At 31.2% G+C, this 57671-nt stretch carries 38 protein-coding genes (1 of these 38 running past the window's edge); 12 read left to right on the forward strand and 26 right to left on the reverse strand.

Annotation, left to right across the window (positions count from 1 at the left end):
- Nucleotides 1-1084: 1084 nt before the first annotated feature.
- The 5 genes from H6553_09845 to H6553_09865 all read right to left on the reverse strand — a co-directional run bounded on the left by H6553_09845 (nt 1085) and on the right by H6553_09865 (nt 10149).
- Entirely contained in the window at nt 1085-5899 is a 4815-nt protein-coding gene (locus H6553_09845; protein ID MCB9034127.1) for an AAA family ATPase, read from the reverse strand.
- Nucleotides 5900-6647: 748 nt separating this feature from the next.
- Nucleotides 6648-7262: a deoxynucleoside kinase gene (locus tag H6553_09850; protein MCB9034128.1), complete on the reverse strand. Its 615-nt coding sequence runs from the start codon at nt 7260-7262 to the stop codon at nt 6648-6650.
- A 90-nt stretch (nt 7263-7352) separates the two neighbouring features.
- The gene (gene trpS / locus H6553_09855) at nt 7353-8354 is read right to left on the reverse strand and encodes a tryptophan--tRNA ligase (GenBank protein ID MCB9034129.1); all 1002 of its coding nucleotides are present in this window, start codon (nt 8352-8354) and stop codon (nt 7353-7355) included.
- A gap of 222 nt (nt 8355-8576) precedes the next feature.
- Nucleotides 8577-9527, reverse strand: coding sequence for a sodium:calcium antiporter (locus H6553_09860; protein ID MCB9034130.1), 951 nt, complete (start codon nt 9525-9527; stop codon nt 8577-8579).
- 1 nt (nt 9528) lies between these two features.
- Nucleotides 9529-10149: a uridine kinase gene (locus tag H6553_09865; protein ID MCB9034131.1), complete on the reverse strand. Its 621-nt coding sequence runs from the start codon at nt 10147-10149 to the stop codon at nt 9529-9531.
- A 112-nt stretch (nt 10150-10261) separates the two neighbouring features.
- Here H6553_09865 and H6553_09870 point away from each other — a divergent pair, with 112 nt between their 5' ends.
- Nucleotides 10262-11158 carry a bifunctional 5,10-methylene-tetrahydrofolate dehydrogenase/5,10-methylene-tetrahydrofolate cyclohydrolase gene (locus H6553_09870; protein ID MCB9034132.1) on the forward strand — a complete coding sequence of 299 codons (897 nt, stop codon included), beginning with the start codon at nt 10262-10264 and terminating at the stop codon, nt 11156-11158.
- A gap of 24 nt (nt 11159-11182) precedes the next feature.
- Here the strand turns inward: H6553_09870 and H6553_09875 are convergent, their stop codons facing one another.
- Nucleotides 11183-12190 carry a DHH family phosphoesterase gene (locus H6553_09875; protein ID MCB9034133.1) on the reverse strand — a complete coding sequence of 336 codons (1008 nt, stop codon included), beginning with the start codon at nt 12188-12190 and terminating at the stop codon, nt 11183-11185.
- Between the two features lie 103 nt (nt 12191-12293).
- On the opposite strand from H6553_09875, the gene H6553_09880 reads away from it, so the two are divergent.
- The gene (locus H6553_09880; GenBank protein MCB9034134.1) at nt 12294-12713 is read left to right on the forward strand and encodes a nucleoside-diphosphate kinase; all 420 of its coding nucleotides are present in this window, start codon (nt 12294-12296) and stop codon (nt 12711-12713) included.
- A gap of 395 nt (nt 12714-13108) precedes the next feature.
- On the opposite strand, the gene H6553_09885 is transcribed toward H6553_09880, so the two are convergent.
- From H6553_09885 to H6553_09950, 14 genes are all read right to left on the reverse strand, one after another.
- Nucleotides 13109-13831, reverse strand: a complete 723-nt coding sequence (locus tag H6553_09885) for a DUF2490 domain-containing protein (protein MCB9034135.1) — start codon at nt 13829-13831, stop codon at nt 13109-13111.
- 159 nt (nt 13832-13990) lie between these two features.
- A complete protein-coding gene (locus H6553_09890) occupies nt 13991-14944 on the reverse strand; it encodes a sterol desaturase family protein (protein ID MCB9034136.1) in 954 nt (317 codons plus the stop codon).
- Between the two features lie 418 nt (nt 14945-15362).
- Nucleotides 15363-15752, reverse strand: a complete 390-nt coding sequence (locus H6553_09895) for a DUF3060 domain-containing protein (protein MCB9034137.1) — start codon at nt 15750-15752, stop codon at nt 15363-15365.
- 141 nt (nt 15753-15893) lie between these two features.
- Nucleotides 15894-18272, reverse strand: coding sequence for a penicillin acylase family protein (locus H6553_09900; GenBank protein MCB9034138.1), 2379 nt, complete (start codon nt 18270-18272; stop codon nt 15894-15896).
- Nucleotides 18273-18335: 63 nt separating this feature from the next.
- Entirely contained in the window at nt 18336-20288 is a 1953-nt protein-coding gene (locus H6553_09905) for an acetoacetate--CoA ligase (GenBank protein MCB9034139.1), read from the reverse strand.
- A gap of 162 nt (nt 20289-20450) precedes the next feature.
- Complete coding sequence (locus H6553_09910; protein ID MCB9034140.1) at nt 20451-21230, reverse strand: FKBP-type peptidyl-prolyl cis-trans isomerase; 780 nt, start codon at nt 21228-21230, stop codon at nt 20451-20453.
- A 30-nt stretch (nt 21231-21260) separates the two neighbouring features.
- Nucleotides 21261-22037 (reverse strand): FKBP-type peptidyl-prolyl cis-trans isomerase, encoded by a 777-nt coding sequence (locus H6553_09915; GenBank protein MCB9034141.1) that lies wholly within the window; start codon nt 22035-22037, stop codon nt 21261-21263.
- A gap of 67 nt (nt 22038-22104) precedes the next feature.
- A complete protein-coding gene (locus H6553_09920; protein MCB9034142.1) occupies nt 22105-23223 on the reverse strand; it encodes a serine hydrolase in 1119 nt (372 codons plus the stop codon).
- Complete coding sequence (locus tag H6553_09925) at nt 23220-23930, reverse strand: hypothetical protein (protein ID MCB9034143.1); 711 nt, start codon at nt 23928-23930, stop codon at nt 23220-23222. The genes H6553_09920 and H6553_09925 overlap by 4 nt, the downstream gene beginning before the upstream one ends.
- 66 nt (nt 23931-23996) lie before the next feature.
- Nucleotides 23997-31727, reverse strand: coding sequence for a T9SS type A sorting domain-containing protein (locus H6553_09930; GenBank protein MCB9034144.1), 7731 nt, complete (start codon nt 31725-31727; stop codon nt 23997-23999).
- 3 nt (nt 31728-31730) lie between these two features.
- The gene (locus H6553_09935) at nt 31731-32282 is read right to left on the reverse strand and encodes a hypothetical protein (protein MCB9034145.1); all 552 of its coding nucleotides are present in this window, start codon (nt 32280-32282) and stop codon (nt 31731-31733) included.
- Nucleotides 32283-32343: 61 nt separating this feature from the next.
- Entirely contained in the window at nt 32344-33681 is a 1338-nt protein-coding gene (locus tag H6553_09940; protein ID MCB9034146.1) for an HTTM domain-containing protein, read from the reverse strand.
- The gene (locus H6553_09945) at nt 33674-35134 is read right to left on the reverse strand and encodes a hypothetical protein (protein MCB9034147.1); all 1461 of its coding nucleotides are present in this window, start codon (nt 35132-35134) and stop codon (nt 33674-33676) included. Before H6553_09945 ends, H6553_09940 begins: the two co-directional genes overlap by 8 nt.
- On the reverse strand, nt 35125-36288 hold the full coding sequence (locus H6553_09950) for a hypothetical protein (GenBank protein ID MCB9034148.1): 1164 nt from the start codon (nt 36286-36288) through the stop codon (nt 35125-35127). Before H6553_09950 ends, H6553_09945 begins: the two co-directional genes overlap by 10 nt.
- A gap of 274 nt (nt 36289-36562) precedes the next feature.
- Here H6553_09950 and H6553_09955 point away from each other — a divergent pair, with 274 nt between their 5' ends.
- The 3 genes from H6553_09955 to H6553_09965 all read left to right on the forward strand — a co-directional run bounded on the left by H6553_09955 (nt 36563) and on the right by H6553_09965 (nt 39369).
- Complete coding sequence (locus H6553_09955) at nt 36563-37279, forward strand: vanadium-dependent haloperoxidase (GenBank protein MCB9034149.1); 717 nt, start codon at nt 36563-36565, stop codon at nt 37277-37279.
- Between the two features lie 56 nt (nt 37280-37335).
- Nucleotides 37336-38100 (forward strand): thiazole synthase, encoded by a 765-nt coding sequence (locus tag H6553_09960; protein MCB9034150.1) that lies wholly within the window; start codon nt 37336-37338, stop codon nt 38098-38100.
- Nucleotides 38101-38277: 177 nt separating this feature from the next.
- Nucleotides 38278-39369, forward strand: a complete 1092-nt coding sequence (locus H6553_09965) for a hypothetical protein (GenBank protein MCB9034151.1) — start codon at nt 38278-38280, stop codon at nt 39367-39369.
- Nucleotides 39370-39373: 4 nt separating this feature from the next.
- On the opposite strand, the gene H6553_09970 is transcribed toward H6553_09965, so the two are convergent.
- Nucleotides 39374-39763 (reverse strand): VOC family protein, encoded by a 390-nt coding sequence (locus H6553_09970; protein MCB9034152.1) that lies wholly within the window; start codon nt 39761-39763, stop codon nt 39374-39376.
- A gap of 17 nt (nt 39764-39780) precedes the next feature.
- The gene (locus H6553_09975; GenBank protein ID MCB9034153.1) at nt 39781-45384 is read right to left on the reverse strand and encodes a lamin tail domain-containing protein; all 5604 of its coding nucleotides are present in this window, start codon (nt 45382-45384) and stop codon (nt 39781-39783) included.
- A 139-nt stretch (nt 45385-45523) separates the two neighbouring features.
- On the opposite strand from H6553_09975, the gene thiH reads away from it, so the two are divergent.
- Nucleotides 45524-46582, forward strand: coding sequence for a 2-iminoacetate synthase ThiH (thiH, locus tag H6553_09980; GenBank protein ID MCB9034154.1), 1059 nt, complete (start codon nt 45524-45526; stop codon nt 46580-46582).
- A 2-nt stretch (nt 46583-46584) separates the two neighbouring features.
- On the opposite strand, the gene H6553_09985 is transcribed toward thiH, so the two are convergent.
- Together H6553_09985 and H6553_09990 are read right to left on the reverse strand one after the other, a co-directional pair.
- Entirely contained in the window at nt 46585-47430 is an 846-nt protein-coding gene (locus tag H6553_09985; GenBank protein MCB9034155.1) for a hypothetical protein, read from the reverse strand.
- Nucleotides 47431-47439: 9 nt separating this feature from the next.
- On the reverse strand, nt 47440-48774 hold the full coding sequence (locus H6553_09990; GenBank protein MCB9034156.1) for a T9SS type A sorting domain-containing protein: 1335 nt from the start codon (nt 48772-48774) through the stop codon (nt 47440-47442).
- Nucleotides 48775-48979: 205 nt separating this feature from the next.
- On the opposite strand from H6553_09990, the gene porQ reads away from it, so the two are divergent.
- The 6 genes from porQ to rpsA all read left to right on the forward strand — a co-directional run bounded on the left by porQ (nt 48980) and on the right by rpsA (nt 55580).
- Nucleotides 48980-50029 carry a type IX secretion system protein PorQ gene (gene porQ, locus H6553_09995; GenBank protein ID MCB9034157.1) on the forward strand — a complete coding sequence of 350 codons (1050 nt, stop codon included), beginning with the start codon at nt 48980-48982 and terminating at the stop codon, nt 50027-50029.
- Nucleotides 50030-50034: 5 nt separating this feature from the next.
- Complete coding sequence (locus tag H6553_10000; GenBank protein ID MCB9034158.1) at nt 50035-50721, forward strand: (d)CMP kinase; 687 nt, start codon at nt 50035-50037, stop codon at nt 50719-50721.
- Nucleotides 50718-51770 (forward strand): fatty acid desaturase, encoded by a 1053-nt coding sequence (locus H6553_10005; GenBank protein ID MCB9034159.1) that lies wholly within the window; start codon nt 50718-50720, stop codon nt 51768-51770. Before H6553_10000 ends, H6553_10005 begins: the two co-directional genes overlap by 4 nt.
- 74 nt (nt 51771-51844) lie before the next feature.
- A complete protein-coding gene (locus H6553_10010) occupies nt 51845-52624 on the forward strand; it encodes a hypothetical protein (GenBank protein MCB9034160.1) in 780 nt (259 codons plus the stop codon).
- The gene (locus tag H6553_10015; GenBank protein MCB9034161.1) at nt 52614-53099 is read left to right on the forward strand and encodes a hypothetical protein; all 486 of its coding nucleotides are present in this window, start codon (nt 52614-52616) and stop codon (nt 53097-53099) included. The genes H6553_10010 and H6553_10015 overlap by 11 nt, the downstream gene beginning before the upstream one ends.
- A 168-nt stretch (nt 53100-53267) precedes the next feature.
- A complete protein-coding gene (gene rpsA / locus H6553_10020; GenBank protein MCB9034162.1) occupies nt 53268-55580 on the forward strand; it encodes a 30S ribosomal protein S1 in 2313 nt (770 codons plus the stop codon).
- 376 nt (nt 55581-55956) lie between these two features.
- Here the strand turns inward: rpsA and H6553_10025 are convergent, their stop codons facing one another.
- Together H6553_10025 and H6553_10030 are read right to left on the reverse strand one after the other, a co-directional pair.
- Nucleotides 55957-56931: an IS110 family transposase gene (locus tag H6553_10025; GenBank protein MCB9034163.1), complete on the reverse strand. Its 975-nt coding sequence runs from the start codon at nt 56929-56931 to the stop codon at nt 55957-55959.
- A gap of 423 nt (nt 56932-57354) precedes the next feature.
- Nucleotides 57355-57671: the final stretch of an alpha/beta fold hydrolase gene (locus tag H6553_10030; GenBank protein ID MCB9034164.1), read on the reverse strand. Its footprint extends 556 nt past the window's final position; the window shows 317 of its 873 coding nt (coding positions 557-873); the start codon falls outside the window, past its right edge; the stop codon is at nt 57355-57357.

Consider the following 57671-nt stretch of genomic DNA (forward strand, 5'->3'; position numbering starts at 1 on the left):
TTTTTCTGCTATAAATATTATTTGTTCATAATATTTTTATTTTCAATGGTATAGAAAGTTTGTGGTTTGCGTATTTTTCATTAAAATACGCATTAGGAAAAATAGGTTTTCATTTTGTTTGTTTTTAAGGTTGCGCAGCTACGCTAGCTTTACATTTTAGAGAGGATTTACTTAGTTGTTTCGTGTAAACACGAAGCAAGACGAGGGCATCTATATAGTTGGAGACTATCTTTTTGATGTTGTTTTTCTAGACACTAACTAAGATTATTCTTGAATAATGTGTTGCCCACAGGGCACAGCTTAATGCCCGTTGGGCAGCGTACAATGTTAGCTGGGCACAGTTGTTTGCCTACTTGGCAACTTTTAGTTTTGACTCGGTATGACAGTTAGTTCGTTGGGTATGAAACAATGTCCACAAGGTAGGGGTCATTATCTGTTGGGCATAGCTTAATGTCCGCAGGGCATAGAGCATTGCCCAGTTAAGAACAAGTTGCTAGTGTTCAATTTAATGATTATTTTATTGGGCACAGCTTAATGCCCGTTGGGCAGTATACAATGTTAGCTGGGTACAGTTGTTTGCCTACTTGGCAACTTTTAGTTTTGACTCAGTGTGACAGTTAGTCCGTTGGGTATGAAACAATGTCCACAAGGTAGAGGTCATTATCTGTTGGGCATAGCTTAATGTCCGCAGGGCATAGAGTATTGCCCAGTTAAGAATACTTTGCTAGTACTCAATGTAATGATTAATTTATTGAGCACAGCTCAATGCCCATTGGGTTGCGTACAATGCCGACTGGACAAAGTTATTTGCTCAGTCGGAGACCTTCATTATCACTCTCTGTGATGGTTTGCTGACTAATATTGTTTCGTGAGGACACAGACTAAGGAAGAGAACTCTATATATTGGCTAATTTTTATAGACTACTAATTGGCATTGCAATAATTAGTTTTGCTACAAAATCAGCAATGACTGGAGAATAAATATCAAACCAAAAATATAGATTGTAAAAATAAGCATCTGTTTATAGTTTGTAGCATTTTTTACCTAGTTGTGCAACGGTCACCGATGTTAGCCGTTCGGTTTTCATTTTTTAAACTTTTCAAATTTACTCAAGTCAATCTTCCCGACTATTTTCAGTCCACCGTTTTGGTTTATATTATTCCGTTCTACTGTCAAGTCATTTGTTTTATGTTCTTTTAAGTCTTTTAATTGTATGTCAATTGCTGTATCGTTGGCTTTGATAAAATATTTCATTTCAGAAAGTCCAAACACGTTTACGTTGTCGTGTCCCGAAACATAGCTGTTGTTTTCTATGTAGTTCTCATCATTGAATAATGCTTTTTCAATGTCTTTGGCGTTTAAGATTTTTGTGTTGCCAAAGTTGTTTTTGTATGAATGTCCAATTTTATTGATAAACGGATTTGAAATAGCCGTATATGGGTGCAAAACAATCAAATAATCTTTTGCTCTGCTGATTGCAACATTGTAAATGTATTCTTTTGACAAAAGTGCTTTTTCGTGTCCTGAATAGAAATAGTTGTTTGGATTGCAAACAAAAAACACAATATCACATTCATCGCCTTGAAAACCGTGAACTGTGTCGGAAAACACTTTTACGTTTTCAGAAATACCGTAAGATGTTATCAATTTATTCAGCAAAATTGCTTGTGCTTTGTATGGTGCAATTAGTCCGATTGTCCATTGTTCGTTTTCATTGATTTCGTCAAAATATCTGATAATTTCAGAAACTAAAATTGCACAATAAGTATGATATGAACTGTAAAATAGCTTGTTTACTTTATAAATAGAATTGTCTTGATTTAGCGGAATATCAACAAATGTTACGTTTGACGAAATCAACTTTTTAAATTTTTCGGGCAATTGTTTGCTTTCTTTTCTGTTCGTTTCTCTGTCGTGTTTTAATAGACTTGAATAGGAAAGTTCGCTAAAAAGTTGTCCGATTTGTGGAATACTTCGAAATTGCGTATCCAAATTTTGAATTGTATCATTTTCTCTAATTGTCTGTTCTGCGGGATTAAAACTTTCAAGGTTCATCATTTTGTAAATGTTTTCGTCTTGAAAATCAAAATTTTCCAATTCTTTTTCGTCAATTTCAATAACAGGTGGAATTTGTTTCGGGTCGCCTGCAACCATGAAATTTGTGTTCGGATTTGTTTTGAACAAAGCCATTATTGCAAAAGTTATGTAATGCAAACCCGTCATTGATGCTTCATCAAAAATTACATAGTCAAAGTTTCTATGTTTAAAAAGTTTGTATTCAAAATTCTCTCCGTCTTTTTCGCCATTGATTTCAAAGTAGGGCAAACGATGAATTGTTGAAGTAACAACATTTATGTTGTGTAGTGATTTGTTGTCTAATGTGTCCACATAAATACCACTTTCTTCTAATTCAGGGTCTGTTGGACGACTTAAACGAACAGCGTAGATGTTAGGATTGATGTCTTGTAATTTTTTACAAACTACGTCCGCTGCCTTGTTAGTTGGCGTAAGCACCAAAAATTTCGTATTTGGATTTTCAGCTAAAATGTCGTTTATATTATTACAAAGTGTTGTTGTTTTACCTGTTCCTGGTGGTCCATAAATGAAATTCAAAGAAGGTATTGCTTCTTGAATGGTTTCCCACTCGTCAATATAATTGTCGTTCGTAAACGCTTTGTATAATCTGTCAAGTAAGTCAATAACAGGTGTAAAGTTAATTTCAACTTTAAAAATGTTTGAAAATCGAGAAAGCGTATTGCCTGATAATGGTTCACGGCAATAAATCAACAAATCTTGCCCTTTTTTAGAAACACCTTCAACAGTTATATTTTCTCTATTGCCGTTTCCAAAAACAAGCGAAACTTTAAAATCGTCTGCATTTTCAATTTCAGGCGATATGTAGCTACTTGCACCACAAAGTAGAAAGTATTTATTATCGGCTTTGTATGGCTTAATTTCCTGAAACGAAATTGATTTTTGTTTCTGTGTGTCTTGCTTTTCTCCGTAAGTAGTAAGCAACTGCAAATACGCTTTAAACCAATCGTAAGAATATTTTACGCTGTTGTTGATGTTTTCTGCTAAATCAACTCTGCTTTTTTTGATTTCAAGCTGCTTTTTTAAATCTTCAATTCCTTTTGCAAATTCTTCATCTTCATCAAAATTTATTTCAGGTTTGCTTTGAGTTTCTTGACGTTCGTTTTTATCGTCTTTTTGTTTAGGTGTAAACTCGTTTTGTAAATCGTCTAAATCTTTGATAGTTTTTTCAATTTTTGATGTTTTCGGTTGTTCGGGATTTTCATAATCTAAATCGGTACCCGTATTATTTGAATTACGATTATTTCCATTATTTGCAGTCGTGGCGTTTTGTTTGGCTTTATCTTCCTCAATTAGTTTTCTAATTCTGTTTTCATCATAGCCGTCATTCTTAAATTCATTTAAGGTTTGCAATTTTCTTTCCGTTTCAGTTAATTCAACTATCGGCTTAAATTGCAATAAATCAATAAGTTGAATCGCTTGACAGCTGTCTTTTTCATACTCGTCAGCAAGTTCATTAATTGTAATTTCGTGAGGTGCTACAAATTTGCCATTATTGGATAAAAGCCATTTCAGTTTTCTAATTTTTCGTAAATCGGGTGATATGAAATATTCTGAACGAAAATTATGCCTACCATCTGGACGTGTTGATTTCTCGCAATATTGTAGTTTATCAATCTGTATTTTTTTAAGTATATCCCAAAAAATAATAGATTTTATTGAATCGTCAATTGATTCAATAAACTGCTCAATTCCATCAAAATAATATATTTTCTCCTTCTCGTAATATGTATCTTTGATTTGTTTAACAAATAGTTTTGGCAACTCTTTCACTCCCAATTTCAACAAAAATTCTTTCAAAATTTGTTGTTCCTTTTCGTCTGTAATAAATATGTAGTAATCTTCTAAATCTACAAATTTTGTGGTTGGTTTTGTTTCGAAGTACTTTTTTAACTCGAAGGTTGGAAAATATATTTCATTGGCAATTCCACGATAAGTTGTTTTATCGTTTATTGTTTTGTATGAAACAAATTCCTTGTCTTTTATTAAAGAAATAAATTCTTCGGGTCGTCCTTCTTTTTTCCAATAATTGAAGAATTTTTTGAAATGGGTTTCTGTATCTATATCTCCGTCTTTCTTATATAAAGGCAGTATGTTGTTGTAAATTTCGTCTTTCAAACTTGGCTTCTTGATACCGAAGCTTTCAATAAATTCTTTGGTTTTCTTGTTCTTCAGTAATTCGGAGTCAATCGTATTGTAAGTTAAACTCGCTTCGTCTAATGGCAAAAACAAAATACCGTGTAATTCTCCATTATTTCTTTCAAATGCAGCAACTGCATTTCCTTGTATATCCTTAAAAATAGGTTTTGTTTTAAATTTGTCTTGGTACGATTTTCTTTCAGACAAATATTCGTAAAACTTGTGTAGCCATTCATTTGATTGCGTTTTGATAAAATTGCTTGTAATTAAGTCTGCAATTTTATTTTCAAAATCCATATTTGATTTTATCAAATTAGGTTCTTTTCTGTCCCAAGACCTTTCAGAACCACCGTCAATATAATCTGTAATTTCCTTATCTTTTGTTCTACCGATTGTTGAGAAAACCCACTTTGCATTTTGATTTTTCACTAATTCTGCAAGTTGTTCGTTAGAAAACAAATTCGCCAAATCTGATGAATCTGCCCAATAAGCGTTTTGCTTATTGGCAAATGTTTTGCCTTTCGCAGGTAGTATTTCTTTTGTTTTGAGTGTTTGCTTTATTTTTTGATGAAAATCATCAAAAAAATCATCGTGTCCATATTCTATATTCTTGTATGGGATTATGTCAAGAATTTCATCATCAATCAGTTTTAATTCTTTTAGAATTAGTAAGCTGTCGGCAGCGAGTTGTGCAAGCAACTCAACCATATCTGTATTGTGTTCTTTAGAACGATGTATTCCTTCTCGGCTGTCCGTTAGTAAAAATGGTGCGTGAAGAATAAAATTTAAGTTTGTAGTTTCTTTTGTTGGAAAGAAGCAAAACGCAGAAAATTGTTTTGGTATTAGACTGTTTTTTTCGTCAAGAAAAAAGCCAATAGAGTAGGAATGATTATCTTCTGTTGAACGACTAAATAAATATAATTTTTCTGTTGTTTGGTTTAATCCAATTTGCTGATAGAGTTCGATTTTTTCGTAAGTGATGTCGTCAGTTTGTTTTTGTTTGTTACCTTTTTTGGTGTATTCTCCTGTTTCATTATCAGCATTCCATTTTACCTCTTGTAAGTTGGATAAGAACAAAGTAGGAAAAACTAATTTTTTCAACTTCTCTAAAATGTCTGAATGTGCCTTTTCTGCCGACATTTCGGCTTTGTTGAACGGAAAGTAAAAAACGGTTTCGTCCTTTTGTCGGTCAGACAAATCGCTTTCCAATTTTACAGGAATAATAAATTGGTTTATTTTAAATTGAAAATTTGGGTCGTATATGTATGGTGTTTCAGTGTATTGAAAAACAGCTTTAAAACCAACTCCAAATTTTCCGATTGATGATTCTGTTTTGTTGCTGTTGGCAATGGCTGTAATTGAGTTTATATGCCCAAGTTTGTTGTTTTCTTTATCTTCGTCTTCTGTGTTAGGATTGGAAACACTAAAAAGTATTTTTCCGTTGTGTTTGAAATATAAACCGTCAGTAGTTAGTTGAAATGAAGATTTTGTCGCTTTTGCGTCATTCGCATTTTGCAGAAGTTCGTAAATAAAATGTGCTTGGTCACTGTATTTTTCTACAACACTGTTTTTAATCCCACGCATTGAAGGTTTTTCAAGTGTTTTTGCACTGTCCTCTCTGTCTTTTACAAGTTTATCAAACCAAATTTGTTGTTGTTCTGTCATTGCTTATCATCTGTTATTTTCGGTTCTGTTGTCTTTGTCGGTGGTGTCGTTTAAACTGACGGCTAACGGCGGGGGCTTTGTGCAGTATTTTTTATACTCGAAGATATAAAAAATATTGCATCAAGGCCATGATGTGTCGAAGTCCCGCAGGGCGAGACATATCAATGGGCAAAGCCCCCGTCGATGTGCAAAATCCAAGCCCTTGCGTGGCTGTACCTGATGCAGAATGCTTCTGCAAATCAGGTACTGTAGCGGTGCAGCGGGATTTTGCACATCATCCAAATATACGCAATAAAATAACTTGCGTATATTTTTCTGCTATAAATATTATTTATTCATAATGTTTTTATTTTCAATGGTATAGAAAGTTTGTGGTTTGCGTATTTTAAATATCCTTGTAATTAATAACTTGCGTATTCTTTATTAAAATACGCAATAAAATATAGTCTGTAGTCCTCTACATATAGTTATGAGCAACTCCTTAAAGCATTGAAGGTATAGTTAAATCTTAATAATTCATCACAATAAAAAAAACGGTAATAGAAGTATAATGAAGAATCTCTATAGATTCCTTCTTTTCGAAGGAATGATGATATATGTTGATTTAGCTATATCTACAAAATAAATAGGAGATGCTACATTTTGTTCTGAGTGATAGTTAAGTGCTACTTTATAGTTTGAAGATTGCCACATTTTTTTCGTTCCTCAAAAAAAACGCAATGACGACTTAATTCTTAAAACAATAAAATCAAAATAAGCCAAATAGTTCTGCATTTACTTTTTCAATCACTTGGCTTAAATGCTCTGGATTATCAGCATAATTTAAATTGTCTACATTAATAACTAAAAGCGGACCTTCTTTATAGTTTTCTATCCAGTTTTCGTAGTAACTATTTAACTGTTTCAAGTAATCTAAACGAATATTGTCTTCGTAAGCTCTGCCTCGTTTTTCTATTTGTCCAACTAAAGTTCCTAAAGATGCTTTTAAATAAATCAATAAATCTGGCGGACGAATTTGTTTGCTTACAGTTCTGAATAAACTAATATAGTTTTCAAAATCTCGCTTAGACATCCAACCAATTTCATGCAAATTAGGTGCAAAGATATGTGCATCTTCATAAATGGTTCTATCTTGAATTACGGTTACATCACCTTCCTGAATTTCTAGTAATTGTCTTAATCTGCTATTCAAAAAGTAAATCTGTACATTAAATGACCATCGTGCCATATCAGCATAAAAGTCAACCATATACGGATTGTTGTCTTCTTCAAATCTAGCGTCCCAATTGTAGTGCTTGGCTAATAATTTAGTCAAAGTAGTTTTGCCAGAACCAATATTTCCAGCAATTGCTACATGTTTTATGGTATTGTTATTTTGTTTTTGTTTTGCCACTTATCAAATTTAACTGATTTTTGTTTACTCCAAAAAATTATTGGCGTTTATTTTATAAAATTACCAAATTTGTTGTAAACCCATTAATGCTTTTACACCATCTAAAGTTGCTTTTGCACTAGCTCTTGCTTTTTCTGCACCTTCTTTCGCAATTTTCTGAATATAGGCATTGTCGTTATCTAATGCATCTATTTTTTCTTTTATAGGTTGCGTGAAAGCAACAATGTCTTCTGCCAATTGTTTCTTCATATCACCATATCTAATAGTGCAATTGTTATATGCGGTCTCAAAATGTTGTAGTGTACTTTCATCAGAAACTAATTGCATCAACTGAAATAAATTTGCAATTTCAATACTTTTTTCGCTATTGGGTTCAGTAGGACCACTATCAGTTTTAGCACGCATTACTTTTTTTCTAATGCTATCAGCATCTTCTCTTAAAAAAATAGCATTGCCTTCTGCTTCGCTTTTTCCCATTTTTCCACTACCATCTAATCCAGGAACTTTAATTAAGTTGCCACTAAAATCAAAAGCATCTGGTTCAGGAAAAAAGTCTTTTCCATAAAAATGATTAAATCGTACCGCAAAATTTCTAGTCATTTCTAAGTGTTGCTCTTGGTCTTTTCCTACAGGAACTTTATTGGCTCTATGAATTAAAATATCAGCAGCCATCAACACAGGATAAGTCAATAATCCAGCATTGATATTGGTATTGTGTTTTTTAATTTTCTCTTTGAACGAAGTACATTTTTCTAACTCGCCTTTGTAAGCAAACATATTCATTAAAGTGTACAACTCACTTATTTCAGGAACATCACTTTGAATATAAATGACACTTTTATTAGGATCTAAGCCACAAGCCAAATATTCTACCAAAGTATTGTGTACCGATGCTTTTAGCAAATCTGGATTTGGATGTGTGGTAAGTGCGTGCAAATTGGCAATAAAAAAATAGCAATGATAATCATCTTGCATCTTTAAAAAGTTTCTTACAGCACCAAAATAATTACCTAAATGCAAATTGCCTGTACTTCTTACACCACTTAAAACAATTTCTTTCATGTTGTAAAAATAGTAAATCTATACGAGACCAAATTTTAATATACAATTATTAACCTAAGCAAATTTATATGCAGACATTTGGTTTTGCATGGTTAGAAACATACGGAATCTATAAAGTGTTAGATTCCTGCTTTCGAAGGAATAACGGAAAATATGGTTGTGAAAATACTTTATTTTGCTTCTATTATGTGCAACAATCTATACTGCTAATCATTTAATAAACTAAAAATGTAGCGTTGTTACTTGATAGATGAATAGGATATAAATAAAAATAAATAACAAACCTTCCCAAACAGAAATGCGTTTGTCTTGTGTCAATAAATAAAAAAACAAACCACTCACCATCATCATTGGTAATGAAAAATGAGCAATATCTTCAGGGATTTTTAAGCTACCAAAAAACGAAGCAACAGAAGGAACAATAAGCGTATTGAAAATACAAGAACCTAAAATATTGCCAATTGCCATTTCTGCTTTACCACTACTAATTGCTGCAATATTTACAAATAACTCTGGTAGTGTAGTACCTAAAGACAAAACCGTAAGTGCAATTATAGATGGAGCAATTTGTAGTGCTGTTGCAATATCAGTAACTGCTGCTATGGTATATTCTGCTCCAAAATATATGGCTACACTTGCTGCAAGTAAAATAAATAATTGTAGCAATGGAAATTTATTCTCTGAAGTGGTTGTTGCTGCTACTGCTACTTCCACTTCATCGCTTTCATCATTTTTCACTAAATAAAAAGCATAAGTAAAAAAGATGAGTAGTAATATAATTGCTTCAAATAAATAAATATGTTTATCAAATACAATAGTAAAAAATACTAAAAAAGCACCTATTAAATAGTGCAAATCAATAAAAATATATTTACTCTTTAGTACAATAGATTGTCTGTTAATTACAGTAACTGCTCCAGTTATTAGTAGTAAATTAGAAATATTAGAACCAATTATATTTCCTGCAACTATTTCTGGCACATTGTTTTTTACTGCCATAACTGCCGAAACCAATTCTGGCAATGAAGTACCAATGCCTACAATAAAAACACCAATTACAAATGTAGGTAGCTTAAAATACTGACCAATAGCTTCTGCTGCTTTTGTAAAATATCTGGCAGCTAATAATAGTACTAGCAATGCACCAACAAACAACAAAATGCTATTTATCATACTATACTTTAGATTTAATATAAGTTTTTATAACATCTAAACCTCTGTCAAAACCAGTTCTATCATCATTGTTAATAACAATATCACAATTTTTTTTGTGTGGTAAAATATATTTATCAAATGATGGATACACATGTCTTTCGTATCTGTACAAAACATCATCTAAAGGATAATTTCGTTCTTGCTTATCTCTTACAATTCTTCTAATGAGTTTTAAATGAGATGACACATCAACAAACAATTTTAAATCCATCATGGCTGCAATTTCAGCAAAATGATAGACAAACAAACCTTCTATAATTAAAACCTTGGCTGGTTTATAAGTAATTGTAGACGCAGTTGCTAGCGGATTATTAAAAGTATACTCTTGTATAACTACTGTTTCTCCTTTAATTAATCGTTTTACATCATCTATAAAATCTTGCTTTCTAAAAGAAGTTGGCAAGTCGAAATTTTTAATCTGATTTTCATCGTACTCTTGATCTTCTCGCTTTTTATAGTAGTTATCTTGACTCAACAAGCAGACTTCTTCTTCAGAAAAATAACCTTTTAACTGATTAACAAAAGTAGTTTTTCCACTACCACTTCCACCAGAAACGCCTATTACAAAACATTGATGCATTAGATTGAATTTTGTATAATTGAGCAACAAGATAAGCATTATATATATGTGGAGAAAATAATACGAGCTATTTTCAAAAAATCTTATTGATGATTTATCTTTGTAGCAGATGATGCAACTCATAGACGGTTTAAAAATTAGTCGAGCAATTAAAGCAGAAATTGCTGAAGTAGTTAAAGAATTACAAGCTCAAAACAAAAGAGTACCACATTTGGCTGCTATTTTAGTTGGTAATAATATTGCTAGTGCTACTTATGTTAATGGTAAAATTAAATCTTGTAAGGAAGTTGGCTTCCAATCTACATTGATACAATTACCAGACACCATTACCGAACACGAATTGATTAGCGAAATTCATCTCTTAAATAATAATGATGCTATTGATGGATTTATAGTACAATTGCCATTGCCAAAACACATCGACGAAAAAGATGTAATTAATAATATTTTACCTAGTAAAGATGTAGATGGTTTTCATCCTGTTAATGTTGGAAAAATGGTATTGGATTTGCCTGGATTTTTACCTGCCACACCAAAAGGAATTTTGGAATTGCTAAAAAGATATCATATTGAAACCGATGGAAAAAATGTAGTTGTTGTAGGTCGAAGTAATATTGTAGGCATGCCTGTAAATATTATGTTGAGTAAAAAAGCATATCCTGGAAATGCTACGGTTACTTTATGTCATAGTGCAACAGTAAATTTAAAATCATATACTTTAGAAGCAGATATTATTATTGCAGCTACTGGAAAAATTAATTTAATTACTGCCGATATGGTTAAAGATGGTGTAGTAATTATAGATGTAGGTATGAATAAACTAGAAGATGCTTCTAAAAAAAGAGGTTATCGTTTGGTTGGCGATGTTGACTTTGAAAATGTATCAAAAAAAGCATCATATATAACGCCAGTTCCTGGTGGCGTTGGCTTAATGACTGTTGCTTCGCTACTACAAAATACACTAGAAGCATACAAAGGCACTTACTACGATAAATTAATTGGTTTGTAATATGATAAGTAGCAAACTACAACACTATTGACTACTTAATTTCAAGTCTTTAAAAATTTTTAATAGCTTCTGAATGGTGTCTTCCATACTTAAAAAAGATTTTCCTCCACTCGCATTTCTGTGTCCACCACCTTCAAAATAAGTACTACAAATTTCTTGTACCGAAATATCATCTTTACTTCTAAAAGAAAGTTTAATCATGTTTTTTTCTTCTTTCAACAACACAGCAACTTTTACTGCTTTTATACTTAATGGATAGTTGACTAAACCTTCTGTCTCTCCTGTTTTTAAATTGTATTTATACACATCTTTTCTGTCGATGCGAATATAACCCAAAGCCAAATCTTCGTGAATAAACATTTTTCTGTTGAGTGCATTGCCTATAAAACGCAATCTTTCTTCTCTACTATTTTGATTCAACTCATTTTGGACTGCCATCATATCTAAACCACAGTCTAATAATTGTGCTGTTATTTCTAGTGCTGCTTTATTGGTTGCACCATTAGAAAATCCACCTGTATCTGTTAAAATTCCAGTATAAATACAAGTAGCAATAGCTTTAGTAAACTGAAAGTTGGGTTCTATCATCGTAATAAAACGATGAATTAATTCGCAAGTAGAACTAGCTTTAACATCATGCAAACTAAAATCTACAGCTTCCATTGGATTGATATGATGGTCTATCAAAACTAATTTTGCATTTTCATTAGCTACTACAGGAATGTCTACTGGTGATATTCTAGATAGTTCATTAAAATCTAAACAGAAAATGATATTGGCTTCTGCAATAGCAATTTTACTTAAATTTTCTTCTTCTAAGTAATTATAAGTAAACTCTTCACCTGGCATCCATTTAAAATAATCTGGGTATTCTGTTGGTGTAATGACTCTACAATAATGTCCTTTATCTGTTAAATAATTATACAAGGCCAACGAAGAACCCATGGCATCTCCATCTGGTTTTTGATGTGTAGTAATGACCACATTTTTTGGTGTTGCTAAATAGTCTTTCAATTCATCGAGTGTCATCATAGTACAAAGATGAGGAAATATTTATAGAAAAGTATTTAAAAGCACAATAGTTTAAATTTAACTTTATATACAATTGATTACCTTTGCACCAAATTTAAACACTATGTCAAGTAACAGAACATTTACCATGATTAAACCAGATGCAGTAGAAGCCAACAATATTGGTTCTATTTTAGCAATGATGACAGAAGCTGGTTTTAAAATTGTAGCCATGAAATATACTAAATTGTCTGCTGAGCAAGCTGGACAGTTTTATGAAGTACACAAAGAAAGACCTTTTTATGGTGAATTGGTTGAATTTATGAGTAGAGGTCCGATTGTAGCTGCTATTTTAGAAAAAGACAATGCAGTAGAAGCTTTTAGAAAATTAATTGGTGCTACCAATCCTGCTGATGCTGAAGAAGGAACGATTAGAAAAAGATTTGCAAAATCGATTGGTGAAAATGCTGTTCATGGTTCTGATAGTAATGAAAATGCAAAAATTGAAGGCAACTTCTTTTTTAGTAAGTTAGAACAATTCTAAATCGCTTATATTTATAACGCAGCGTCCTCTGCGAGAAACATTGAAATGAATCAAAATATTATTAAAGCTGTATCTTTTTGGTCCAGCTTTTTTAGTTTATTTTCTTGCAGACAATGCAGAATTTCGCAGACATAACACCATACTTTTTTGAAATTTAATTAACCCAAATTATGCATTCCGAACCTTCGGAAGGAAAAATAGGTTCATTTTGTTTTTGTAAAAGGTTGCGTAGCTACGCCACGCTTTACTACTTAAAAGCCAGTGCTAATAAAGTTGAAGTACTACGCACTTCCTGTTTAGAATTAGAAGTATGAAATACTTCAATTTGAGTAACCATGTGTGCAACTCATGGTATAAAAAGCATCTAATGCATAATTTGGGTTTAATCAATAAAACTATTCTTTTTCTTTCTTTTTTATATCAAACGAAGTAATAAAATTAGCTCTTATTACTTGTCTACTTAAAAGCAAACTACTAGAAGTATTTTGCATCCAAAAGATATGCATTAACTCAACTGCAAAATGTTTGTTGAGTGTATATTTCATAGCTGTTGACAATCTGTTTTGGTCAAAAATATTAGCACCAACTGCTTTTCCTGCACTGATTAAAACTTCATCGGCAATGGTAATGTTTAAATGCTGTTGTTCTTTTTCCCAAACTTTAAAATCTAATCCAAATTGATAACGAAATCTAAAATTATTCTTATATCCATCCAATAATTCTGTATATGTTTTATTTACATTATGTGTAAACTTATGTTCAAATCTATATCTATGTGCTAAACTCAACCAATCTTTTATTGTTTGTTTGTTTGCGATTTCTAACTGCCAACGAAACTCTGGCACCAATTGAGTTTTACTTTCTGCTGGTGTTGAAGCACTATTTAAGAAGTGAGCAAATGCAATTCCGACTTTCCAATTATTATTTAGTTTTCTGTTTAGTAATAATCTAAGTACTTGTGTTTGTTGATGATGCACTATTGGCGACACAAAAAAACGAGTATCTATTTCTGAGTTTAATTCTAATTTTTGTGGCAATGATATGCTGTTTGTCCATCTAAAAAATAGTACCGATTGGTGTTCTTTTTCTTTTTGTGCTAATACACTTATTGGAAGCATGCTTAATAAGCACACTAGCAATGCAATAAATGATTTCATCTGTGTTGTTGTGTTGTTGTATAGCAAAGATACAATATCTTATAAGAAAAAAAGATTATACAATAAATTCACTTTTAAATACTTAAATACTTTTTTATATATTTTATTTAAAATTATATTTTATAAATCATCACGAAGTTGTTTTTGTAAAGTCTTAGCTCTTTGATCTGTACCGTTGTGCGACCAACCTGGTGATTGTATGAGATAATTAATTTTATCTTTTAAGGTTGGTGCATTTTTTACATCATGAATAATATTTTGCACTTCATGAAAAGTAATTTTTAATAGATTATTAGTATGTATATTTGTTGTAATGCCATAAATACATTTTTCGTTTGGATCTTCTGCTTCAAAAGAACCAAAAAGTCTATCCCAAATAATTAAAATACCACCATAATTTTTGTCTAAATATTTTATGTTTGATGAATGGTGTACTCTATGATGTGATGGTGTATTAAAAATATATTCGTACCATTTAGGTAGTTTTTTAATCATTTCGGTATGTGGCCAAAATTGATAAATTAAATTGATTTGGTGTAGTGTTAAAATCAACAAAGGATGAAAACCAAGAATGGCTAAAGGAATATACCACATATCTTTATATAATAATTCTAACCAACTTTGTCTTAGTGCTGTTGCTAAATTATAGTTCATAGAAGAATGATGATTAACATGTGCTGCCCACAAAATTCTAATTTCATGACTTAATCGATGATGCCAATAAAATGCAAAGTCTTGTAAGATTAAACACAAAGCCCAAATCCACCATTGATTCCAATGAAAATAAAAATCAATAAAATCTACTGTGTTTGTTGGTCCAAGTGTATCAAAAATTCTAAAATGATTATAAAAGAACAATAAATAACCAACGCTGATGGCTTTAACTGGAATGTCTAAAAACACAGAACCAAGTCCTAACCCAATACTTGCAAAACCATCTTTAAAATAAGCTTTATTAGGTTTTACTTTTTTAAGAATGTAAAAATACAATTCAATTAGAATCAGTAAAACAAATCCTGGAATTGCGTAGAGTGCAGGATCATTAAAATCTAATGGATTAAAAAGCTCGAACATATTGTTTAATTGTGTTGTATAAGTAAACACAAATTAACGGAAAAATAGTAATTCTTACAACTTGAATATTTGGCGTGTTGTTTTGTAGAATACAAAATAAGATTTGCTAGCAAGATTAGTCGAACAGAAAACCAAGTAGTAGATAAAAGAATATTATAATAACTTTTTTCTTGATATCTACCTATCGCTAGACAGGCAAAAGTTACAAAATCCCGAAATAAATTCGGGACAAGACTGCAATATCTACCTGTCGGCAGACAGGAATTCTTAACGCTCGAACTTCATAAAAAAGCTACAAATCTTGAAACTCGTTCCGAAAAAATATTCGGAACTCAAACAACAATATTTGCTAACGCCTTTTTATTTGTTCTTGCTAAACCAGCCTGCGGTTGGCAGGTTTATTGAAGGTCGTTATCTTTTATTCATTATCTGATTTGTTCATGGCATCAGTAGAAAATCTGCCTACATTGTTATAACCACCTTTGTCTTTTACAATAGGTTTTCCATTAGCATTTGTAGATGATTTCCATTCTATAAAATTATTATTGCCTACAATTTCAATTTCATTCGCACCATCAATATAAATATCATTCATATTGCCTTTTATAGTAATTTTATTCATATGTCCAACAAAGTAAAGTGTGCTATTTTTACTGGTCAATACAATATCTTGATTATCGACTTGAATAGTGTCTTCTTGTCCATCATAAAACAACATTTTTAAATCTTGTATTGTTGGTTCATCTGCGTATAGCTTTATTCCTACGAATACAACAAGTGCTAGTACAATAACTTTTATTGGTTTCATTCTATTCTTTTTTATTATTAAATATACAAAAATTGTGCTAAGATTTTTGGTTTAGTATTTCATTACGCAGAGTCTTCTTTGAATGACTCTGAGAGGAAGTAGTATGACACCAATACATAATGTCTAATTACAAATGACTAGTTATGCTTTCTTCAAAATCAATTCGTGTTGTTTGTGTTGCTCTACTTTATTTCTAGTAAAACACATTGGTATAAACTCGCCTTTAAACCATTTCCTCAATTGGTTTTTGTAGTACGGACTAGCCATATTGCCACTGTTTCCTAATGGCATAATAATTTTAGAATTATCAAAATCGCTGAAATCTATAATTTGACGATAAGAAGCAGAACCTAATTCACCACCAAATCCTTCATCATTTATAGTAAAAGTTTGAAAAGGGGTGTCGGTGTCGCCACCAATTTCGTAAGGACCAACATCGAATATTTTTTTGAGTGCTGGCACTACAGTAAATGCATGAGGAAAAACGATAGCGTGTAATCTTCCCCAATTCCATTTTTTCAAATCTGTTCCATAATTAATTTTCAACCAATCAACAGCATCTTTAAAACCATCGATTAGTAATTTTTCTTTACCACCACTTGCAGCCAACCACACCGAATTTGGATTGTCTAACACTCTAAATAAGGCAGTGGTATTATGTCCAATAAATGCATTGATTGGTGCATAGATTGCATGAAAACCATGACCTAGATATTCTCTAATGAGTTCTTTATCTTGAATCATATTTCTATACATTCGTTTTACAATCATTTGTTTACTTACTTTGTATAAAGAACCTTCTATTTCGTTTGGGTCTAAAACGCCATTCCAAGCCAAAAGTTTATCTAACAATTGCTGTAACTCTGCATTTGGCATGATAATATCTTTAAAGTACGATTTATATTGAACTGTTGGCGTACAAAACCAGTCCATTTGCATTTCTGTAAAATCTGCAATACCCACTTTATTTTTGCTGTCCATCATTTTGGTTAAACGATTGGCTCTATAACCATTCATATAAATATCGCCTAAGAAATATTCATATTCGTTGCTTTGTATTTTATTATTGGCTGTAATAATATATCCTTTTGATGGATTTAAAGCATGTGGCATTTTTTCAAACGGTACAAATTCTTTCCACTGATTTTCTTTTAGCGAACCATCTTGTGGAACAGCTGCAAATTGTTTATCTCTAATGGGCACTTTACCAGAGTTATAGTAGCCAATATTTTCTTCTTTGTCGGCATATACAATATTTAAACCTGGTGCTGTTATACATTTTACAGCAGTTTTAAAGTCGTCCCAATTTTTAGCTCTGTCTAAATCGAACCAACCTTGAAATGACAAACCTGGACGAAAGGCCATAGAACATAAACTCAGTTGTTGATGATTGTGATTGGTAATATCTGACACAATAACACCTCTATCTGTAGCATATACTTTTTCTACATGTGGAATTTTCTGATCTTTTATTTGTATTTTTTCTTCATATATGATAGTATCTTTTATTGCTCCATCATATTCGTAATGTAGCAATGAATCATCAGTGAATTTTTCAATATATATATCTTCTAAATCTGTATATGACAAAGTAATTCCCCAAGCAATATGTTGATTGTGACCAATTAGAATAGAAGGTAAAGCTGGAACAGAAACACCAGTTACATTAAAATCTTCACTTTCTGAAACAATATGCATTTGGTACCAAATATTTGGATTTTTTAATGTTAGATGTGGATCATTACACAAGAAAGGTTTTCCAGTTTTAGTTAAACTACCATGAACAGACCATGCATTGCTGCCATTTATTCGTGGAAAAAACGCTCCATCTAAAGCACGAAATTTTCCATCGACAGTAAAGGCATTGATTTCAATATCATTTGGTAAAGTAACTGGATTGTATTTTGGATATGGATTGTCGATTTCTTCAGCAGCTTCTACTCCAATCTTAGCAATAAGTTTAGCACGCATAATTTCGTCATACCAACCAAAAGTCATTAAAGAAATGAGCATTCTTCCAAAAGAAGCTACATCTATTGGATGCCAATCTTCTGGTTGATGTTTTAGAATAGCAAACTCAACTGGTAATTTAGATTCTTTATGGTGAATAAATGCGTTGATACCATCACAATATCGTTTAATGAGATTTTGTACTTCTTCCGATAATAAATCCCAATCTTGTTTAGCAATTCTTTCATAACCTAAAGTCCTTGCTACTCTATCAGAATCTAAGGCATCTTTACCAAGGAACTCGCTTAGCTTACCACGAGCTGCTTTTCTGTTGAGTTCCATTTGCCACAACCTATCTTGTGCATGCACAAAACCTTGAGCAAAAATAGCATCGGAAATGGTATTGGCGTACACATGAGGAATTCCCCACTCATCTCTTATAATATCAATATTTTCGCCTATATTATCAATATATATGTTACCATCTAATTTTGGTAATCTGGCTCTACTTGCAATATGTTTGGTAAAAGGTTTTCCAACAGCACCAGCAATTTCGTCTAATAATGACATATTATCCTTTTTAGTGATGTAAAAGTAAACATTCTCACCATAAATAAGGATTAAATGTAAAAATTATGTGTTTTGATTGTTATACCAATCTACAAAATCATTTAGTGATAATGGATTACGCATAGTATCTAAGGAAGCTGCTTTTGATTTTTCAGTTCCATTAAATATTTTTTTGATGGCAATTTCCATTTTCTTTCCTGAAATGGTATAAGGTACATCAGATACTTGAAAAATTGCATCTGGAATATGTCTTGGTGAATACTTGTTTTTAAGTGTCTGTTTGATTTCGAGCTTAATTTCCTCTGACAAAGCTGCATCATTATTCATCACTACAAATAATGGCATAAAATAACTTCCATCTGCTTGTTCATTACAAATAACTAAACAGTCTTTTATTGCATCGATGCTTTCTACAGCACTATAAATTTCTGCTGTGCCAATGCGTACACCATCTCTGTTTAGTGTAGCATCACTTCTACCGAAAATAATAATTCCATTGTGTTTGGTAATTTTAATCCAATCGCCATGTTGCCAAACTTGTTTTCCGTTTTCATAGTAAGAAGACAAATATTTTTCATTATTATTATCATTCCAAAAATATAAAGGCATAGATGGCATTGGTTGTGTAATCATTAGTTCGCCTAATTCGTCTACTACAGATTTTCCGTCTTCGTTCCATGCTTCGATAGCAGCACCTAACATTTTACATTGAATTTCACCTTCGTACACTGGCAACATCGGACAACCACCAACAAATGCACTGCATACATCTGTTCCTCCACTAATAGAAACCAATACAATATCGTTTTTTACTGCGTCATAAATCCAACGAAAACCTTCGTTTGGTAAAGGTGAACCTGTAGAACCAATGGTAATTAATGCAGAAAAATCATAGGTAGATAAATCTAAATTGTTTTTCATACTGTTGATGTGAAATGCAGCACCAACGCCAAAATGATTTATTTTTTGGTTAGCTACGAATTTCCATAAATTATATAAATCTGGATATGCTGGCGAACCATCATAAATACATAGTGTAGCACCACATAATAAAGAAGACAATGCATAATTCCACATCATCCAACCTGTAGTAGAGTACCATAAAAATCGGTCGCCTTTTTTTACATTTTGATGCAATGCCAATGCTTTGTAGTGTTCTAATAAATTACCACCAGTACTATGTGTAATGGCTTTTGGTTTTCCTGTAGTACCAGAAGAGTATAAAATCCATATTGGATGATTAAAATCGACTGCTGTAAATTTTAATTCTGTAACAACATCTTTTTCTATAACACTTTTCCAAGTTGTAGTGTTTGGTACGATAGCATTGCCAATAATTAAAGTATTGACGAGTGATGGTAATTGTGATTTTATTTGTTCTATCTCTGCTATTTTATCATATACTTTATCATTATAAGTATAATATTGTGCTGCAATAAAAATTTTAGGTGCTATTTGTTCAAATCTATTCAGTACGCTTTCTGTTCCAAAATCTGGAGAACAACATGACCAAATTGCACCTATACTATTAACTGCCAAAAATGCTACAATACTCTCAATATTATAAGGAAGAAAACCAACTACCCTATCTCCTACACCAATGCCATTTTCTAACAAATAAGCTTGAACTTTAATCACCTGAGTTTTTAATTCGCTCCAAGAAAGTGTTATTGTTTTTTGATTTTCACATTGATAGATTATAGCAGGAACATCATCAGTATAGTTTCTAAAAATATGTTCTGCATAACTTAGTGTAGCACCATTAAACCACGAAGCACCAAATACATCATTGTTCTGTTGTTCTAGTACACTTGTATAGTTTTGATGAAACTCAATATTAAAATAATCGGCAATGCTTTTCCAAAACAATTCTAAATTATCTACTGACCATTGGTGAACATCAAAATAATTATTATATTGTAATTTATATTTATTATTAATATATTGTATATAATTATATAAATTTGTTTTTCCTATAAATAATGGATTGGGTTGCCATAATTTTGAGTTGCTCATAGTGGAAATAAAAATACAAAATTATTGGGTTTTATTGGAGTGTATAAATGTAAGAAGCATTCAATTTTAAGATGGTAAGAAAAAAAACTGGTCGGTTAAGAAACCGACCAGTAAGTATTTAAAAATATTTATCAAGTAATAATGCTTGACAAAGTGGAAATATTATTTTCCAGCTGCTGCTTGTTGCTCAATCATTTTTTGCAAGTCTTCTTGACTGAATTGAGGTTCTTTAGCTTTTTCAATAGACAATAATTCTACTTCAAAAATTAAAGGTTCGTTTGGTCCAATGCCACCTTGTGGTTGTCCACTAGCACCATAAGCTAAATCTGCAGGAACATAAAATTTATATTTAGAACCAACAGGCATTAACTGTAAACCTTCTGTCCAACCTTTGATAACTTGACCTAAAGGAAACTCAACTGGTTCACCTCTTTCTACAGAACTATCAAAAACAGTTCCATCTAATAAAGTTCCAGTATAATGTACTTTTACATTATCTGTAGCAGTAGGTTTTGGTCCTGTACCTTCTGTAATTACTTCGTACTGTAAACCACTAGCAGTAGTTTTTACACCAGCTTTCTTTGCGTTTTTCTCTAAGAATGCTTTTCCTTTTTTCTCATTATCCAATCCTTGTTGGTATACTTCTGGATTAAACTTACGCATTAAAACACCTTCAATTTCTTTCTCATCTACACTCAATTTTCCATCTTGGTACATTTCATACATTGCTTTTGCCAATGCCATAAAATTGATGTTAGAATCGGTTTGTTTTAACGAATTAAGTTGCATTTGCATAGCAATTTGAGCACCAATTGCATACGCTACAGAATCGTCTGTTGTTTTTAATTTGTAACTCTTTAACTCATTAGAGCCACCAGATTTACATGCAGTAAAAGCAATAGCAATAACTGCTGCAATAAATAAAATTGTAATTTTTTTCATTTGGTTATAATCGATTTAATGTTTTAAATATTAATGTTGGTGATTTGGATCTGAATGATCATGTTCGTCTTCTATTTGAAAACTTGGAACTTGAGCTGGTTCATTACTTGGCTCAATACTAATTAACTCAACCTCAAAAATTAATGGCTCATTTGGTCCAATTACTGGTGGACTTCCATACTCACCATAAGCTAAATTACTTGGCAATAAAAATTTATATTTAGAACCAACATTCATTAATTGAACGCCTTCTGTCCAACCTTTAATTACTTGATTTAAAGGAAACTTAGCCGTTTGACCTCTTTTAATAGAACTATCAAATTCAGTTCCATCTAATAAAGTGCCTACATAATGTACTTCTACTACATCTGTAGCTTTTGGTTTAGCACCAGTACCTTGTTTTAAAACTTCGTATTGTATTCCAGACGCTGTAGATTTTACGCCTGGTTTTTTTAAATTATCTGCAAAATAAGCAGCTACTTCTTTATTTTTTTCAGCTGCTTTAAGTGCTTGTTGAGCTGTAAAATAATTTTGCAAAATTACTTGTGCTGTATCTTCTTTTATTAATGGTTGTGCTTTACCATAAGCATGTTTCATTCCTAGTGCAATTCCGTCGGCACTTGGTTTATCGACTGTATTATTAGACAAGTCTTTTCCTATTTGCAGACCTAATAAATAGCCGATAGTATCTGCTAATGTATTTAGTTGTGGTTTGCTAGGTTGTACTTGTTTTTTATTTTCTTTTTGCTCTGCAAATGATGCAACAGCTAAAGCAATTATGGTAAAAAATAGTAATGTTCTTTTCATGATTAAAATTTAGAGTTCAAAAATAAGATTTCTATTATCAAATAAAATTTATTAATTGTTAATTTGCTTATAATATCATAGACAGTTTTTTCATTATTGGATACCAATAAACACCGCCTGTATCTGTGCCTAAACGAATGATGATAGTATTATTGGTTCTGTTGATGAGCATAATTTGTCCATTAAATCCAGCAGAATAAAAAATATCGTTATCTATATCATCTTCGCTATAATACCAACCCATACAATATTTTTCTGGTTCAATACTTCGTTTGGTAGTATCGTTGCAATAATTAAGCCAAGATTTTGGTACTATCTGCTGACGATTAAATTTGCCATTATGCAAGACCATCAATCCAAATTTAGCTAAATCTCGTGCAGAAATATTTAATCCACCATAATACTTAGGAATTTTATTGATTTTACTGTCTACTGCAAAATACGCAGAATCTTGAGCTCCGATTTTATTCCAAATATTATCGTAGAAAAAATCGACATACTTTTTATTAGGTGTTGATTTTCTAATGCACTCTCCTAATATTTGTGTATCGATAGATTTATAAACGAATTTTTCGCCTGGACGATATTTGAATTTTGCATTGTTAATGGCTTGTGTAACATTTTGCAGATAATAGAATTTTAGTGTTTGGTATAGATTTCCGTACTCATCGTAGTTAATTCCAGATTTCATTTGACATAAATCGTATAGTGTTAAACTATCAAACATTGGATTTTTGTTTGGAAAGAAATAAGACACTGGTTCGTTAATGCTTTTAATTAAACCTTGTTCAATAGCAATACCTAACGATGCTGTAATAAAAACTTTAGTTGACGAGAATATTTGCGTATTATCGCCTTCTTTAACTCCGTTTAAATATCGTTTAAAAATTAGAGAATCATTTCGTAGCACCAAAAAAGAAGTTGTGTGCGAGTTTTGTAAGAAAATATCAGTATATAAATATTTGTGATAATTTATGCTATCGCACCATAAAGATAAATCTGGCAAGGCAATATTTGCTTCTTTTAAGTGATATGGTTTTGTTGCTGTAGGAATATCGATTGTATTATAAAAATTACCATCGAAAATACTTGGAACGCGAAGTGTTTTGTTAAACTTAAAAACCAGTATACTTGTAATTAATACTATTAATAATGTAATTATTTTTAAAACACTTATTTTTTTCATTTATCTAATAAAATATTTATTTGATAAACGAAACCAACGCTTAAATGAAAATTATTAAACGATACTTTTTTATAAGTTGATTGGTTGAATTGTTCGCTAAATCCTTTCTCTTTATATCGTAAATAATCGTATTGTGTGTTGAGTTGAAAGCCAAATTTATTTTTAATGAGATAGCGTATCGTATTCTGAAAATTAAAATATATTTTCTTTCCTATATTATCATAATAATCATCGGCAGTATAGGACCCAATGGTAAATGATGGATGAATATGTAAATTCTTGTTTTTTAAAAATCTAAACACATAGCCATTCTTAAATCCTAACATAAAAAACATGGCATTATTTTGAGATAACAGATTGCCATCGTCTGGATTTATTTTATAATCTTTAATTGTAAAAAACTGATAGTGCATACCTGTATACCAATTATCTATAAAGTTAACTTGCATGTTTAAGTTAACATTAGAAGTTTTATAGTCTTTCTTTAGATTCAATACATTATTTCTGTCTGTCCAAGTTGGATTATTTTCGTTAAGTACGCCTTGAAAAATATCGTGCTGACTAATGGTTGGTGCGAACACACCATAGTTGAAATCGAATAAAATATGAACATCATCAAAAATTATTCTTTTTGTAGCAGTAGAATCCTTTGCATTAACCGCTAAAGCAAGTATTAAAAATAGCAACAGTGTGGTACACTTATTCATTGTATAAAAATAAAAAATCCCAAACACAAATTACTATGTTTGGGATTTTATTAAAATAATAACAGTTTAATTTTTAATCAACTTAACTTGGTTATTTAAAGTACCATCTTGATTATTCATTTGCAAGATATAGGTTCCTTTAGCTAGTACACTTAAGTCTAGAATTAATTTATTCAACCCTTCGTTAACTGCTTCTTGTTTATTCAACATTAGTTTACCTGTAGCATCATAAATATTAATGTTTAGGTTATTATTTGTAGTAGATTGATAATCTATGTTTACAAATGCATTGGTTGGATTTGGATAAATGTTGGCAATAGCATCTTTAACTATATGATTTACATTAAGCAGTATAATATTACTGTATTCATATGTACCATCATTATCTACTATTTTTAAGCGATAATAATTATTGCCAAGCAAAGGAGATTCATCATTAAAGTTATAAGAAAGCTCTGCACTACTATTTCCTGCAGCATCAACCTCACCTATTTGGTTAAAACCAACGCCATTTGGACTTCTTTCAATTATAAATTTATCTGTATTAATTTCAGAAGCTGTAATCCAATTTAATACATTTATCTGACCATCATTATAACCTGTAAATGATAATAATTCTACAGGAAGTGGCGAAACACTATAAGGACTTGCTCCTGTTGCACCAGTACCACCAGACAAGCCAGGAATATTTCCATATTCTACATATTGTACTCCATTACACCATTCATTAGTTGGGTCGTCATCATGATCTTCAGCAGTTATAACACCACATCTTTGAACTGGAACACCTACATAAGTACCACTTGCATCCCATAAACTTTCACAACCAGTTTCTGAATACCCTGCAATTACAACTGTTGGTGTTACATGAATGGCAGGATCAAAGGCAATACCATTCTGAGATTTAAACCATTCAAATGGTTCGTAAACCGTTCCTGGATGAGTTGCTACAAAATTATTTGCAGCAGTAATAATTGCTTGTTTTTCAGCATCTGTATAGTAAAATCTAACTAAAATATTATTAGAAATTGAACCAGATGTAATGTCAAAATCCCAATATCGTTTCATAGTATATTCAGCAAATAATCCTTCTTCTGCTGAAGAGTAAGTAGGTAATACTGTAATAGTAGCAGTACCTTCAAAGTTGTTACCATTTGGATATAATGATAATATATATTTATCATCATCAGTTGATACAGTACCTTTATCATCATAATAATGTCTCCAACCATCTCTTGTAGTACAATATTTATCTGTACTAACTGTACTTGTAGCATATTCCCAAGTTCTTCCCTTACATCTTCTACCTACTTCTATAATTCCATCAAGTACTACCCTACCTTCATAAAGGAAGTTCTCTATTTGATAATCTAACACAATATAATAAGTAGTATTTGGTAATAAGGCAGTACCACCTCCTAAATTATACCATATTGTATCATTTAAGATACCACCATTTCCGTGAGGACCAACCACATTAGAACCTACAGAACCACCACCACAATCTGTAAAGGTTTGACAGTTTTCTAATACGGCATTACTTGTGCCTGGCGTACAAGGTGTGCCAACTAGTTTATAAAGCGATAAATTAAAGCTTATAGAAGGAATAGCACTCAAACAAGCATCATTTACAGCAGGATTAGATAAATCTCTAGCCAAAGCATCTGTATTGATATAAATATAATAATCATCGCAGAAATCTGCTGCTGCTGCTGTTGTAAATTTAAAATAAGAAGAGTGTTCTGGCATACCATCTCCAAAGCATGTATTTAGACCAGAACCAGGAACTGCACTATTTGGAGTTTCTCCTCCATTAGATTCTACACTCCAACAATAAGGAACATCTAAAGTCATATCTGTTGCATCAACACAATCGTCAGCACTTTTTTGTTCAGAAACACAAAGTTTAAATGTTTTATCTTGTTCATTACCTGCTAAATCCCAAATTTGTAAATAAATATAATCACCAGGATTTGCACTTATGGAAAAGTCTGGATCTGTACCTCCACCAACACTACATTTTAAGTAAGTTAAATTAGCTGTTGAACCAGAAGATGGACCACTATAAGCAGCAATAGCTAATTCTGGATATCCATTCAAATCAAGATTAAACTCGTCATCTCCTTCTATTTTAATAAAGGTTTTTGTATTATTACCACAAGCAGGTGGAACTTGGAATTTATACCAAACATCGCCACAATTTTGTGTACATGCAGGAATACCTGATGCATTAGCAATACCAATTAAATTTGGATTTGACCATGTTGGATTATTACCAAACGAATATGCTCCTTGCCATGTTCCATTGCCATATTGACAAGTAGTGGTACTTATAGGCACTGTTGCTGCTGTAGCTGCTTCGTTATTAGTTGGAGCAGTATATGGTGTTTGATTGTCTTTAATATTAATTTCAAAATAACCATCTAAACCAATACCAGCAACGCCATCTACTTGTACATAATATGTATAACCAGGTTTTAAACACAAAGGCGTTAACACTACTGTTGGATATAAACCATTTGCTAAAGAATTTGGTATAACTTGATAATCGTTATATTGTAATTTACTCCAGTTTGCTGCACTTGGATTTGGACAACCAGCTATAGTATTATCTATACTTGCATATGTATCATCAGAAAGTTCCCAAATGGTTACATCTGGTAAGAAGTAATTAGTTGTAAATGGCACCCATGAATTTCCAGCAACTTCAACTGAAACATCAGCAGAAGCTGGAGCAACAAATTTATACCAAACAGATCTTTGAATACCACCTGGATCTTGTTGTACTTCAAAATTTTCTAAAGTGGCACAAATATTATTATCATTTGGATAACCTGTATAACTACCAGTAATTGTTCCTGAAGCAGGCAATAATTTAGCATTACAAATATTATCATTAGCAGGAGCCGAAGCTGTACCCATATTTTCTATTTCTAATGTAAAATAACCTTGTGTATTTAAACCACTACCATCTACTTGAATATAGAAGTCTGTATTAGGAGGCAAACATGTATTAATAGTAGAGTTAAATGTTAAAAGTGGATCATCAGATTCTATAGCCGATAAACCATCAAATGTTGATGTTGAAAATGGACAACTTGGATTGCCTTGTACTAATAACATTTGTAAATCTATTTGATCGCCCACATTATTAGGATCATTTAATGCTCTAATTTCTACATCTATATTATTGGCAATATTTGGTGTTTTAAAATGGAACCAGACTGTTTGATCTAAGGCATAGTTTCCATCTGTCATTAAATTATCCTCATTAGTTTCTACATCAGCACAGAAGTTATGCCAATTAGTAGAAGTGTTGCCAATTTTATTGCCCGTACTGCCACCTAAAACACCTAAATATCCATTTGCAGGTGTTGTACCTACTTGACAAATATCATCGTTAGTTGGTAAAGGATGTGGATTAATTCTTGTAATATCTACTTTAAAATTACCTTGCTCATTTAAGCCACTACCATCTACCATTAGATAATAGGTAGTATTTTGTTCTAAACAATGGAATTCAAAAGATTCGTAGAAAGGTAAACCCAAAGCACTATAGCCATCATCGACTAATTCAAATGTAGCAGACGGACAAGTACCTACTCTTTTATATAAGGCAATTTGAGGATCCATTGCATCGCCAAATGGCCAAGGTAAACCGCTCGTAACTTCTACTTCTACTGCATGTGGAGCTGCTGTATTTGGAGTAGTAAAACTGTACCAAACATCTGCATCTGTTGAGAAAGTAGTTGGATCTGGGTAAACACCAGATTGTATGGTTGCACAACGGTTAGTTTGACTATTAACAGTAGTTGTTGCACCTATACTTCCAGGATAAGCTACTGGTGTTGCATTACAAATATCATCATTAGCAGGACCAGACTCTGTTGCTGTAACTGCTTCAATACTAACTTCGAAATAACCTTGTACATTAATAGCAGAGCCATCTACCATTAACCAATAATTTTTATTTGGTTCTAAACATTTAACGGTTAAATCCTCGCTAAAAGGACCAATATTATACTCTGCCTTAATTGGCACTAAAATACCTGAACATGTATTATCAGAAGATTCATAAACAGCTAATTGTAAATCTATTTGATCGCCAACTGAGCTTGGATCATTATGTGCTTTAATTAAAATTTCGCCAGTTGCTGGAGCTTGGAATTGATACCAAACTGTTTGGTCTGGTGAGAAATCTGTAAGGAAAGTTCCTCCTGCTACAGCTGGCTCACCTGCTGTACCTTTACAGAAATTATTTTCTGCTCTCATACAAACAGCAGACCTTGGCACATTATGCAAAGCACCATAACCTGTAGTTGGAATACTATTTGTACCACCAACACCAGTTTTAGTACCCACAATTTTAGACCCTTGAATTGGCTGACCTAATGGAATGGCCTCACATGGCAATTCATTAGATGCAGGACTGTCTCTTGGATCTGCTTCTAGTTCTAAATAAAACTCTCCTCTTTGACAAGTAGGACAACCTGTATATGAGCTACCATCTACTGCTAGATAATAAATAGAGTCTGGTTGCAAACAATCTACATCCAAATCTTCATCATGTAATACTCCATCAAAATCATCTGCTAATAAAATTAACCTTTCTTTATTAGCTACTAAGGTAGATGCATTTAATGCTCCTTGATAACCACCAGGTAATTGGAAGACTGCTAATTGGATGTCAATTTCTGGCTCATCATAAGGTGGCAGTACATCTGATACTGTATTTTTAGCTCTTATTTGTAGTTTACCAGACTTAGGTGCTTTAAATTTGTACCACACTACCGAGTTTAACTCATCCCAAGAAGAAGGTCTGCCTGGTGGTGTTAAATAAGCTGGAAAATCATTGTTATTTGTAGCACAATAGTTATTTTGTCCTGTAAGTGTTACTATGGTATTGCTATTACAATTTGTCCAAGGAGCACTATAAGTACCAGAAATATCTGTAGCTTGGTATAAGAAATCGTTGGTAGTATGTTTACCATAGTCTGACATTTTTATGTCGTAATAACCATTAGTATTTACACCACCATCTACCACTAAATAGTAAACTGTATTAGGCGTTAAACAGTTAGCAATAACAGACTCATCAGAACCAGCAGAAACATTAACATTAGTAGGATCATAATTACTAGCAATAGCATTATGTGTAGCACCACAAGCACCTGCCGAATAAACTGCCAATTGTAAATCTATATCATCACCAGCTAAATTGACATTTTCTAGAAAATCATTCATTTGACTAGGATAATAAGGATTTGTAAATGCCTCAATCTTAACACTGGCATCTGTAACACCAGCAGAAGCTGGAGGCGTTGTAAATTTATAGACCACTGCTTTATCGAAACCCCAAGTAGATGGTGGTGTAAAATTAGCAATTGAGCTTGCTCCACAAATATTAGATAAATTTAGAATAGTTCTAGAGCCACCCAAAGGTATTGCTCCTAAATCTTCTGCATTACAAGCGTTAGTTTCTCCTTCTTCTGGAAACCAAGCTCTTATAGAAAAATCTCCTTCTTCTAATGCAGACAATGCACCTGTACCTGAAACATCTGCTCCATCTACTAGTAGCCAATAATAAAGGTTAGGATTTAAGCAATTAAAATAAGCATCTTCGTTACCAGATGCAATATTAAACTCTTTTTGAACTTCTGTTAATGAAGGAGAAGATGCTGGTGTTGTACAAGCCCCTTTTGCTGTTGTAGAAGAATATAGTGTCATTTGAATGTTAATATCATCGCTACCAATATCATTTGCATCTACCACTATTGTTCTGCCTGGCACCTGACCAAAATAATACCATACACCATGATCATTATCTCTTCCTAATTCTCCTGTCCAATCTGGATCGGGTTCAAAACAATAAGTTCCTCTAGTGTTATTTTCATTTGTAAGTTGAGTACTATTATATGTATACTGCGTTTGAACTGGTAAAGATTTAGCTCCACAGATTAAATCATTTGATGGATAAGGACCATTGTCTTTTACTGTTAAACCAAAGAACCCTTCTTTTGTTGAACCTGTTATAGATTCAACATTACTACCACTAACTAATACATAATAATCTGTATTTGGAGTAAGGCAATAATCATCCTCCATTACCTCACCGTATAATGCACCAGTTGCAGGTATTCCTGGATCATAATCTTTATCTATCAGTGTTAAAGCACCACAAGTGCCACCATATAAAGCTAATTTAAGGTCTATCCAATCTCCATGATTTCCTGGATCGTTATAGGCCTCAATTGTTACATTTCTCCCTACAGCACCAGAATTGAATTTAAACCATACTGTTTGATAAGGACTTGTGCCTATACCAGCAACTGTCCAATTAGGATTGGGATCTCCTGTAGTAGTTGCACAAAAGTTATTCCATTTGTTAGCACCTGTAGCATCTCCTATAGTACCACCAGCTGTTAAAATACCAAGGTTTATTGCACCTGCACAAAGATCATTTGGCATTTTAGGTGCTCCATTTCCATCTACGGCTATAGATATTGTTCCCCAATCTGCAGAAACAGCACAGCCCACTTGTCCTTGGATATAATATGTTGTATTTGGCGAAGGACAACTTAATACAACATTTCCTCCTGTTTCCGTATAATCAATTAAGGATAGACCATTAAAGTTAGTAGAAGTTGCGTAGTTTGAAAAAGCAGAACCCGTACAAGCTCCAGTTGGAGCTCCACTGTATAACCACATTTGACCAGCACAATCTGCACCAGTACCATTTGGATTAAATGTTATCTTAGCTGGAGGGTTTGCTCCTGTCGTAAATTTCCACCACACGGATAATTCATTGTCATTATTAGGCTCATTGGTGTTACAGACATCTTCACTCGAAGCATATTGAGTAGATACTCCAGTAATTGTAAAGTCTGAGGAATTATAATTGAACCCAGCATGTGCCACCGTTGCACCACATATATTATCATTTGCAGGCCTAGTTACTGTAGCTCCTTTAGTTACGACCACATCAAAATATTCTGGATTGGTAGGTGCTGCAAAACCAATACTACCCCTAATGTAATAGGTTCCAGGTTTGGGATTATCAATACGCCAAACACCTACACCTCCATCATCAGACATAGTACACCCTGTACAACTACCAAAGCGGACTTCATCTTCACTCATTCCTCCATCCCAAGCTTCATGCGTTATATCAAATTCGATATATGATAAATTAGCATCTGTTAAAGTATAGACATACCATAGCGGAGAATGACATTCTGCTGTATGATGATCTATTCTTGTCCCAGAGCCATTTGTACCCATACTAAAAGCATTGGCACAAGTATTATTGGGTGTTGCTAAGTTAGCAGCAAAAGAACCAGATCTTGTTACCGACCAATCTATTCTGGCTCCACACTGACCAGATGCCGGCGGATATCTCACTGCAAAATCATTACCAGAACAAGGAGAACAACCGGAATAAGTAATAGTATATGTAGTAGAATTTGAAGCTACGCAATCATCTAATGCTCCTCCACAACCACCATAATCATCATCGTCACACGCTCTTAACCTAAAGGTACCACTAGTTGGACAATGTATGGTTCCAGTTACAGAGAAATTGACATCGCTATTAGGATCGGCTCCGCTACCCAAAAAACCATCACTACAACCATTACATGATTTTTGAAGATCTGAGGTACTGGTAGAAATTGTTACCTGTGCAAAAACAGAAGTTTGAAAACAACAGAATAACACAAAAAAAACAGATATAGTTTTTATAGTTTTTTCTTTCTTAAATAAAACAGAAAGGCAAGAAGGAATGTATAATATTTTCATACACTAAAATTTAATATTTGAGGTTGTAACAATTAGGTCTCTATTTACTGATTTTTCTACCAGTTGTGTAAACTTTTCATCAATTAGTATTTGGACTTCTTGCTCTGACAGATTTATTAAATCATAAGAGCTAAAAATGTTAGGAACAACATAAGCGTTCACAATATCAATAAATTCCTGTCTAGACAATGCGTATAGTTTTTTATCAAAATTATTATCATAGTCTATTAAAGCTGACAAAATAATTTGAAAGAATTTTTTATTCTTTTCATCGTTCAAACCTATATCATTCAACAAGAATTTGTAATAAAGCAAAGCATCTTTTAAATCTAGTTTTTGATTATCAAAATTAGCTATAAGTTTTTCCATTTCACCTTGAAACAAATTGGTAAAATCTGTGCTCTTTTGTTGATCAGAATTTGTAATCTGAGAAAGATTATGCTTTACAACACCTTTAATGAGATTTTCTTTACTCTCTGCTGCTGCTAAATTGTGCACAATCAAACAGAAAAAAGCAATAAGAAATAAGTATTTTTTTAGTAAAAATGTGTTCATATTGTTATTTTAATACGAAATTAACTTAAAAGTTACAAATAAGATGTTAAAAAAGAGTTAATTAGTTTATGAAAAAATTATGCTTAAAAGAATTTGCTTTAAGCCCAGATATATCTAAAGAAGTGTCTATTAAATATTGAGGTTCGTGCATATTAAATTTACAGCAGACTTTAATAAGAACTTCTGTATTTTCACTATTTCTATTGTTTTTTTTAAGTAAATAATCTTTAATTTGAATAAAGTAAATTGGCTGGCGAATTGATGTTCTTATATGAAAGTCATGGATATTAAGAGACGATTTTATTTCTTGTTTAGTTTGCTTATCATACATAAAAATATCATATCTAGTTGCAAATTTCAGATTTGACTTCATTCTCCAAGCAAAGTTAACACCTTCTCCAGTCCAATCGACATTTCCTTTGATTAGATAATGTCTGAACGGTAATAGTAAATTAATTAGTATAAAAAGATAAACAAGTTTATAGGCATTTTTTTTGTATTGTTGGTTATAGTTTACTTCTTCTATACAAAATTTAGAATGGGATAATATATTTTGTATTTTATTAAAGATAGGTTTAGTAAAATTGTTAGGAGGAATAAAAATAATAGTAAAAATTATCATAGAATACGGGAAGATACCAATTTTTAAAGAAAACATATTTGTTATATGGAATATAAGTATAGGTATTATTGCATATTTTCTAGTTTTATTGTTCAATAATAAGAATCCCACAGATAAGTCAAATATCAGTCCAAAATAGGTTAAGAGGTTAGTAGCAAAATCTATATTCATATCTTTAAAATAAGTATAATCATTACTGTATAACAGAGAACTTCTCATCACATCTCCAGAAAGCCATTCTGTGTTTAATTTTACAAGTCCTGCGCAAAAATATACCCAAAAAATAATAAATTTTAATATTATATAATTCCAATTAGGAATTTGTAGTTTGGATTTTGAGGGAAAGAGCATTAGCTTTAAAGAGTAAGCATAGTCTGCGTTTATAAATAAGAAAATAAAACAGAGTAATAGAATCAAATAATAATGATTATTATAGAATGCCATATCTATAAAGAAAAAATAGGCATATGATAGCGTGTAGAAACAGATTGCAAGTCTGTAATAAAGTCCAATTATAATAAAAACAGAAGCTATTATCATAAGAGAAGCTATTAAATTAGAAACTGGCTCAGGGAATAAAGGTAACCAGTTAGTAAATGGTAATCTAAATGCAACTTCATAACTATAAAAATATAGATTAATTGTTTTAAATATTCTTATTGCTTCAAACAATAATATAAAACCAAATGCAAAACGAAGAATACCCATTTGGTTAGGCGATTCTAATGTATTTAATTTATAACTAAATTTATTTATATAATTTAAAAATTTATTCATTTAGGTTTATTTTTGATTCTATTTTTGATTCTATTTTTATGTTATATAAATCTTTAACTGTAGATAAATTACAATAGTTATATTTTAAATATATTACATCATAATAATTCTTATAATTATAATATTGTTTATATCTTTTTTTTGCCCAATAAGCTCTTAGATTTTTATATCCTTTAGTATTAATATAACTGGACTTTAATAGGAAATATAATTCAAGTTTATTTTTATATACATTTTTAAACGGTATTAACTGTAATTGTTCTTTAGGATATATTTGATAATAAGTACTATCTTTTATCAATTCTACTGTATATACTCCTGAGATAACATTTGGATTTGGAGAATAATATGACCATCCTTGGTTAAAGATTGGAGAAACATCGAATTTAGGTATGGTTACTTTTGATAGTATTTTATCTAATTTTAGTTTTTTTAAATTATTGGCTAAGACTGTATCTTTTTCGATTATTCGCAATACATTTCGATTAAATGCATTAGTTATAAATAAAAATGATACTAAAAAATAAATATAGTACATATACTTTTTATTATAATTAAATTTTACATATTCTGCATTTGACTTTAGTATCATGTCCCAAATAAATGAAGGAATAAATAAGAAAAATAAAGCAATAGCAATTAAATAGAAATTACCTATATGTGCAACTAAGTGTATTGAAAAATGCAAACCTAATATAAAAATAGGAACTAATATCCTTACATATTTATTGTATTTAGAAGGTATAAAAATTAAAAAAATAATACTAAATTCAATAATTAGTGTTAGATATGTTAAAAATTTAGACAAGTAGAAATAATCTAATATAAATTGTGCATTTTTAGTAACCAATACGAAATCTGATGCCAAATATTTAACAGCTTCTCCATATAACCATAAGTCTCCATTTTTGGATATTGAAGTAAAAAAATAGATAAATCCAACCTGGACCAACAAAACAAGAACTCCAAAATCTAAAAAGTTAAAAGCATTTTTAACAGATATGTTAGATTTACGAAAAGTAAAATGGCAATCTAATTTTAAAAAAATGGAGCAAAAGAGTAACATAAGACCGTATCTTTCCCAACCCATTTCTAACATATAAAATCTTTGGTTCCAAGACCATAATAAAATAAAAAGAATAATACTTACTAATCTAATATAAAATCCTGCAATAAATAATAAAATAAATAAAATTGTAAGTATTGTAAAACCTATAAATAAAAAATTAGTATTAAAAAATGATAGTATAGACCATACATACTCAGTTTTATCTGAATGAAAATATTCTAAATCAAAAATACCACCAACTGGCATATAAAAATCATTAATTGGTATAACTTTAAATTGAATAAAATTAATAAGCAAAAATAATCCAAATAAAATCCTAAATAAAGATAAAGATCTTGAATCCAGACCTTCTAAATTCTTTAGATAAGATTTTATTATTTCCATTTGCTTATTTGTTCTGAATGGTTCAAATAATACAGAATACTTTCTTCTATTAAATCAAAATTAAAGAATCTTGTAGCAATAATTTGAGCATTTTTATTAAGTACAAAAATCCATGGTTTAGCTTCTTGTAATAGATATTGATTTTCAATTGTAACATCAAATAACCTATCATTTGACAGTATCCATTCTTTTTCATTAATTACTCTGCTTGTATTAATGAATGTTTCTCTATTTTCATCTAAGTTTACTAGAAATACTTTTACATTATAATTATCTAATACCTCTTTTAATTGACCTTTTAGCAGGTTTATCACTTTCCAATAATCATTTCCTGTTGATTTCCAAAATAATAAAAGAGTAAAGTCATTCTTAGAACAAACATCATATAGACTAATTGAATTAAAATTGGTATCTCTTACTGAAAAATTAGGCGCAATATCATATAGTTGTAGTACATTATTCTGATAAGCCTTTAACTTTAATAAACTTTCAGATACTGTATTGGTATTACAATATTTCAGTTTTAATTTTTTAAGAATAGAACTTATCTCTACTCTATCGGATTCGTCTAGTAACTGATCTACAATATATTCATTAACTTTATTTTGAGATAAAATGGTATCTAGCGTATTATACAAATTTACGGGTTTAAAACTTGTATTTTTAACCATTTGTCTGATAGCAGCATAGAACAATGGAAATTTATATAAATTATCATTATTTAATAATGATTTACTGGTATAATATTTTGTATTAAAATCATTACTTTTAAATGAAATACTTCTACCTAGCCAATAATAAGCAAGGGAATCTGATAGTGAATAGAAGCCATAAATAGTAGTAAGTATATCTTTTCTATTTTCATTAACATATTCTTGTCTTAATTTATGTATCTTAACTTCTATAGCTTTAGTTTCTATATTATCTTTTAAACTTAAATATTTATTAAGCAATATAAATTCATTAAACAATGTAATATTTTGAAGACTCATTGTTTTGAGATGTACTGTATTATAAAAATCTGCGGCATCTATATTATACACTAAATCAAATCCATCACTTATACATGATATAGTGTAACTTTTGTTATCTATCTTAAACATTATATCATAAAAGTTGTTATCTTCAACCGTAATTTTTCCTTTTTTATTCAAATTAAGTGTTTTATATAGCTCATAATTAAAACTATGATTAGAAGTAAATATAGATATTTCACATTCCTTAGTACTTTTTATATAAAATTTTATGTTAGTCTTAGAAAAAACAGTATTTGGAAAAAAAAAGAAAGTGAAGGTTAAGAAGTAAATAATATTGTTTAACTTAGTAAATAATATTGTCCTTTCTATGAAAGTGTATAAGTTTTTAGTCATATGCATTTTACTTTGCAGTTTTACTTCATCCAAAAATAATGAATATTATGATAAAGGAATGAAAATTTTTAAAGAAAAATGTATTTCTTGTCATAACTCTAAAGGAGGAAATGAAAATAATTTAAAACTATCAAAACCGCCATTTTTATTTAGTACAGATACTTCTTCTACTTTTTATAAAGAAGTATACAATGTATATAATCAATCAAAGATAAATACTAAAGAACAAATAGATATTGCTAAATTTTGGTCAGATGATTTTGCTACAACACCAGCATGTCATTCTCTTGCAATTGCAAATCAAGCAACAGAACAACAAAATATAGGTTATAAAGACCGAATAATTATATTGCTTAAATCGAGTATTGCCTTAAATGATGCTTTTATTAATTGCTTTAAAAATAAATATCATTATAATCTACTAAGACCAGTTACTTATATTCAAAAATATATTGATTCTACTTGGAACGCCTTAATTCCAACACCACCATTTCCAGAATATCCATCATGTCATTCTACACAAACTTCTGCAAATGCAACTATATTAAAATTAAATTTAGAGAATATTATTTTTTATGATTTCTCAAGAGAGAAATTTGGATTCCCAGTAAAAAAAATAAATTCATTTGATGATTATGCTATTGAAGTTACAAAATCTCGACTTTATGGTGGTGTACATTATCAGTTTTCTAATAATGAAGGATTAAGACTTGGAAAAGTAATTGGAGAAAATATCAACACAATAATTAATCAGATTATATACAAAAAGAACTAAATGCACCTCACAAGAAAAAGTAATTGAGTTTAACTTATTTCTTTTACTTTTGCAATATGTCTAATTTGGTTATTGCCAACAAAGTTTTTTCTTCTAGATTGCTCTTAGGTACTGGTAAGTTTGCATCACCACAGTTAATGCAAAATGCTGTTACAGTTGCTCAAACCGAGTTAGTAACTATGGCACTTAAACGAGTTGATTTAAAAAATCAGTCGGATAATATTTTGAGTTACCTAAAGCAAACTAAAGTCAATCTTTTGCCAAATACTAGTGGTGTTAGAAATGCCAAAGAAGCTATTTTTGCTGCTCATGCTGCTAGAGAAGCACTACAAACCAATTGGATAAAACTCGAAATTCATCCAGATCCAAGATATTTAATGCCAGATGCCATGGAAACACTAAAAGCAACTGAGCAATTGGTTAAAGATGATTTCATAGTGCTACCATATATTCATGCTGATCCTGTGTTGTGTAAACGCCTAGAAGATGTAGGTGTACAAGCCGTAATGCCTTTGGCTGCTCCAATTGGCACAAACAAAGGTTTGTCAAGTATAGATTTTCTAAAAATTATTATAGCAGAAAGTACTGTTCCTGTAATTATTGATGCTGGATTAGGTACGCCATCTCATGCCGCTCAAGCTATGGAAATTGGTGCTGATGCTGTACTAGTAAATACTGCAATTGCTATTGCTAAAAATCCAGTAGATATGGCAAATGCTTTTAGAATGGCTGTAGAAGCTGGTCGACTAGGTTTTGAAGCCGGTTTGGCTGCCCAAACTGATTTAGCTAGTGCTAGTAGTCCACTCGATTTTATTTTATAATTTATATTTAAGCGTCATTCTAGAAAATTTTGGAGTAACACGAAGAAATTTATCTAGAATCTTACTAAAGTAGTTTCCTGCTTTCGCAGGAAGGACGGAAAAAGAAATCGTAGAAATTGTGATTTTTAACTTATTTTGTTCTAAGTTCTAAATGAATACTAATAATCTTAATAATGTATGACTGATACCAATCAAAAAAATTCAGTTAAATATTTTTTGTTTTCAGTAGTTTGTATTGCTGGATTAATCGCTTATTTGTATTACTCTATTAAACCATTTGATAAAGAAGCAGCATTGCAAGAATACATTGCTCAAGAAACACCAAATAACATTATTACTACAGATATTAATGCCAATCAACGAACAGCATTAAAACAATTGGCTGTTGTTAATCAGAATGAAATTGAGATTTGGAAACTAATTGCTGATGAAAAAAATAGCATCATTAATTATCAAATAGATATTTTAGATATTGATAATAAAATCAAAAAAAGTACTCCAATTAATCAAGTCAATACCGAAGTGAGTATGATCGATTTTTATTTGCTAGACAATTTCGTAGTACTCATTCTCAAGAAAAAGAACTTTAGCATAATTAATAAAAAAAGTAAATTAATAGCATATAACAATGGTATATTATCTAAAAAATTCACTGACATATCAAATATTGCTACTGCTGAAAAAAGTTATTTGTATCCTAGTATTGCTTTAAGTAATGAAGAATATAAACAGTTTTTATTCTTTCCTAGTGAAAATATATTGCTTACGCCAGATCAGTTTCAACAACAAAAACAAGATGCTAAAAACAACAGTAGTTGGAGTTTTAATAAGCAATACTTCGTTTACCAGCAGAATTTATATTTAATCACTCAAAAACAGTTGCCTAAAATTTTTGTAAAACCTATTAGTACTGAAGACATGCACATTTTACTAGAAGATGAAAAGAATTGGCTTTGGAACTCACTTCAAGTAGTTGATATAAAAAAAATAAATGCACTAAATGGCATTAGCAAGCAAACTACTTATTTGTATAGTGATTTAAGTAATATTTTATTGTTTGAAAATAATTATTTATACTTATATAATACAAATGGTAAACTATTATGGAAAATAACCGACAATAGTTTTGATAAATTTAGTGTAGAAGAAAGTTACAACAACTTAAATATAAGCACTACTAATCAACAGTTGATTATTCAAACCAATAACAATCTCATACTTATTATTAATAAGATAGATGGAAAAATTATTAAGCAGATAGCACTATAAATTATTAACCTTCGTAGTCATGATATTCTGTAATCATCAAATAATATCCATCTAAATCTCTAATTGAAAATTCTCTTTTTGATGAGTTTGAGTTCGTATGCATTTCTTCTTCTATTAGATAATTCATTTGCTTAATATTTTGATAGATATGCTCTAAATTATCTGTTTTATAGTAAAGAATTAATCCATTTCCGACCTCAATATTAGCATTTTGCATAGTTGGATGTTCGTGTGCTTCCCATTTATGAAGACAAATTAATACTTCATTGTTTTCATCAACTAATACTGCAAAATTATCTCCACCGTGAGTTCTCTTACAACCAAAAATCAACTGATACCATTCCGCACTCTTATTTACATCTTTAACTGCAATTATTGGGTCAATCTTTATCATTGCTGTAGACAAGTGTATTACTTAATATACAATTTTTCAGTATAAGTTTTGTGTTCGCCAACTATTCTAAAAACATAAACACCTTCTGCTAATTGATTAACAACATCATCAAGTAAAATAGCATTATATCCTTGTTGAATTTGTCTATCGTCATTAAATAGTAACTTACCATCTAGTTGATACAATTCAAAACGCATTAGCTCAGTTCTTCCATTTTGAATATTGGCATGAATACCAACTCCAGATTGATAGTAAATTTCTGCTCCATCAACATAGTTACCACACTTAGCCAGCGTAATATTAAAAGTATGTACAGTGCCATCAAAATCTATTTGCTTCAATCGATAGTATTGCATATCTAATGCATCATTATCAATATAACTATAGTTTAAAACTTCAGTAGAAAATCCAGCAGCATGAACTGTTGTTAGCGTTTCAAAGTGAATTCCGTCTGTAGATTTTTCTACAATAAATTTATCACTATTAATTTCTGAAGCAGTAGACCAATTTAATGTAACAGCACCATCATTATTACAATTTGCAGAAAAACTCAATAACTCAACAGGTAAAGCAGTAGTATTTCCACTTCCACCACCTGGAGCAAAATCAGAAAATCCACTATAACCAGCACCAATAATTTCGTAGTAATTATTAGAAACAATACAATTATCTCCACCAAATGCAGCACTTGGAGGCCAAGTTCCTCCACCAGTTCCTGTAGTTGCTTTTAAAGCTCTATAATTATTTTTATATCCAGCTACATCATCATTTGGATATGTATTTGCATTCAATGCATTTGGATGTAAATAAATATCATACGAGAAAGTTGTTCCTGTAGAACTTACAAAATTCCACCAACCTTCGCCAGTCATATCTGTATATTCTACAAAGTTAGTTGCACCACTACAAGTAACTTCTGTAAAAGGTACTGTAATAACTCCTGGATCTCCTGCTACAAATTTAGCAGTTGCATAACCACTACCAGAAGCAATATTTAAAATTACCGGATTGTATGCTTCGCCAGCAACAGCATCGCCAACTGGAAAATCATAATTCCCTGTGGTATTAATATTTCGCTCTAAATTACCGAAAACATATTTATCGTTTACATAAGTACCTGTAGTATTTGGTGTTTCGTAACCTTTTATAGCATTGATAATACTAGGATTATTTACTGTAACCTTGTATGCATTTGTTTTAATAATTCCACCACAAGCAAAGTTTAATACACCTGTATTGGCAACTTCAATATTATCATTTAAATTTAAATATGTTTGTGCTGTCTTTTTAATAGTTAAATTATAGAATGATTCTAAAGCAATACTTATTGTTAAGTTTTGAGTAGAAGCACCATTAAATGAAACTGTTGATTTTCCTTGTAAGAAACCATTAGCACCATTGTTATTTGTCCAATCTCCAGCAATAGCAATCGTACCATCTTCAGTTCCACCACCATCTGCATCTAACTGACCACCACTGTTTATTATTAAGTTACCACTAATAACTAATTTGTTAGTAGCATTATTTTCAACTTTTACAATTGCACCATTTTGAATAGTTAAATTCTTGCAGTTAGCTACATCAAAAAATTGATCTGAGTATACAGCTGCTGCACTAATATTAGGTTTATTTGTAGTATTTGGAATGGTAACATTTACACTTTGATTAGGCACTAAATTCGCAGACCAGTTCTCACAATTAAACCAGTTATCATCAGCCGCACCTGTCCATGTATTTACAATAGACGAATTATCTATTGGCAAAGCAGATGGAATTGCAGTTAATGCAGTATTAAAGTTAGAGCAATCAGAATAAGCTGTCCAGTTAGAGGTATTTAATAATCTATCTAACCATGAATATTTATCTGTTGTAGTTACTGCTCCAGTATATAAGAAAAAGTCTGTAGCACCTGTAGCTGGTGTTTGATTATAACATCCCAAACCATCTGGTAGTTCAGAAAACTGTGAACGATTAGGAGTAGAACCACAATCTGGTGCAGCACCCCAACTTGTTTTAGTATTAAATGCAAACAAATATCTACCTCCAGTATAGGTAGCATCATGATTGTTTGGTGTTCCATTATCCCAAATACCACCTTGCATAAATAATAATTGATCTCCTCCAGAGTTAGTATTTATAGTATTACTTCCCAAATCTGTCACATTCCAATTTGTAGCTAATGTTGTTGGTGTTCCAGAAGGAGGAATTACCCATTTTATAACAGTACCGGCAGGTATAGTTGCTCCAGTATAAGTAACTCTATAAAACCCTTCTGTATTATTAAATTTGCCAGCAGTGCAATTACTCCAACCATTATCTGTAATATCTATAGTAGTACCAGCATAAATATCTTTAAATGACACAAAATAAATATTATCTATACCGCCGCCGCCGCCGCCACAATCATTATCATTTGAGTTCATACCAATTACAGCAAATTCACCAGCACCTAGTGTAGTAGAACCTGTTGGAGTTCCATTTACAGCAACACCACTACTCCATTCTGTTCCTTTTCTAGTAAAGACTTTAAAGTAATAGCTTGTACCATTATCTAAACCATTTAGTGTAATAGAATTTCCTGTATTTTTATATACTACCTCTTCACACACATTAGATAAACATGATTCTGAATTAGCTACTTCATAATTACTACCATCGCCACTTGGTACAGTAGTAACAGGTGCAGCAGTACACATTACTACCATCATTTCATCATAACAAGCTGGATTAGTCCAAGTTACTTGAATACTACCACTGCCTGAAGATGATGCTGTTACTAAAGTAGGATTAACTGGTGCTAAATAAATAGTAATTGGATTTTTAAATGCATAATTACAAGTAGAAGATGGATTGCTAGCAACCACTCTTATTTTATATTCTGTTCCAGATGTTGTTCCTGCAGGAATAATACCATTAATTGTTCCACTAACGCTAGTTCCTGATAAACTTAAAGTACCTAAATTAATAGGCGATGTAAAACTACCACTAGCATCAGATAATTGTGCAGTAAATATATTTCCTGCATTATATGTACCATAAGTATAAAATGGTACTGCAATATTTGAAGATGTAGCTGATGTTACACAATATTCGTTTAGTGTAATATTATGTGTTACAATTGTATTTGTATTATAACAATTAGAACAATGATACCCTAAGTAATCTGTTTCATTAAAGCCAACACTAATCCATTCTGTTGCTAAAGTTGGGAAACCAGTTCCACCAGGATTTACTTGAATTCCTTTTTGAATGGTAGGTATTCTAACTAAAGTATTATCTAAAGTAGTATTTCCTCCGCCTGTCCATTCCGTGCCTGGATCTTCACCTATATTGCCAAAAATATCTAGTATTAAACTGCCTTTTACCAAGGCAACTACATCATTTCCATTAAAATTTAAAGATCCATTGGTTTGATCTGCCAAAGTTCCTGCAAATGAAGCACTACTATGAGCTAAAACCCATGTTCCATATGCTGGTATAGTTCCACTTAAAGCGTATGTAGAATAAGTAATATTTCCGTTATAATATATTCTGATAGCATAATTACCAGCACTTAAATTAATTGAAGAAGCTGTTGGATTATATACTTCTATCGCTTTATCATTGTTTAAGCCAAAAACATATTCTGATATATATAAGTCACCGCAAGCACTAACAGCAACTTCTCCAGAACAAGAGATAGTTTCTGAAACATCACAAGCAGTTGGTAAACCTGGATAATCAATACTGATATCTCCAGTATAAGTACCTGCACTTAAACCAGCATTTAATTGCACATAATAGGTAGTTAATCCTAAACTACCTAATGTATAAGGTACTGAAATAGATGAACTAAAGCTTATACCATCAGTAGAAATGCTAAAGTTAGTTGGTGCTGTAATTGTAATATTTCCTAACAATGGAAATAAGTTACTAGCACTTATAGAAAATGTTTGTGTAGCAGAAGGACCATTACCTTGTTCATAATTTAAACCAGTGATACTAGTTACAGATGCATTAATTACAGCTTCTAAAGTTGTAAAACTATTTGGGTTATTAGTACTCGTCGTAGTTAAATAACAATCATCAGCAGTATTGTATTCAAATACTTGGACGAAATAATCTGTATTACAAGCTAAACCATTTACAGCTACCGAAGTTCCAGTACCATCATACACTACATATTCATCAGCTGCTATAGTTCCACCTGTACCAAATGTAGTACTTGCAGTATACGAAGTTCCACTAGCAGGTATTCCTGCAACAGCACTTCCTGCTTTAACTACTACAATTCTTCTATTCCCATTTCCGTTTGTCCAACTAATATTTGCAGTAGTTGTTGTAATAGTATTAATACTAACATTAGTTGCTTGAGTTGTAGGTGCGGTACAAGGTGTACCACAAGTAACTTCTATATCATCAATATAGTGAGATCTATCATCAGCTGAACGATATAACCTTATACGAACGCCTGTTTGGCTTGTGTAAGCACTAAGGTTTGCCGTAAATTGAACATAAGTAGTGCTAGTGCAAGTATGCTCAATTACATCAACCCAAGAAGAGCCATTGTATACTTGTATTATTATTCTGTTTCCATTTGTTACAGATTCTGTACTGCTAAGTGAAGCCCAATAACTAATTGAACTAGGATTATCGATAGGTGGTAATTCCAACCAATCACCTACATCATTAAATCCAATATATCTTCCAGAACCACCTCTTGCACTTGCACCTGTACTTGCATAAATACCATCAGCAGAATATGTTCCTGCATTTGCTGTTTCTGTCCATACTCCACTTCCATGATTAGCCCAACCATCTGCATCTTCAAATCCATCAGTTAAACAAACAGAAGGAGCATTGGCAGAGCAAGAACCTGGATCAGTAACTGTTACATTATCATTGCAAGAACTTGTAGTAGCATCTGTTACAGTTATTGTTACATTGCCTGCACCTGCAGAGCCATTTTGTAATGTAAATGAAGTTGCGGAACCATAAGTTCCACTAGTAGGTGAAATTGTTCCACTACTTACGGATACATTATAGTTAGAACCAAGTCCTGAGCCAGTTGGATTTAAATCGAATGTAATATAATCATCTGTAGCAACAGCAGTAGTGCTATTATCATTACAAGTAACACTTGATAAACCGAGAGCGGTTAGAGAACATGAAGAAGCAGAACCTGCTGTTAGTCCAATATTATATAAGGCAATATTTGAACCGCTAGGTTTTAAAGTATACACCCATTTTATATAACTAGTAGAAGCACTTATAGCACTAATAGTCTTTGTTCCCAAAGCATCTCCAGCTACATATGTTGATAATGCACTATAAGAAATACCATCACTTGATTCATAAACAGTAAATGAACATCCTGTCGGTAAGGTTCCAGTGAATGAATTATTTACACCTAAATCAAATGTAAGCACACCAGCTGTTCCATTAAAATACAAAACAAGCTCATCTCCTTGTGTATCAAACTTTAATTTAGGGCCAGAATAGTCAGAACCTAAACCTGTATGAGAGAAACCAGTAGGAAGAGCACCTTTTGCTAATGTTGTTGTTGAAACTGGCAATGTTGCCTGTCCAAAGCCAAGAGAGTAAATTGATAAAATAAAAATAAAGAAGTAAATTTTTTTCATACACCCAAGTTTTATAGTTCTAAAATTATGCAAAAAATAACACTTGTTAGGAAATTTAATATTAAGGTTTCTTGTACAAATTATGCCTTTTTATTATATCTTCGCACTTATCCACAATTTTGACTATCAGAGACTTGCAATGTTAAAAAGTAGTATTATAAATTCCTTAAATGATGCGTTCAATAACAACAAAATTCTTATTGATACTTTTAAATATATCTTAAATATTGAGAATGAAGAATATCTTAATAAATATAAAGCAAAAAGCTATGCTATAAAACAGATGCGTTTTGGTAATACCATGCAATTGTTTGCTCCTTTATATTTGAGTAATACTTGTAAGAATGTTTGTACTTACTGTGGATTTAGTGTGGATAATAAAATTGCTAGAAAAATATTAAATCCGACAGAAATTGAAGTAGAGGCAAGAGTTTTACAGCAACAAGGTTTTGAACACATACTAATTGTAACTGGTGAAGATAATAGTGAAGTTGGTTTAGCTTATTTATTGAAAGCTATTTATATTTTAAAAAAATATTTCTCTATTATTTCTGTTGAAGTTCAACCTTTAGAAACAGAAGATTATATTCAACTAAAAGATGCTGGTGTACATACTATTATAGTCTATCAAGAAACTTATAATAAAGAAACTTATTTAAAAGTTCATCCGAAAGGAAAAAAAAGAAATTTTGAGTATCGATTAGATACTCCAGATAGAATTGGAGATGCTGGCATTCACAAAATTGGCTTAGGTATTTTAATTGGTTTGCATGATAATTGGCAAAATGATTTAATTGATTGTGCTCTACACATCAACTATCTACAAAAAAAATATTGGCAAAGTAGATTTTCTATTTCTTTTCCTAGACTGAGACCTTTTGAAGGTGAATTTGAACCAGCATGTACAATCACTGAGTTTGAACTAAAAAAAATAATTATTGCTTTTAGAATTTGTTTCCCTGATATAGATATTATTTTGTCTACAAGAGAGCGACCTGAGTTTAGAAACGAAGTACTTGAACTTGGTATTACTACTATGAGTGCTGGTAGTAAGACTTCGCCAGGTGCTTATCAAGAGCAAAATAACTTAGAGCAGTTTGCTGTTAATGATAATCGTACACTAGCAGAAATTGTATCACTACTAAAATTAAATAATATTGAACCAGTTTTTAAAGACTGGGACTATTGTTTGGCTTAATTCTAATCTTTAATACACCTTAGTGAATAATATTGTGTTTTTGCTATTGTAAAGACTTCTGCAAAACTAGATGCAGGATTAAATAAAGTTCGTCCATAATTATAAGCAGAGTTATACTCTGTTGCTGACCAAAAATATGCATTTGAATGAAATTGTTGAATTCCATAGCCAGCAACATAATAACCAGCGAGCAAACCACTAAAACCAGAAGCATTTGTTTGTCCACTACTGCCTTGGTCTCCTCTTTTTAATGCATTACCACCTGTAATACTGCCACCAACTGCTGTTTCTAAAGCAGTCCATTCATCTTTAGTTGGTACATGCCAACCAACAGGACAAGCACCTTTCATAGTACCTGGAATTCCATTTTGAGGTAAACTACCTAGAGAAGCACCATTCCAGTTATAATAAAGCCCAACAGAATCTGGCTGAGTACTATCGGCACCAGCCCAAACATTAGCACCGGGATTAAATCTTAAATTTTCTGCCATCCAACATACACCACCAATAGATACAGTTTGATATACTTCTCCATCTCTACTATCAGTAAATGGTTCTCCGCATATGTGACCCAATGGAGCTGTTGAGCCACAAAGTTCTTTCCATACAGTTCCATCGTAAAAATTTAAGCAATTTGAAGTAGTACAGAAAATCATTAGACCAGCTGCTGGACTAGCAATAGAATCTCTTTTTTGAGCAGTCATTCTTGGAGGCAAGAAACCTTTGTCTGAAGCATAAACATCTAAAATAGCAGATGCATCTGGTGTATTTGTATTTACACCCATGCTTTGTGCGTTTGTTAATACAAAGCAAAGCAAACTAATTGTAGTAAGTAATAATTTTTTCATAAATATTTTTTATTCTGTTATAATAATTTTATTTGTTGAAAACGGTCGATTACCATCACTTAAACTTACAAAATATACACCACTTTGTAAATTTTGATCAATAGGATAACTATATGTAGTACCATTAAAGTTAACCTGCTCTAATAATTGTCCATTCTCAGCAAACAAATATAAAAATTTTGTGTGATTTTGTAGCTCTGATGTACTAATGTTTAAATTTTCTCCTCTTTTTATAACTGTAGGAAACACTTTTGAAGAGAATATGGCTTCATTTACACTGTTAAACGCTACCTTTCTTATGTCTGAATACTCAAAACTTCCATCTAAATCTACTTGTTTTAATCGATAATAATTAATTCCATTTAATGGTTCCATATCATAAAAATCATAATTATGAGTTTCACTTCCATTTCCTTTACTAAATATTTTCTCAGAGATTGTAGTAAAATTCAAATCATCTGATGCTCTTTCTATTTCAAAATAATCATTATTAATTTCTGATGCAGTTTGCCATTGTAACAATGCTTTTTGATTGTCTATATTCTTAGCATCAAAAGAAATTAATTCTACTGGTAAAGGTGTTGCTGTAAAATCAGAAAAAGTATACATCTTAAAACTATTCATTGATGTAGTAGTAATTGTATTGCTTAAAGTATCTAGGTTTGTACTTAATAAGCTCCAATTTGAACCATTATCTAAAGATTGATAAACTGCTAATGTTGATTGTTGTAATCCATTTAATTCATTAGTAAGATATTGTAGTTTTAGCGTTGCATCTAAACTACTATTATTACTTGGTGTAATTTTATAGTTTCTACTAGCAGAAGTTAGTCCGAAAATAGTGAAACTAATATTTACTCTTTCTATAGTAGTTAAACCTAAATTTTGAGTACTGGTAATTGTTGCACCAATTCCACCTATATTATCATCTGTTGGATTATTAATACTTCGTTGTGTAATTATTTTACTACCAAAACCAGTAATGTAATGCTCGTCTGTTTCATTCGAAATATAAGCAGTAGTACCTAAATTTAAAGTTCTAAAATTCAAATCAACAATACCACTATTTAATTGTAGCGTATCTTCTACAATAATATTAGTATTTACTTCTAAAGTAGAAGCTGTTTTGTTCAGCAACAGCTTTTCAAAAGTAATTGGTTTACCATATAATGTTTGTGTTTGATTACCATCGAAACTAATATTGCCAATAGATGCTAAACTATCTTTATGGTTAATTAAATTTTTATCTATACTTATGGTATTTTGATTTTCAATTTCAGCGAAAGAGTCAATTTCCAAATTAAGGTTATTGATTGAAATTGGTGTATTTACATACAGTGGCAAATCTATATAAACACTTGTAGCGAAACTACTGTGTATTATAAAGACGCTCAAAAAAAAGAGAATAATTCTTCTCATGAACTTGGGTTTTTATTCTGTTTCTTAAAATAGGGTTAATGTAAAATTAACAATAAATTTTATTAAAAGCAAATTTTTTAAGCACTTTTTTGAATTGAAAAGAATGAGTACTTTTACCATTGTTTGCAACATGAACCAAGCGAAGTATATATTATTACTATTAATTGCATTGTTTTTATCACAAAAAACAAATGCACAAATTGGTGGAACTGCTACATTTGCTTATTTAAAATTTCCTACGGCTGCAAGAGCAGAAGCATTAGGTGGTGGCATTGTTCCAATTTACAATCAAGATAATAGTTTGGCATTTAGCAATCCTTTATTAATTGATTCTGCTCAACATCAACAAATTGCTTTTTCTAATGCCTTTTTTATTGATGGTATTAAAAATGGTAATTTGAGTTATGCTCATTATCATAAAAAAATAAAAACTACTTTATTGTATGGTGTACAATATGTTGCTTACGGAAAAATGGAAAGTTATGATATGGCAGGCAATTATCTAGGCAATGTCAAAGCTTCAGATATTAATCTACAAGTTGGCACAGCTCATCATTGGAATCATTTATACTATGGTGCTACGCTTAAATTTTTAATCTCTAATTTAGCTGGAGAAAATGCCATTGGTATTGCAACAGATATTGGTTTAGCATATATCAATCAAGAAAAAAATATGAGTGCTTGTTTTGTTTTTCGCAATGCTGGCTTTCAACTTAAACAATATTTAAAAGAACAGAGCAGAGAAAAATTACCATATCAATTAGATTTTTCTTTTTCTAAACGATTCAAACATTTACCATTAACTATTATTACCACTGCGCATAATTTACAAACTTGGGAATTGCGATTTCCTTACGAGGAACAAAGCAATAATAATATTTTTAATAGCAATACAAAAAATAAAAATACGATTATAGATAATATATTTAGACATGTTATTGTTGGATTTGAAATTGAAGCTGGCAAACCTGTACGACTTCGATTTGGATACAATCATTTAAAAAGAAGAGAGTTAGCACCAACTGCTAAAAAAGGTTTCGCTGGTATTAATGCTGGACTTGGTTTAAATATCAAGCAGTTTGCATTAGATTATGGTTTTGGTGCTTATCATCCTGCAGGAAATGATCACTATTTAACGCTACGAATTAAATTAGATGAATTTGGCAACAAAGCAAAATAAATGGTATGAGCAACATTAATATTGCAATAGATGGATATTCTGCTTGTGGCAAATCGTCAACAGCAATAGAAGTTGCTAAATTATTAAACTATATATATATAGATACTGGTGCAATGTACAGAGCCGTTACACTTTATTTTATTGAAAACAATATTGATATAGCTAATAGTAAAAGTATTGAAGCTGCATTGCAAAACATACAATTAAAATTTAAAAATATAGATAAAGAAAGAATACTTCTTTTAAATAATAAAAATGTAGAGCAAAAAATTCGTCAACCAGAAGTGGCGAGTTTGGTTTCTGAAGTAAGTGCTATTAGTGCTGTACGAAAAAAAATGGTAGAACAACAACAACTTATGGCACTACAAAAAGGTGTGGTAATGGATGGTAGAGATATTGGTTCTGTGGTATTGCCAAATGCAGAACTCAAATTTTTTATGACTGCCAATATCGATATTAGAACAAAGCGAAGACAAAAAGAACTCTTAGAAAAAACTGGCAAATTATACGACTTAAACGAGATAAAAGAAAACTTAATTCATAGAGATAATATTGATTCCACACGAGCAGACAGTCCGTTAACTTTAGTAAAAGATGCTATGATAATTGATACTTCTTTTATAACTTTAGAAGAACAAATTGAAACCATCTATCAAAAAGCTATTCAAAAAATAAACGAAATGGTAGCATGACCGACAGTCAGAAAATAGTACAAATTAGAAAAGATATTGCTCAATCTTACAAAGAAATCAAGCAACAATATCCTATATTAAAAAATCAAAATGCTATTGGATTTGCTATATTTTCATTATCTGTTGTAATGATAGTTATAGCATCTTATTGGTATATAAAAGGCAATCTATCTATTTGGATATTAGTACCATTCAATGCCTTTTGGATGTCTATTTTACACGAATTAGAACACGATTTAATTCATTGGATGTACTTTAGAAAAAACAAACTCGTACATAATTTTATGTTGTTTACCGTTTGGATTTTAAGACCATTAACTATTAATCCTTGGTTGCGAAGAGATTTACATTTTCATCATCATAAATATTCTGGCACACTTCACGATGTAGAAGAAAGAGGCGTTACCAATGGCGAAAAATGGAACTTTTTACGATTGATAAAACTACCAGATTTAATTTTCGGTGGATTATTGCGTTCTACAACTATTAAAAAAGATATTATTAATGAAGTAAAAGCAGGACACATTACTAAAGCACAAGCACTACGATTTAAATACATCAGCACTTACGCTATGTTGCCAGTAGGAATTATAGCACATTTAATTTGGTATATTTTTTTAATACATTTGATTGTACAATTCGCCAACAACCATTTCAATTTAAATTATCATAGTCCAGCTTTTTTACACCAACAACTCATTTGGATACAACCATTTGTAGCTATTTTAGTATTGCCTAATTTACTACGACAATTGTGCTTACATTTTATTACTTCAAACATGCATTACTTTGGAGATGTAGAACCACAAAACATTCTACAACAAACACAAGTGTTAAACCATCCAATATTTTTGCCACTACAATTCTTTTGTTTCTTTTTCGGACATACACATGCTATACATCATTTTGTAGTAAACGAAACATTTTATATACGACACATCACCAGAAAAAGAGCACACGAAAGCATGAAAAAAAACGGTGTTCGTTTTAACGATTTAGGTACATTTAAAAGAGCCAATCGTTATCAAATAAAGACAGTAACTGTGTAGCTACAAAGCTTATTCAAGGTATTCGCTTTAAAAGTAAAAAATAAAATAAACTTAATTTTTTATATATTTGTTCTGTGGAAAAAATTGGAGAAATAGAAATTCGAGTTGTTGGAAAATCAGGAAATATGGATTTAACTCCTGATAATTATGACATACGACAAATTGCAAACATATTGCAAAATGTGGAGGATTTATTATATCCAAATAATAAAAAAGATAGACCACTTATTACTTATGACATTAAAGAAGGTTCTGTTAAACACATTTTTAAAACACCAATGCAATACATTATTGGTTTTAGTGCTATTTTAGGACAAATATATGAAACTAATTCAATTGACTTTCTTGACTTAAAAACAGCTAGAGCAATTGAAAATATTCAACAATTATCTCAACAAAAAAATTATCATTTTGAATTTAGCACATCTATAAAAAAAGAAGTGGAACTATCTATAAATCCAAACACAAAATTTTTTAGAACAGAAAATTTATGGGTAGATGCAGAATTTTATTTTTATGGTATGCTTACAAATGCTGGTGGAAAAAGCAAAGCCAATATTCATATAGATACTTCTGATTATGGTTCAATAACTATAGAAACAGAAAAAGATTACTTAGAAGACCAAGAACAAAATCTACTATATAAAAAATTTGGTGTTAGAGCATTTGGAAAACAAAATACTGAGACTGGAGAAATAGATACAAAATCGCTTTCTTTAATTGAGTTAATAGATTACGAACCTAAATTTGACGCCAACTATCTTGATTTATTAATAGAAAAAGCGAAAAAAAGCTGGACAGGTATCAATACAAACGATTGGATTAACAATTTAAGAGGAGGATATGAAGCATAGCATTTTGTTAGATACCAGTTTCTTCATTCGTTTATTAAATGATACTGACCCATTACATAACAACGCCAAAGGATATTTTAAATATTTCTTAGAAAATGAAATAACACTAAAGGTATCAACTATATCTATTGCAGAATATTGCGTTAAAGGTAAAATTGATGAATTACCGTTGAGAAATGTGCAAATTATTCCTTTCAATTTAGACCATGCCAAAAGAACAGGAGAATTTGCAAAAGTAATTTTTGAAGAAAATATGATTAATAGTGAAAAACTTTTTCCAAGAGCAATAATTCCAAATGATTCAAAGCTATTTGCACAAGCAGATCTAGACAAAACAATAATATACTTTGTAACTTCTGATTCAAGAACTAATAATATTCTAACATTGCTCAAAAAACAAATTTCTCCAAGGTTTGATATTATTGATATTTCCAAACCATATGATGAAACTTTTGGAATATTAAATCTTATATAAATACACCAATTTATACCACAACTGCATAGCTAAAAATTAATATTGAATTTTTATTTTTTATTGGTTTACAATCATTTAATTACTATCTTTGCATTCCATTTTTTAAATGGAAATGAATTTATTTTTTAACCTTTTAAAACTTTGTCGCAAGACAATTTTATTTAATGTATGAGCAAATTTGATGAAGTGATTGAGAAATCACAAAAAGTAGCCGAAGAAATCGGTGCAAATCTTAGCAAAGAATTTTTAACAGCAGTAGCAAAAGGATTAGGTCCTTCTATCTACAACGCAGACGCAGAAAAAGTTTCTTCTAGCGATAAAGAAGAACTCAATCGCGTAAAAACAAATTTTTTAATTGGTAAACTTGGCTTGGAAGATAGTCCAGCTTTAGATGAAGCCATTGCTGAAGTAGTAGAAACTTTTGGTTCTGGACACAGAAACAAACTAAGAGTAGTATTCTATGCTTTACTAGCAGAAAAATTTGGTAAACAAGACATTTATTTAACTTCTGATGAAGCTACTGAAGAAGTTGAAGATGCAAACGACGATGATGTAGTGGAAACAGACACAGAAGTAGTTGTTTTAGAAGGCGATGACGACGATGATGTTGTTATTGTAACTAAAGCTAAAGTTGAAACCAATGACGATGAAGATGGTGACGACAACTACGAAAACGAAATTCAAGCATCTAGAGAAGAAAAAGCTAAAGCATTTGATTGGTCGCAAAGTAAATACGGTGCTAACCAATATACAGATGCTCAAAAAGCAGACTTAGAAAAACTATACGACAACACGCTAAACCAAATTGAAAACGGAGAAATTATTAAAGCAATAGTTACTAATATAACAGATGCTGATGTAATTTTAAATGTTGGCTTTAAGAGCGATGGTATGATTCCATTAAGCGAATTTAAAGACTTAGAAGATTTAAAAGCTGGCGATGAAGTTGATGTATATGTAGAAAACAAAGAGAACAAAAAAGGACACTTAGTACTTTCTAGAAGAAAAGCAAAATTAACTAGAGCTTGGGAATCTATTAAAGATGCTAACAGAGATGAAACTATTGTAAAAGGTAAAGTAGTAAGCAAAACAAAAGGTGGTTTAATTGTAAACCTTTTTGGAATGGAAACTTTCTTACCAGGTTCTCAAATTGATGTTAAACCAATTACAGACTACGATCAATATGTAGGAAAAACAATGGAGTTTAAAGTAGTGAAAGTTAATGAAGCTATTAAAAATGCCGTAGTTTCTCACAAAGCATTAATTGAGTCTGATATGGAATCTCAAAGACTAGAAATTATTGGCAAATTAGAGAAAGGTCAAGTATTAGAAGGTACTATCAAAAACATTACTGACTTCGGTGCATTCATCGATTTAGGTGGTGTTGATGGTTTATTATACATTACTGATATTTCTTGGGGAAGAATCAATCATCCAAATGAAGTATTAGAAATGGATCAAAAAATTCAAGTAGTTGTTATTGATTATGATGATAACAAGAAAAGAATTTCACTTGGTTTAAAACAATTACAACCACATCCTTGGGACGATTTAACTACCGAAATTGAAGTAGGCAATACTGTTAAAGGTAAAATTGTAAACATAGAAGACTATGGTGCTTTCTTGGAAATTACACCAGGTGTTGAAGGTTTAATCCATGTATCTGAAGTAAACTGGAGCAATCAACCAATTAACTCTAGAGATTTCTTTAAGTTAGGCGATGAGTTTGAAGCTAAAGTGGTAACATTAGACAAAGACGAAAGAAAAATGTCTTTAAGCTTAAAACAATTAACTGAAGATCCTTGGACTGCAATTGGCGAAAAATATGCTGTTGGTTCTAAACACAAAGGTATCGTTAAAAACATTACACCTTATGGCGTATTTGTAGAATTAGATGATATTGTTGGTGGTATGGTTCATATTAGTGATTTATCTTGGACGAAAAGATACAATCATCCAAACGAGTTTACTACAATTGGTAACGAGTTAGATGTTGTAGTTCTAGAAATAGATGTAGAAAACAAGAAAATTGTTCTTGGACACAAACAACTAGAAGAAGATCCTTGGGATACTTTTGAAGGATTATTCCCAGTTGGTTCTACACACGAAGCTACTGTACTTAAAAGAGAAGACAAAGGTGCTATTGTTCAGTTACCATACGGAATTGAAGCATTTGCTCCAACGCGTCACATCAAAAAAGAAGATGGTAAGTTAGCAGAAGTAGACGAAACACTAGAGTTTAAAATCTTAGAATTTGATAGAGATGATAAACGCATTATTGTTTCTCATACAAGAGTTAGTGAAGACAACAAGCTAGAAGACAAGAAAAAAGCTAGCGATGAGAAGAAAAAAGAAGGTAAACGCACTAAAGATGCTGTGAAGAAAGTAAACAGCAATGTAGAAAAATCTACACTAGGAGATTTAGATGCTTTATCTGATTTAAAAGCTCAGATGTTAGAAGATTCTAAAAAAGACAAATAATCTTTATTGGCTAGAAAACTAGTCCATAGATAAACAAAAGACGGCGAAGCTTATAGCTTCGCCGTCTTTTTTATACCAAGTTCATATTTCGAGTTTTTTTATTGACAAGATAAATTATATAATAAATCAACAATTATGCATTCGTCATTCCAAAAAATTTCGTAGTATAACTTGAGTTATGGATTAGAACAGTTTGAATAAACTAGCAATTATTAGAAAAAGAGCGTCTTTACGAGCGGATGAAAGTAGCGAAGTCTACCTGTTCGGCACCATGTCTACCGACAGGTAGAGACAGGTAATCTACTTTATAATAGTTCATAGTTTGAGATTGCCACAATTTTGTTCGTTCCTCTCAAAATTTCGCAATGTTCTGTGCTTAAAAACAAACTTTTTGCATAAAATTTTCATTATATACTTCTTTATTTTTTGCTATTGCAAAGGCTTGTTTTAATAACTTATTAGCTATTGCTATTTTTACTACTCTTTCTGCTTTGCCTTTGGCAATTAATCTTTCATACATTGCTATACATGCTTTATTTAGTTTCTTGGCTGACCAACTACACATATACAATAACTTCCTTATTTGCGATTGTCCCATTTTACAAATATGTCCTCTGCCTCGCACACTTGTTCCTGATTCATACTTTCTCGGACTTAGTCCTACATATGCAATTAACTGTCTATAATTATCAAATTTTTTAAAATTATTGGTAATTACAGTTAACATGACGGCTGTTTTTTTACCTATACCTGGTATTGTTGCTAAACGCTCTAGAGTGTCTCCGTATGTTTGTTCTGATAATAATCTAAATCTTGTTTCTAATTTTTCTTTTCTTCTTTTTAGGGTTTTTATATGTTGATTTAGTTCTTGCTTTAATGATGAACTTAGTATACCACTGCTCGTATGTGCTTCTAACTGATGTTGTGTCTGACTTACTTGTTTACTTAATAACTCTATTGTGGAATATAGTTGTTTTAACTCCATTACTTCTTTATCTTGAGATTGCCATAACTCTGGATTTTGTTCTATACCATACATTGCTATGGTTTGTGCGTCTTTCTTATCTGTCTTTGCTCTTTGAAGTTTCATTTGACTGTATCTTCTTATAACCAAAGGATTTACTACACTTACTTTTATATTATTCATTTCTAAATACAAAGCTAATTGTAGATAATAACTGCCACTTGCTTCCATTACGACATGACTCTGTTCTGAAATAAACTTACATAACCTTTTAAATCCAAGTTTGTTGTTTTCTAATACATGATGTTGCCATTTACCAGTTTTGCTGTCTAATAATGCTACATCAAATGTTTGTTTACTAATGTCAATTCCTATAACTTTACTCATAATATTGTTTTTTGTGAAAAGTAATACTACACTAACTTATCTATCCTTAATACAAGCTTTATGCTTAATGTTCTGTTCAAGTTTTTGTAGTAATGGGTAAAGGGATTAACATTGCGAACGGTCTTTTTGACTAATGACAAACTAAAATCTTACTCTTTACCCTTTACTTTTCCTGTTAATAATTTCTACTAATTTAATTATTTATACAAACATAGGATGACGATTGATTATCAGTCAATTATGCAGAATTTAATCCATAACTCAGGTTAGTATAGCGAAGAAATTTATCTGGAATCTATAGCTAAATCTTAATATGATAGATTCCGTATATTTTTCGTTCCTAAAAATTACGGAAAGACGAAAACATGGCTGCGAAAAAGACAAGTTTTATTTCAGCTCTAAATGTACAATGGATTGTAAAAATCAAAAATTTTGCTTGATCCAGTTTTCCATTAAATAAAATATTTTGCTTGGTTTTTTGGGCCAATTAAAATGATTGTAATCATCATTATTCGCATCGTTTGGCAATAAATGTATATGCTCTCTAGATTTAGCATTTGGCATTTTGTCTAGTAAGTAGTCTACTGCTTTTTTAGGTGAAAAATCATCTACTGCTAATGAAATTGCCATTATTGGAATACTTACTTTTTGTAGATGCTCTTCGTAATTAAAATCGTCATTTAGCAAAATATAGTTTCCTGTTCTCGCTTGATTGCTCCAATCTACCATTACACTTTTGG

The organism is Chitinophagales bacterium, from assembly GCA_020636535.1.
Taxonomy (GTDB): Bacteria; Bacteroidota; Bacteroidia; order Chitinophagales; family JADIYW01; genus JADJSS01.

Excerpts from the sequence above, each read along its gene's own strand:
- H6553_09845 (MCB9034127.1), bottom strand. The coding sequence starts at position 5,899 with ATGACAGAACAACAACAAATTTGGTTTGATAAACTTGTAAAAGACAGA.
- trpS (MCB9034129.1), bottom strand. The coding sequence starts at position 8,354 with ATGAAAGAAATTGTTTTAAGTGGTGTAAGAAGTACAGGCAATTTGCAT.
- H6553_09860 (MCB9034130.1), bottom strand. The coding sequence starts at position 9,527 with ATGATAAATAGCATTTTGTTGTTTGTTGGTGCATTGCTAGTACTATTA.
- H6553_09865 (MCB9034131.1), bottom strand. The coding sequence starts at position 10,149 with ATGCATCAATGTTTTGTAATAGGCGTTTCTGGTGGAAGTGGTAGTGGA.
- H6553_09870 (MCB9034132.1), top strand. The coding sequence starts at position 10,262 with ATGCAACTCATAGACGGTTTAAAAATTAGTCGAGCAATTAAAGCAGAA.
- H6553_09875 (MCB9034133.1), bottom strand. The coding sequence starts at position 12,190 with ATGATGACACTCGATGAATTGAAAGACTATTTAGCAACACCAAAAAAT.
- H6553_09880 (MCB9034134.1), top strand. The coding sequence starts at position 12,294 with ATGTCAAGTAACAGAACATTTACCATGATTAAACCAGATGCAGTAGAA.
- H6553_09885 (MCB9034135.1), bottom strand. The coding sequence starts at position 13,831 with ATGCTTCCAATAAGTGTATTAGCACAAAAAGAAAAAGAACACCAATCG.
- H6553_09890 (MCB9034136.1), bottom strand. The coding sequence starts at position 14,944 with ATGTTCGAGCTTTTTAATCCATTAGATTTTAATGATCCTGCACTCTAC.
- H6553_09895 (MCB9034137.1), bottom strand. The coding sequence starts at position 15,752 with ATGAAACCAATAAAAGTTATTGTACTAGCACTTGTTGTATTCGTAGGA.
- H6553_09900 (MCB9034138.1), bottom strand. The coding sequence starts at position 18,272 with ATGTCATTATTAGACGAAATTGCTGGTGCTGTTGGAAAACCTTTTACC.
- H6553_09905 (MCB9034139.1), bottom strand. The coding sequence starts at position 20,288 with ATGAGCAACTCAAAATTATGGCAACCCAATCCATTATTTATAGGAAAA.
- H6553_09910 (MCB9034140.1), bottom strand. The coding sequence starts at position 21,230 with ATGAAAAAAATTACAATTTTATTTATTGCAGCAGTTATTGCTATTGCT.
- H6553_09915 (MCB9034141.1), bottom strand. The coding sequence starts at position 22,037 with ATGAAAAGAACATTACTATTTTTTACCATAATTGCTTTAGCTGTTGCA.
- H6553_09920 (MCB9034142.1), bottom strand. The coding sequence starts at position 23,223 with ATGAAAAAAATAAGTGTTTTAAAAATAATTACATTATTAATAGTATTA.
- H6553_09925 (MCB9034143.1), bottom strand. The coding sequence starts at position 23,930 with ATGAATAAGTGTACCACACTGTTGCTATTTTTAATACTTGCTTTAGCG.
- H6553_09930 (MCB9034144.1), bottom strand. The coding sequence starts at position 31,727 with ATGAAAATATTATACATTCCTTCTTGCCTTTCTGTTTTATTTAAGAAA.
- H6553_09935 (MCB9034145.1), bottom strand. The coding sequence starts at position 32,282 with ATGAACACATTTTTACTAAAAAAATACTTATTTCTTATTGCTTTTTTC.
- H6553_09940 (MCB9034146.1), bottom strand. The coding sequence starts at position 33,681 with ATGAATAAATTTTTAAATTATATAAATAAATTTAGTTATAAATTAAAT.
- H6553_09945 (MCB9034147.1), bottom strand. The coding sequence starts at position 35,134 with ATGGAAATAATAAAATCTTATCTAAAGAATTTAGAAGGTCTGGATTCA.
- H6553_09955 (MCB9034149.1), top strand. The coding sequence starts at position 36,563 with ATGAAAATTTTTAAAGAAAAATGTATTTCTTGTCATAACTCTAAAGGA.
- H6553_09960 (MCB9034150.1), top strand. The coding sequence starts at position 37,336 with ATGTCTAATTTGGTTATTGCCAACAAAGTTTTTTCTTCTAGATTGCTC.
- H6553_09965 (MCB9034151.1), top strand. The coding sequence starts at position 38,278 with ATGACTGATACCAATCAAAAAAATTCAGTTAAATATTTTTTGTTTTCA.
- H6553_09970 (MCB9034152.1), bottom strand. The coding sequence starts at position 39,763 with ATGATAAAGATTGACCCAATAATTGCAGTTAAAGATGTAAATAAGAGT.
- H6553_09975 (MCB9034153.1), bottom strand. The coding sequence starts at position 45,384 with ATGAAAAAAATTTACTTCTTTATTTTTATTTTATCAATTTACTCTCTT.
- thiH (MCB9034154.1), top strand. The coding sequence starts at position 45,524 with ATGTTAAAAAGTAGTATTATAAATTCCTTAAATGATGCGTTCAATAAC.
- H6553_09985 (MCB9034155.1), bottom strand. The coding sequence starts at position 47,430 with ATGAAAAAATTATTACTTACTACAATTAGTTTGCTTTGCTTTGTATTA.
- porQ (MCB9034157.1), top strand. The coding sequence starts at position 48,980 with ATGAACCAAGCGAAGTATATATTATTACTATTAATTGCATTGTTTTTA.
- H6553_10000 (MCB9034158.1), top strand. The coding sequence starts at position 50,035 with ATGAGCAACATTAATATTGCAATAGATGGATATTCTGCTTGTGGCAAA.
- H6553_10005 (MCB9034159.1), top strand. The coding sequence starts at position 50,718 with ATGACCGACAGTCAGAAAATAGTACAAATTAGAAAAGATATTGCTCAA.
- H6553_10015 (MCB9034161.1), top strand. The coding sequence starts at position 52,614 with ATGAAGCATAGCATTTTGTTAGATACCAGTTTCTTCATTCGTTTATTA.
- rpsA (MCB9034162.1), top strand. The coding sequence starts at position 53,268 with ATGAGCAAATTTGATGAAGTGATTGAGAAATCACAAAAAGTAGCCGAA.
- H6553_10025 (MCB9034163.1), bottom strand. The coding sequence starts at position 56,931 with ATGAGTAAAGTTATAGGAATTGACATTAGTAAACAAACATTTGATGTA.